This is a genomic window from Aeoliella sp. (assembly GCF_965227375.1).
Classification (GTDB): Bacteria; Planctomycetota; Planctomycetia; order Pirellulales; family Lacipirellulaceae; genus Aeoliella.
On the sequence record NZ_CBDDFX010000002.1, the window covers coordinates 2,071,588 to 2,129,258 of the forward strand.

Here is a 57,671-nt window from a genome sequence, read left to right on the forward strand (position 1 = left end):
TCGGCTTTAGGTTGCTAGTAACGATCATACGAACTACACGGAGTTATTGGAAAGCAATCGCCCGCAAGACACTTGCAGTGTACGGATCGGCAACCGCAAGGGTTCACGATTAAGGATTCTTGGGATTTCTCCGAATATGCCACGCCATGTAGCCTACCTACAATCGCCTACCGCATCTAACGCACGGGGCCTGGGCAGATTCGTACCCCAGTCGGTACTGACGCCGCTCGCCTGCAATTCATGGGACGATATCAAATGCAGCATAGTTTTACCTATTAAAATCATCAAACTAGATGGGAGCGTAGCGGCTGCTCCCGGTAGCTCCCAAGGGGGCGGCGTCGTCCGTGATGACTTGCATCTGCTCTTAAGCGAGTCGCTGCTGAGCGGTATGGTGGTTACGATTAATCGTCACAGTGGACCACCCACATTTTCAAAAGAGACGACCCATGACTACTAACGGTTGGCTAGAGCGTCGAGTGCAAAGTCAGCGTTGGGGTCGTGCTTGTAAAAGTACTCGGCGATCTGGCGGCCGATGATTCCGATGAATTCACGCTCAAACTGTTTGGCTGGTTTATCCTGTACGGGGATGGCACTATTCTGCGGAAAGAGCATCTCACCCAGCTGTCGCTCCCAGAGGATGGCATCATTGTCGTTGACATCGTATACAGTAAGAGTCACTTCGGCGGTGCCTTGATACAGGGTTTTACCTTTGTAGAGATCGAAGTACGCTAGATCGATTAACACCAATCGGTCTGCTCTCACGGCATGGCCCAATTCTTCTACGTTGTCCCAGTCGCTTTCGTCTAGCCAATTGTCAACTTCGTGAGATTCAACCATCTCAACATTGGGGACGTTTTCGCGGAGCAACTGTGTGATATCGCGGGCCAATCGCCGCGACACACCGGCATGACTGTATCCGTTCAGGGAGGGTGGTCGACAGACTACCACAACTCGCTGGCCCTTAAGTTCTTCACACTGGGCGTCAACGACATTCCCTCCCTGCAAGACATACATACCAGTGGCAATCAGTCGTGTACATCCAGTAGACGTCATTAGTGATAACAGTGTCCCTGCGGCGATTAGCAGGAGTATCGTGCGTCCTGAAACTGGCGAACGGATCATAACTCTATCTGGGGCAAAAGTTGAATAGCGGCGGCAACGCAAGCTGCCGTTGCTCTCACCAATAGTCTAATTGCGCCAACAAATCCATGTCTTTGAGATCACATATCATGCGACGCATTAAGTCGAAACTACCGCAGTAATATCAAAATGGTTCTAGGCAGTAAATGGCAGTGGCTGCGTATTACCCCGCAGCGATGGCACCGCACGACGCGCACCCTTAGCTGCCTTCTAGAGTGGTAGGTAGGATAGGAAAACTCAGTGCTTTGCTGCGATAGTGAAAAAGCATCCCCTCGAGCCATAGCATTGACACATATGAGGGCATGAATTGCCCAGAACGCCGCGCTGAGGTGTCTTAGGTGGGGAAAGAGTTAAGGTTCCTTATGAATAACCGGCCATCTTGGCGTCGAATCCTCGCCGGCATAACTATAGCCCTTCGGACGAGACTTTGATTGGAGTAACCCAAGCAGCGATTCCAATAACGATCGTCAATACTATCGGAGTGCCCACCACAGTCAGAGCTGGCTCGGACTTGTCCAATCCGCGAATGATGCACCACGCTTCTGGTGATTGCAGTTTGAGTTTGACCTTCCCCCCCTTGAACTCTTCACCCGGCGGAACGCTAGGAAGCTTGGCTTTGGGGTCCTGTATCCTCTACACAAAAACCCACGCAGTCTCTCGAGGCCGACCTTCTATGCGCCCATGGAAATCACACGCCGCAGCCCTTCGCCCACGCGTTACGCGGCTTGATGCATCGGAATTAGAGTCCTGCCTGTGCGCCTTGGCGACGAATCAGTTGGCCGATCAATTCCGGGTGCCATGAAGCCGCTCTCGTCAACACACTATCACTTGTATTGATCGCGTAGTCATCGGCAGTAGCGCGAGTAGCCCAGGTCACTATTCTGAGGCATCCATATTCGAGTCTCGGTCCAGTCCAACTCCAGATCGCGTCGGCGCTCATTTTCGCTGTGGAGCTTTGCTTACGACGAGCCTTAATCACTCTGCCATCTCCGTCATTTTTATCTTCTTCCGGTGCCCCCGCCCCCATTGAAACGCATTACTGACGCGGGTTAAGACGGCCAAATAATCGCACATCAGTGCAAAAACCCCGGAAATTACCGCTATTCCCTCGATCGGCTCGGTGACGTATCATTAGGGAGGCATTTGAGCCTGCCGTATCCAATTGCGAGAAGCTTCCGAGTGGTTTTTTTCATCCGTAGCATGACCTCCCTGTCAATCCTGATCCATGGATTAGTAGGGTGCTGCGTGCATGGGGATCACTCAGCATCTTCCAGCGGCTGCTGTCAGGACAGGGTATCCGCAGCCGCGTCTCTCAATGATTTGGGTGATTCTGGTAATGCTGAATGCGCGGCGGCGGTTGATTCAATTCTAGTGCTCGGCTGCCAGTGTAATCATGAATCGGGTGTTCCTCCGAAGCACGAATGCTGCCACGATTCCTGCCACTGGTCACCACCGGATGCTAGTGAGGTTGAACCCTTTCTTGTGAACGGAGCGGGTGCCTTCTTCCAGGTTGCATCTCCGGTTGCCTTTGTAGTGTCGCTTCCTCGCGAGCCTTCTTCTAGCATTGGGGCTTTGAGCTCCTTGCGTCACGCGCTGCCGGTGCGCGCGCATCTGGCCAAGAGCGTGCTGCTCATCTGAGTGCTCATCTAGCCAAGGGCAGCAAGTAACGCTGTTTGATTGGCTTTTCTCTGCAGCACTTTGACGGTTTAACTGCCGATCGCGGCGTAGTTTACTGCGCGTAGTCCGCTTAAACCTGATTTTCCCAAGTCTTTTCGGAGCAGCTCCGGAGCAAATCAGTTTTATGTCTAGAAGTCGATTTAGAAAGCATTTGTCAATCGTTATAGCCTCCGTGGTCTTGCTGTCAGCTGTGCTAACAGCCGCTACGCTGACGAAAGACCACTGGTTGCCGAGTATCACCACCATGTTTACTCGTGTTGAAGCTGCTGGTGGAGCCGTTGCTGATCCGCATGCTGGGCACGACCATGCTCATTCAGGGCATAGCGAAGCGACTTCTATCGAGTTGAGCAACGAGGGATTGAAGAACATTGGATTCACGCCGGTCACCATTGGACTCAAGACCTATGAGCGAACGCTCACTCTGCCAGCGATCATAGTCGAGCGCCCCGGCCGCTCTCAAGTGCATGTCACAGCGCCTCTTACCGGTATTGTGACGACGATTTACGCGGTGAACGGTGAGGCGATTGAACCCGGGGCACCACTCTTCGAGCTTCGGTTGACTCATGAGGAACTTGTAACTGCTCAACGGGATTATCTGACAAGCCAAGCTAAACTTGAAATCGTTAACCGCGAGATAGATCGACTGCAGGGCCTCGGTGAGGGGGTGGTTGCAGGCAAGCGAATCCTCGAACAGCAATATGAAAAACAAAAACTGGAAGTAGCGATTGTCGCTGAAGAGCAAGCCATGCTTTTGCATGGTCTCAGTGAAAAACAAATCGAAGAGATTGGCAAGACACAGCGGCTGTTTCGTACTCTAACAGTGCGAACACCAGAGATTCCTGAACCTGTTGACGCATGTCAGGGCCCTCACCTTTTTACTGTGCAGCGACTGGGTGTATCCATAGGTGAGCAAGTCGAGGTTGGTCAGGAGCTGGCCATACTTTCCGATCATTGCCAGCTACACGTTGAAGGTCAAGCTTTTGAGGATGATGCTTCCCAGATTCGTAATGCAGCAGCTGGAGGAAAGAAGATCACAGCTCGGCTTCTGAAGAACAATACTCCCGGTGCCGTCGTCGAAGGGCTGGATTTACTCTACGTGGCTGATCAGGTTGATGCCGACTCGCGGGCTCTGAAAGTCTTTCTTCGCCTGCCGAACCAAGTGGCTCTAGATCGCTCCGGAATAGATGGCAAACGTGTGATCGAGTGGCGATACAAGCCTGGCCAACGAATGCAGATTAGCATCCCTGTGGAAACCTGGGAAAAGCAAATCGTGTTGCCGACATCTGGAGTCGTCGATGAGGGAGCGGAAGCATATGTTTACAGGCAGAACGGTGATCACTTCGATCAGGTTCCTGTACACGTACTCAACCGCGACCAAGCGTCAGTTGTTATTGCAAATGATGGTGTTCTTTTCCCCGGCGATGTGATCGCTGGCAACGGCGCTTATGAAATGCATTTGGCACTTAAGAACAAGTCGGGTGGAGGAATCGATCCGCATGCTGGCCACAATCACTAAGCAACACGGCAGGGACTACTTATGCTTAACGCCATAATTCGCTTTTCTTTGCAGAACCGATTGTTGGTGATTGCACTTGCGCTGTTGCTGCTTGGCTACGGCGGCTGGCAGGCCACGCAATTGCCAATTGACGTTTTTCCAAATCTAAATAGGCCTCGAGTCGTAGTGATGACCGAGGCACCTGGCTTGGCTCCAGAAGAAGTCGAAACACTAGTCACCTTTCCTTTGGAGACTGTTCTTAACGGAGCAACGGGCGTACAAGCCGTACGCACCTCGTCCGGAATCGGCCTCTCTGTGATCTACGTGGAATTCGACTGGGGCACCGACATCTATAACGACCGGCAAATCGTTGCAGAGCGTTTGGCACTCGCGACTGATACCTTGCCCCCGAATGCAAAACCACAGTTGATGCCGATTTCATCGATCATGGGGCAGATCATGATCGTCGGCATGACAGCTGAAGGCGATACTTCCCCCCTACAGCTACGCACTTTGGCAGACTGGGTTGTGAGGCAAAGGCTCCTGACTATTCCAGGTGTTTCTCAGGTCATTGTCATGGGTGGCGGCCGCAAACAGTTTCAGGTCTTAGTTGATCCGGATGCACTGCTCCGCTACGGCGTGACACTTCACGAGGTAAAACAGGCTATTCAGGATAGCAACCAGAACACAGCTGGCGGCTATCTGGACGAACAAGGCCCGAATGAATTCCTTGTTCGATCCCTTGGACGGGTGAGTACAGTGGAAGAAATTGGTGGTATCGTCGTGATGCAGCGGGATCGTCAATCGGTGACGCTGGCACAAGTAGCAAACATTCTTGAAGGACCCCAGGTTAAACGTGGTGATAGCTCGGCATATGCACGAACCGAGGACGGAGAGATGGAAGGAGGTCCCGCGGTCGTCCTTACTGTTCTCAAACAGCCACAGGGAGACACGCGAACGGTGACGAAAAACGTCACCGCCGCACTTGAGGAGATGAGGGCCTCTCTGCCAGGTGACGTGCGAATTCTACCTGAACTCTACCAACAAAAGGAGTTCATTGATCTGGCTATTGAAAATGTCGTGGAGGCGCTTCGTGATGGTGCCATACTTGTGGTGATCATCCTATTTCTCTTCCTGATGAATCTGCGTACGACGTTTATCACCCTCACAGCTATCCCCTTGTCGATCGTTGTTACCGCAATGGTCTTTGCGGTCTTTGGGCTTTCAGTAAACACGATGACTCTCGGTGGGCTGGCAGTCGCCATCGGGGAATTAGTAGACGATGCAATCGTCGACGTTGAGAATATCTTTCGACGGCTACGAGAGAATCGACAATCAGATCATCCCAGAAGCTCACTGCTCGTAGTCTTTCAAGCAAGCGTCGAGATTCGCAATTCTATCGTGTACGGCACATTGATCGTGGTGCTGGTCTTCGTGCCTTTGTTCGCCTTGTCCGGTATGGAAGGGCGGCTATTTGCTCCGCTAGGCGTCTCGTACATAGTCTCGATTGTCTCATCCCTGCTGGTGTCACTTACGATTACACCAGTCCTTAGTTACTGGCTGCTAAGCGGCAGGGGGACAGAAGGAGGCGAGAAGGACGGGCCCCTGCTGCGGGTCTTGAAAGCGATCGCAGACATTATTATCAGGACGAGCCTGAGGCTTGCTTGGCCGATCATAATTATCGCGACGACGGCAGTTGCAATTGCAGCTTGGTCGTTGTTTCGATTGGAGAGCGACTTCCTGCCGCCCTTTAACGAAGGAGCCGTACAAGTCAATGTTCTGATGCCGCCCGGGACCTCCCTTGCCGCTTCTAATGAGGTCGCAGCGCGTGTCGAAGCACGCCTTGCCACGTTGGATGACCTGACAGCGTTTGTTCGCAAAACTGGTCGTGCTGAACTCGACGAACACGCTGAGGGCGTAAATGTAACTGAGTTTATTGCGTCTGTTGATCCACATACGGAGAAGTCGAGAGAGGAAGTGATCGAAGAGATCAATGACGTTTTAGCGGACATTCCTGGAATCGTCACTGCAGTAGAGCAACCGCTGGCGCACCTGATTTCACACATGCTCTCCGGTGTGAAGGCGCAGGTTGCCATCAAGCTTTATGGTGATGACCTGGACGAACTACGTCGCCAAGCTAAGGGAATTGAAGTCGCGATTGCCGACATACCAGGCATAAGGGACCTCCAAGTAGAGCAGCAGGTCATCATTCCCCAGTTGAGGATTGAGGCTGATGGAGAAAAGCTGAAGCTCTTTGGACTTCGCCGAAGTGATGTCAATGAATTTGTCGAAACGGCAATGCAGGGCGAGGTGATATCACAGGTTCTCGACGGCCAGAGGACATTTGATTTAATGGTCCGATTGGATGAAGAATATCGGGAGGATTTGGATGCGTTGAGGCGTCTTCAGATTAAACTTCCGAGTGGTGGCAGTGTAAAGCTAGAAGACGTGGCTCGTATCTACAGGTCAGGCGGCCCGAACACAATCAATAGGGAGCAGGTGCGCCGACGGATTGTAGTGCAATGCAATGTCTCGGGTCGGGGTCTTGTCGATGTCGTGTCGGACATCGATGAGCGACTGCAGCCAATCCGAGCAGAACTGCCAACCGGCTATTTCGTAGAGTACGGAGGCCAATTCCAGAGCCAGCAGTCAGCTTCTCGCATGATTGCTGCGCTCTTTCTGATCTCGCTCATAGGTATGTTCCTGGTGCTCTACAAGATGTTTCATTCGGCCAATCTTGCGCTCCAGGTAATGGCAGCTCTACCAACGGCGTTCATCGGCAGCGTCGCTGCTCTCTATTTTACAGGCCAAACACTCACGATCGCTAGCATGGTGGGCTTTATCTCGTTATGTGGTATCGCTTCTCGCAATGGAATCTTATTGATCAACCATTACCTGCACCTAGTTAAGTACGAAGGGGAGGATTGGACACAGGGCATGGTTGTTCGCGCCGGCAAAGATCGACTAGCCCCTGTGCTAATGACAGCACTTACCTCGGGTATCGGTCTGGTACCCCTGGCAATGGCGGCAGGAGAGCCAGGAAAAGAGATCCTCTACCCCGTTGCTACCGTCATCATAGGTGGACTGATTACAAGTACGTTGCTCGAGTTCTTTGTTCGCCCCGCCCTGTTCTGGACTCTTGGCATTAGAGCAGCTCGACGCGTAGTTGAGACCGGTCACGAGCGTGTTGTTCTCGTAGAAGAGCAGCACCTCGACCAAGTATAGATTCGGAGTGTTCGGTGCCAACTGTAGGACCGTTCGAGACCGTTATTCGTTCTGCAAGGAGGAAGGTGATGAAGAGAGTATCAATCGGAACTGTGGTGTTAGCGCTTATGCCTCTGCAGGTCGCCGCACAGGCGCCAACTCAGGAGAAGCGAGAGATTGTAGTAGCACATCGGATCAAAGATTGGCATACAGAACATTTTGAGGACTCGACCAAGGCTCAACAGCACGTAGATGCGCTGAAGAAACTAGGGGCTGAGGTGCGCGTCGAACAGCATAGCGGGCATACGGACGTAACCTATCGTACCGTTGGATGGAAGCCGCTTCGAGTAGAAACGGACGACCTAGCGCATCAGTGGCAGGAGTGGCTCCAGCGATCAGGTTTCGAAACAGTTCACGGGCACAGTCCTGACCATGACGAACACGCTCATCACGAAGGACACGATCATGGGGATGAGCACGATGAAGTGGTTCTGTATCGATCCTCGCGCCGTCAATCTCAACATTTCGATAGTGTGGCAGCTGCGAATGAGTTCGTAACGCTAGCTCAGGCACTTGGATGCCGTGTGGAAAAATCGGCACACGCCGGGCATACGGATGTGAGCTTCATCTGTCCGGAATGGACGGCGGTGGAACTTTCCGACCACAAGGCAGCTGAAGCCTGGATGAAATGGCTCCAGACAGCAGGATTCGAAGTGCAGCACGATGATGAACATGAGAAGGGGCACAAGCACTAGCACCACGTCTGTTGAAGGCTTATTGAACTTAACGATTTCCAATGGAGAAATGTAATGAGAAGCAAGTACAGGACATTTAGAAAAACTCAAGTCACAAGTGGGTGCCTAGCGTTGGTGTCGCTCGTGGGGTGTGGAGGAACTGGAGATACTACGACTCCAGTATCATCCGCGCCTCCAGCAACAGTCGAAGCACATCAGCATCCGTCCGAAGGCCCACATCATGGCGGGCTTATTGAATTGGGCGATGAAGAGTATCACGCGGAACTAGTACACAATGAAGAGGACGGTAGCGTCACCATATACCTTCTCGACTCGACGGCGAAGAAGCCTGTCTCAATTGATGGCATCGGCTTGACCATCAATCTCAGTCACGAGGGACAAGCGAAGCAGTTTACGCTAAATCCCAAACCGGATTCCGGCGACTTACCTGGCGCTTCTTCACGGTTCGTTTCATCAGACCCTGAACTTGCTGAGGAACTAGATCACGAAGGCGTAGATGCTCAGTTGGTCGCTTTGATAAATGGCAAGCAGTTTCGTGCAAAGATCACCCACGAGCACGATCACGATGGACACGATCATAATCACTAAAGATCATAAGTCAGGAGTTTACGAGCAAATGAATAAACCCTTTGATCTCTACAAGCTAACATCGATTTCACTTTGCCGCCAAGTTGCTATACACGCTAGCTTGTCAGTTGTACTTGCCTCTTGCTTTCCCTTGCTTGCCGTTAGTCAGACGATACCCAGTGTAGCGCCGGAGGCAGCGGCGTCGGATGCCAATTTATTGGCATCCGCATTTCGTAACGCCGCAAACGGCGCTTCACCGGGACTGGTTACCGTCTACTCCATGCGGGGGCCCAGAATGACGGCTGCGTGGCGAATGAGGGAAGCCCACCTTCATGGCCGATTGGCGGCCGCCACCGGTGCAGCGTTCGAATCTCATAGCCTCACGGATGAGCAAGGTTCTGGACTTGTTATTGATCAGAGCGGACTCATCTTGACGTGCCATCACGTGGTTGCAGCGGCGGACGTCATTGTTGTTGTCTTGCCGGATGGCAGACGATGTGAGCCTGTCGAGGTTCACGGCGATCCTGTTACCGATATCGCAATCCTTCGAATCGAAGGGGCTGGCGACCTAGCAGAAGTCAAGCTAGGAGACTCGACTGACTTACAAGTAGGCGATTGGGTCGTCACGCTAGCGAATCCATTCGAGCTAGATCGCTCGGTCAGCTTAGGAGTCATCAGCGCTACCAACCGCAGGGTACCCGGAATGCGCCACCCCTTGATTCAATATGACGCTTCGACCAATCCTGGCAGCTCTGGAGGTGCAGTATTGAATCTGCAAGGAGAAGTCATAGGGATTATCACCGGAAGCTTTGGGCAAAGTGATAGATTCCAAGGGATTGGAATAGCAGTTCCCTCATCTGTTGCCAAAGACGCTATCCAACGGATCCAAGAACCTCGAAGATTCGAGCAGACAGCCCTCGGTTGCCAAACCAAGGCAATCTCACCTTCAGTAGCCAAAATGCTCGAGTTGCCTGTTTCTGGTGGGCTCTACGTGGAAGCAGTCGAAGCTGCATCTCCGGCAGAAAAGGCTGGCATTCAGGAGGGAGATATCATAACAAGATTTGCGGGGCGGCCTGTGGGCGCAGATTTTGCCATAGACGAGGTACTCGCGATCCCGACTACATCGGCTACCACTACGTTTGCATTGTATCGCGAGGGAGAAACGGTTGAGGTCAGTGTAAAGTTTGCGACTCCATTACCTCGCAACCTCCCACAGAAGAGACCCGAGGATTATTTACCACGTCCAGATCCACAACATAGGGATGAAGCCCTAGGTTTGGGGATCGACGAGTTGAATGACCGCGTAACTGAGGAGCTAGGTTTTCAAGCTCCTACTTCAGGCGTACTTGTAACCGATGTGCACATTGCCGGCAAGGCGTACAAGGAAGGCATCGCTGCAGGCATGATCATAAAGCGAGTAAATGACCAGCCGATCACGGATCTCGCGAGTTATCGGGCCGCTACTACGCAGCATTCGCCAGATAAGCCGCTGCTCATGCTGGTACGGACCAATGAAGGCAATCACTTGGTAGTCTTCGAAGAGTAATAGGACGGCATGTCACTCAGCTTTAGTGGAGATAGCAATGTCAGTGGACGAACAGCTCGAACAACCTTGCGTCCTCAATAGAGAGTGTGCGGTAGCAGCAGAACATCTAACGGTCGCTACTGAAGTAACTTCTACTGGAGGCGTCAAGGCAGAGCCAAGGCGAAGAGAACGTCGAAGGCTATGGCAGGATTACGCCCTCGCTGCCGGATCCCTCTTGGGGGAGCGCTTTGCCGGTATTAAAGATCTCCATTTCGGATTGTGGCAGACTGGCGATGAAATAACACTCTCAAATCTATCCATAGCACAGCAGCGATACAGTGAGTTTGTAATCGGGAGCTTGCCTGTGGAATCCACCACCATATTGGATGTTGGATGTGGCAATGGGCGTTTTGCTGATAGACTCCTGATGGCTGGCAAGTGCGTGACCTGTGTGAGTCCGAATCTCTTGCTTAATAGGGCGGCGCGGGAATTGCTTGGAAACCGTGCAGTAGTCATTGACTCCCGCTTTGAACAAATGCAGACGGCCAACTTGGCTTTCGACGTGATACTTTTTGTGGAAAGCTTCCAGTACGTAGATATGGAGGGCGCGATGAGGAAAGCGGTTTCTCTAATGCGGCCCGCAGGACGCATCGTGATTTGTGATTTCTTTCGGCGCTCGGAGATGGGAGTAAGTCCTATTAGTGGTGGACACGCGTGGGAAGATTTTGAATCCCGTTTACGCGAGAATGGTCTGTTCGTCTCTAAGAGTGTTGACATAACACACAATGTAGCTCCAACGTTTGACTTGGTGAACGATGTGTTCCAAGGCATCGTAGCGCCGCTGTATGCGGAAGCAATAACGACTCTGGAGCAAGCACACCCTGTACTATCGAAGATCGCCCGATGGACACTGCGAAGAAAGCTACAAAAGTTCCAGCACAAATACTTGGGAGGGCAGCGGACGGGAGAGGCTTTTGCATCTTTCAAGACTTACCGACTCGTTGAACTTCGGCATCGATTCACCCGCCACGACAACTAGAACTGCAAGCTTGGGACGATATTGCTATCATCCATGGCCCCAGCTTGGCACTTACCTGAACAGGCTATTTCCTCTTATTAGCCAGCAGGGAGCTAACGATGCGTATTGTAAGTAGTCCAGTACTCCTCTAGTTAACACTTTTCATCTCGTCTGATGTATTATAGTCGTACTCACATCGTCCGAAGAGCTGTGGTGGCAACTCTCGTTCTCTTGTTGTCGTGCCAATCGGCACTGGCGGGGCAGTGCGTCTGTTCAGACAGCCCAAGTCCAATTAGCACCTGCTGTGAGGGTAGTGTTGGCCCAGCGGGAACCTCGCCAAGTGGGCCCGCGTGTGTCTGGTGTTCGGACGCCACTTGTTCAGAAGCACCTTGCGGGGCCAGCTGCGGCCACCGTCATGTTCCTTCGCGGCCTTGCACCTGTAAGTGTCATGGCTCTTTTGTTGGACTCATGCCGGAGACAACATCTTTCAGGTTTGAGCTGAGTGATCTAAATCCTTGCTATTGTTCTTCCGCATTCAACCAACATATTCTGCTTCCTAAACCAGCTCTTGCGGTATTCCAACCGCTTGGAGTGTCCTTAAGCTGGACGTCCTTGGGCATGTGCATACTCCTTTGTCGCTTCTTGGCTTGAACTGCGCCTAACACCCACGGTTTCGACAGCGCCAGCTCCAATTCGTGGGTTAAACGTGCGTTTCCACTGTGTGAGCCACTGTGCTCGCGACCATGTATCAACTTGTGATACAGCATCGCTGAAGTATTCCAGCGAGTAGCGAGACGGCTCACAGTTTCAAGACCAATAAAGGACTATCGATCAATGAATATGGCATGTGTACTAAGTGGAGTGGATGGCGATGTGAGAGGTTTTGAGTCCGGTAATCCCGGCCGTTATGGTCGGTGCCCGCAGAAACGGCAACTACTGCATTCGTCAGCAATTGGAGCGGCCATCATCGTAGAGTTTCGCGATGAAGTGTACGCATCCGTAGAACGTCTAATGCACGGTTACGGAATCGTTACTCATCGAGCGAGGAGTGCGGCCGAGCTATCGGTCGCGATGGTACGCCATCGGGCTGAGCTTGTCCTGCTGAGCGCTACACAGCCAGATGAAAGTGCTTGGCTGACCTCCGCAAAACTGAGGATCATTGATTCCTATCGTTCCGTCTGGATCTATACGCCGCAACAGCCTGGCGCGCTTGACGAGTGGCTGAGCATGGCAGGTGCCGATGACGTCATCGTGTATGGCGGTGTCCTTCACTCATTGATCGATTCACTACAGTTTCGTCTGGGGCTGAGCGAGTGATGGAGCAAGTAGCTCTCTCCTGCAGGCGTGAAAGAGTAGTTGTGTAATGTGGCCGAAAATGTGCTCCTCACCGGTCACACTTGTAAAGTCGTTTATGGAGGTCTAAGGAATGTTCGCAAGAGGTGTCATGTTGTTACTTGTCGCAATCATGCTCAGTGTTGCCGCAACGAGCTGTCAAACAGCCTCCAGAAAGCATCCCCCCGGTGGGTGTCCCAGTTGTGGGCCCTAGATTCGTATACGTCACCTATAACAGAAAGGACTCTCCCCGCCTGGCTCAGTCGGGGGTGTAAGGAAGCACTCCCGGCTGGTCCAGCGCGACTACATCAGTTGTTGGCACGTCAGTATAACACTCAATAGATTGACCTCACTGAAGTGGAGATTGTTGAACGTCTAGATTGCGCTCATTGAAAGCGCGGTCAGTACATGTATTCCCGGGCTCGTTGTACTGTTACCAGCTGTCATGTGTGGGGCACAGAGGATAAGAAATCCATGGAGATTCAGGTGGACACCAGCGAGCCGGCAAACAGCAGCAACCAACTATTGATGCATCCTCACCGGGCCCTACACGCAATACTCGGATTGAAATCGTCCCAATCCATCGCATCGGGGCCAGCGGCCAATTCTTTATCGGGCGATCCCCAATGTCCACTTGGGGCCCCCAAGTCTCGCTACACACTGTTTGCAGGTGCCGCCTTTTTTGTTTCAGGCGCTGCCAGCATGGTCTACGAGGTGTCTTGGTCTCGGCAGATTGGTTTGCTTTTCGGTCATACTGTTCAGGCGACTGCTGTAGTACTTGCAGCCTATTTTGCCGGCATGGCTGTAGGGTATCTTCTAGGAGGTAAGTGGGCAGCGAGGGTTTCGCCACTGATTGGCTATGGTCTGGCCGAGTTGGTGGTAGCGGGTTGGGCCGTTCTGATTCCGTCTATCTTGTGGCGATTTGAGACTCAGGCTTTTGTTATTTTGCTGAGTAGCGCCTCAGCTGGATGGCAGACTGCTTCGAGAGTGATCTTTGCCTTTTTGCTTCTTTTACCGGCCACCACAGCGCTTGGCGCAACGCTTCCAATGATGGCGGAACTTCTCGCCAACCAGAGTCAGTCTAGCGAAACAAATACCCTTCGATTCTCCCGCATCTCAATGGCGTATGCGCTCAATACCGCAGGTGCTTTCGTTGGAACGTTGCTTGCAAGCAGCTTTCTACTTTGTGCTATTGGGGTCCGGACTAGTAGCTACCTCGCGGCCGCTATGTCAGGAGGATGCGCCACCTTAGTCTTCCTGTGGGCACTGAGTACAACTGCCGTGCACCATGTAACATCGACTCCGTGCGATAAGAAGAATGACAATGGCAGCAATCTGGATGAAAGCAGAAGCCGTTGCTGGATGTCACTTGCGGCTATATCGGGATTCGTAGCCATTACCCTCGAAGTACTCTATATGCGAGTGTTTTCACTCGTATTTCATAATAGCACTTATACTTTTGGCGCGGTTATTGCTGTCTGCTTAGCGTCGATTGCCTCCGGGGCCGCGCTTACAGCACGATTACAACGTAGCTTCCATGCCACAACGCTCGTGGGCTGGGTGGCCTGCCTGGGCGCTATAACAACACTCTCTTCAGTGCTGATATTCATTCGCCTTACGAATCTCGACTACTATTCTTATGGCGATTCATTCTTCCAGTACATGAGTAGCGCCTTCACTCTGGTAGCGATCGTCGTATCACCACCGCTCACACTAGTTGGGATGATATTGCCATTGGCCTGGGCGAGCACGGGACATGGCAACGAGGCGGGGCAGTCTGTCGGACAAATAACAGCTGTCAATGCGATTGCAGCATCGTCAGGAGCGATGGTGGCGAGTTTCCTTTTACTGCCATGCATTGGACTGTGGCAGTCGTTTGTAGTGTGTGCGTTGTTGCTGCTCATCACCGGATTACTATTCCTTGTGGCCAATGGACAGTTAGCTTCTGCCTGCTGTTTCGCTCCAATCGTGACGGCTTTGGCGATACTCATGCTTTATTGCCCCATCGACTCGGCCTACAACCGACACCAGCTTGGTGAGACAATCTATCGCCGTTGGAACTCACCCTACGGTTGGATTGACGTCGTTAAGCAGCCGAATAGTTCCTACGCCGTGCGACAAAACCTGCACTACCGGTTCGGGCGAACAGGGGATTTCATCCGCGAGCACCGTCAAGCGCATATTCCCCTATTGCTGCACGAACGGCCCGAAGATGTGTTGTTTACTGGACTAGGAACAGGACTGACTGCTGGAGGTGCAATTTCACATCGCGAGGTGGAAAGGATTGTAGTTGTCGAACTAATTCCAGAAGTAGTTGAGGCTGCGCAGTTGCTCGCTGATTACAATCAGCGAGTGGTCGACCACCCGAGAGTCTCCGTCCGTATCGACGACGCCCGTCACTATCTTCTGGCTTCCGGCAGAAGATTTGACGTGATTGTCTCCGACTTGTTTGTGCCATGGGAGAGCGAGACTGGATACTTGTATACAGTTGAGCACTATAGGGCCGTTCGCCAGCGTCTGAAACCCCGTGGAATATTCTGCCAGTGGATACCGCTATACCAAGTGGGCTGGCGTGATTTCGAGCTGATTGCCGACAGCTTTGCTAGTATTTTTCCCGTCACGACGGTGTGGTGGGGAGAGATGAATACAGCACGCCCGATCGTTGCTCTTATCGGATGTGAAAATGCGTTGGAACTAGATGCCACACGAATAACACAGCGCCTCGCAACTCTACGTCACACCATAGGATCGGCTGACAGCATCCTGCAGTCTGTCGAAAGACTCTTTATCTACTACCAAGGTGACTGGGAGTCTTGTCAGGCCTCTCTCGTCAATAGCGACGAACATCCGCGTGTGGAGTTCCTTGCCCCCGTTTCCAATGGAGATCAAAACATGCTCACGGGTGTTACGCTCTTGGAGTACTTCGATCGTGTATTGTGTGACCTCCAATGCGACTCCGTACAGATGAATTGCTCTACAGAATCAAAGTCCGCGTCCGCTCAACAGCGTAGTGCTTGGCGGCGTCTTATATTGTTCGGAGGAGAGGCGTCAGGAAGAGAGGTTAAGTAGGCTTCGACATTTCATTCTCAGCCCCTACCGTGAAACGCTGCAGCAAGGCGAACACGAATCGGTCTCCCCGTCACCGAATTTGGCCAGTGCAACACATGGTATAAGTCGTTCTCAGCCAGCTGAGGACACCTCACCGGTGATTGCGGCTTCAGGCGATAGCTGTGCTTCCGTAATCGGAACCATTGAATCAGAAGTCCATCCGGCAATCCGGGCGGTAGCAGCATCTCCGCGAATGCCGTTACGCCCCAATAAAGATTCATACTAACGCGGAAAGCATATGTCGAGGTAGTGGTTGTGCCTAACCTGTAGTGTTGCGTGCTACCCCGCGCCACAAATTACCACTTTGCAGTAATGCTGGATAGGATGAAGAAGCGGAAAACATCACATAATCCAAGAAAGAGTAGCCGACGCATTATGAGGGAAATCTCTAAGTTGACGTGGACGCAAATGTTCTGCTGGGGTTTGTTCTACGCAGTATTCGGAGGTTCGTTGTTCATGACTCTTGCCATTCATGTGTACCAGCATCTAGACTTTCCACACTTGGTTGTGGCTGCATTCCTAGTTGGTGGTACGGGCTACGCTCTGTGGGTAAGTAGTCGTCGGAAATGAGTGCTCTTGGAACGAATGGAATGTGCTCGGGCGATTAGTGGTGGATCGGGAGTTGCGATACACCAACGGACGTCGCAGAAACGGCCTCTTGCGAAACCCGTGCTCCGCTGGCGTGCCGAGCGGGGCAAAACGCCCATTGGAAATACCTAGAGCCCTTGCTCTCGCGCCACAGCTCAGTTGTTTTTACTACCGATAGCAACTCCTTGGACATGCTGGTCTAGACAAGCACGGCTACCTCTCAGAGATAGCTGTAAGCCCATATCGCTTGCAGTCAGTCTATCGCTTCTAAGTACAGATTTTGCAAATCATCCTGCATATGCAGCCACTGTGAAATGGCATCATCTAGAATCAAGACCATTGTCCTTACTGGATGGCCAACCTTACCGCGTTCGTGGCAGATATCGGTAAGTTCCCTTTTGAGCTCCAGTTCGATGACGTTGTTAAAAGTCTCAAAGGGATCAGCATCATTTGCACTTACCCACCCTTTCCCTCCGGCACAAAATCTAACCTAGCTCGCGGCGAATCCTTCCAGGCCGTAAGCGCTTCTTCAATAAAGTGCTTAATGGTGTGTGGTCTTCCGGCTTTCTTACGGATGTGGCGAAGTTCCACAATCGCCAGCTGAACACTCTTTCGTGCTTTGGTCGAAAGGTCGACGTAGTGTTTCGGCGCATAAGGTAACGCCTTCGTCGTACTTGTTCGAGTGGATTTCTTCGAGCCCTCTGTGGTACGTGGCACCGCAGATACAGTCATAGATTCTGCCGCCTCTCTCTCCTCCCTTGTTAGGTCACGATCAATAGGCGCTATCTCCGCCCTGGGATCCCTCGGGGCCGGTTTTCGGCTCGACTTTCTCGTCCAGAGAAGTGCAGGAGAAGGTCGGACTCCCCCACTCTCAGCTTGCGGCACGCGCTCGCCCGTGGCTCCTCCTTGCAGTTCTGCTATCGATTTCCCGCTTCACTACGTCGATTGTCCGCCGGGTGGCCACCTGCTCCCCTACCCTGTACGGATCTTCCGCGCACACCTCGGGAAACACCTCCTGAAAACACGGCGTCAATGTATCTACGCTTGGGTCTCGAATGTCTCGAATGTCTCGAATTAGTGACCTGCGCTTTTCCGCCAAGCTAGCTCGCATCAGCCTTGACGGCTGGACTCATCCCTACGACGATGCAGGCTCCGGTAAACACTCAGCTTTTCTGGAGGGAAAGCGGCAAGTTTCAGATATTCTCTGCGATCGTACTGAAAACAGGTCGATAGAATGATAGAGCCTACTTAGATCCAAGAAGTCCTGCCGGCTCAACTTTCGTTTGACTATGAGATTCGCACAGCACACATTCGCCCGAGTCCTGATATGGCTCGCAGCCATTGCGACGCCTCTACAGGGGCTTTCCGCGCCAGCGTGTGGCTGCACCAAAGATGCCAGCGTTGCCGTCTGCCAGGCTGAGTCGACGACTGCCTGCTGTGCTGGGACGGCTCCTAGCGTCTGTCCTTGTACCGGGGCCAAAATCTGTCGCTGTGGTGAGAAGAGCACCTGCTGCCAGGCCAAATCGGGCTGCTGCTCCAGGGCCGGTGACCATGGCCCCAGGGATCAACGGCATTCTTGCTGTCAGCGTCGCTCGTGTTGCGAAGGCGGTTCGTGTTGCTGTGGTCAGGGCGTAAGCGGTACTGGGTGCTCGTGCGGTGACAACTGTCACTGCGGCGAGAATGATTCTCCAAATCAGCCAGCAACGCTTCCTGTAGAGGATAACCAGCCAGAACGCATTTTGGTTGCTGCGACGCTGTCCACTACCGTTGGTCAAGCAGTACTGGCTACTTCGCAACAGCTCTCGGCCTCGCCAGCAGAACTAGATGCCTCCATGTCGAGCATCGACCGCTGCATTTCTCTCTGCCGATTCCGGCTCTGAAACGTCTCCTGCGGGACCGGTGCGCGCCTAGCTAATCGTAAAAAACTGCTAGCGTCCGTGTGCCATTGTCACTGCTTCGCATCGAACCTGATGCAACTAATGTGACTGTCTCTTGATGCCCCATTTGCACGCAGAGTCCACCAAGCCTGTTCGCTTGGAGGTCCGTGCATTCTTCATGTGAACTCGGAGGAGGAGCAGGATGTTCCCTTATGATCAATCGTGGGTACTCAGACTCTCAATCGTGGCCATTGCGATGAGTCTAGCCTTCAGCGGCACGAACGCCGTGGCAGGTTCTTGCTGCGGTGGTGGAGCGAGCACAACGCAGTCGGAAGCTTCCCCTGCACGGCGCGTCCCAATGCGCCAGCAGGTTGCGGACCCACTTTTTCAGGCCCCACATAGTGGCCAACTGACAAAGACCATGTGGAATTATTTTGAGGTCGTTTACGGCCCTCAAGAGACCCGGCTGTACACGTTTAATATGTTTCGCGATCCGCTACGTGTCGGAGGCGTGCAGGGGAAAGTGGTTTTGCACGTGCGAAGCACCGGGAAAAGCTACACGTATTCTCTGCATCACGTTCGCCCAGAAGCAGGACAAGATTACCTGGCGACCAGCGTCGACCTCACGCGGGTGAGGAAAGGAGATATGGACGTGGAGTTTAGCCTGAGTGATGTTCCTAGCGCCGCGGAATCAGAAACCAAGTTTGCCCAAGTGTTTGGATCGCCGGAGCCCGTGGCTGTCGCCCAAGCGAACGAATATCTGCCACCAACTCCCGCGGGGTTATCCGGAGGTCGCGGCAGCTGCTGCGCTGCTGGGGCAAGTTGCTGCAACTCGTCGGCGTCGGGAGCGATTGCCGACTGCTGTGGACAGCATGGACCAAACAATATCGGGATGGCAATGCCAGGTCCAACTGGCAGTCCGTCTCCAGTCCATCGCCTCCCTCCCGTTGCACAAAGCACTAACGGAGCTCAGGGCAGTGCAGCAAGCCCTGCGCCCAAGGTCGCAGTAATTGTAGTCGAGACTACTCCGGCTGACGACGCCGCCATTCGATTGCAGGGCATCTGCCCAGTGATGAAAACGGCGCTCGGCAGCCACGGTCCACCCACCAAGTTGTTGATCGGCGATCAAGTCTTATTTGTCTGCTGCAAGGGGTGCGTGGCCAAAGTGCAGAACGACCCGGCGGAGTATCTGGCGATGGTCGCCAAGCGTTAAATTATCGGAGTTCACTTCATTCACTCGAAAGGAATCGAGGCAAATCATGTTCAAGAGAATGTTCGGCTTCATTGTTGTAGTGGCCTGCTTGTCGTCCGTCGGATGCCTATCCACACGGAGCAGGACACCCAAGTCAACGGACTATTCGGCTCCTGCATCGAGCGGATCGTGTCCCCATTGTGGTTGAGTACTGCCAATTGCCGGTCGGCGGCGAGGATCTTCCCTCGTCGCCTGACCAGCTTCCTACAAATATCGAACGAGGTGCTCGATGAGCAATTCCAATGACCCAACTGTGAAGGACGAGACAACGTCTAATTCACCCACTCCATTGCAGCAGACGCCGACTTCCGGTTCTGTTGAGCGGGGCGACTCGCGCCGTTGGTGGGTGCAGTTGATCGCTGGTCCACTGCTCTTCCTCGCGGTAGGCGCGACTCTAATCGCAGCGCTTGGCCTAGCACAGCGTTGGGGCTGGGTAAGTGCCGGTAGTGGAGGTGAAATTGTAGCCAGCAGCGCAGGCGATACGCGAACCTATATCTGTCCTATGCTATGCACGCCGCCGCAGGTGGGGCCGGGGCGGTGCCCGGTGTGCGAGATGGAACTGGTACCAGCTGCTTCTGGCGGTGGCGCATCGGATACCAAATCGGTGCAGATCGATTCGGCTGGTCGCCGCATCGCTAATATCCGTACCGTGGCCGCACAGTCGAAACCGGTCACCAGGCAAATCCGTGCGGTGGGTGAGTTGCATTACGACGAAGGAGCACTGAAGACGATAGCGGCCTATGTTGATGGACGACTGGAACGCCTCTACGCCGACTACACCGGGGTGGTTGTTGAGAAGGGTGATCACTTGGCCTTGGTTTACTCGCCTCGGCTCTATTCGGCACAAGTTGAGCTACTGCTAGCCAAGCAGGCGCACAACGACAGTCGTGATTCTTCCCTGGCACGTGTGCAGCGTTCGAGCGAGGAGATTTATCGGAGCGCTCGGCAACGGCTCATCGAGCTAGGCATGACCGAAGAGCAAATCCTGGAGCTCGAATCGGCGAGCGAAGCGAACAGCCGACTGCACTTGTGCGCCCCCATAAGCGGAACGGTCATCAAGAAGTACGCCACCGAGGGGCAATACGTCAAAGAAGGACAGCCCATCTATGAGTTGGCAGACCTATCGACCGTCTGGCTGATGCTTCAGCTTTTCCCTGAAGACGCCGCCGCAATACGCTATGGCCAGCAGGTAACGGCGGTGGTTCAGTCGCTTCCGGGCCGCGAATTCACAGGTCGAGTGGCCTTCATTGATCCAGTGGTCGACACACAAAAGCGGACTGTCGGTGTAAGGGTGGTAATGCCTAACGAGAAGGGTCTTCTGCGGGTTGGTGACTTTGCCAAAGCTACCATCGAAACGCCCCTCGGCGCGGCGCCCGGTGGAGGACTCGTGTACGATCCGGAACTAGCCAGCAAGTGGATCAGCCCACGCCACCCGCAAGTAGTTGAGGATACACCCGGCAAGTGCCCGCTTTGTGACATCGATCTCGTGCCTGCCTCCGATCTTGGCTTTACGAGCGACCCGAGTGCCGCCGGGGAGGCATTGGTCGTTCCCCGCAGTGCGGTGCTAGTAGCCGGTGAGAGTTCGGTACTCTATGTCGAGACCGAACCAGGGCGATTCGAAATTCGCAACGTCGTCCTAGGCCCCAGGAGCGGTGACCAGGTAGTCGTTCTCGACGGGCTGGCCGCAGGGGAGAAGGTTGCGGTGTCCGGCAACTTCTTAATTGACTCACAAATGCAATTGGCCGGAAATGCTTCGCTGATTGATCCCACAAAGGCCGAGCCTTCGATGGAGTTCGACCTGGACGAAGATAACCTACCACCGATTGGCATGCCAATGATGATCGCTGCCGACGACCCAACTTCTCCATCTGCAATGACACCTATGAGTTCAGTAAATGCTGAGGACGAAGCCCTGGGTGAGCTATCACCAGAAGATGCGAAGCTGGTTGCACAGCAGGCGCTATGCCCAGTTACGGACATGGAACTTGGTTCGATGGGCATGCCGGTCAAGATGATGGTTGAAGGTCGTACCGTCTTCCTTTGCTGCGAAGGCTGCCGGTCACGGCTGCTAGCGGAACCGGCGAAATTCCTGGCCAAACTCGACTCTGCCGCGAATGGCACGGAGGTGTCACGATGATCAACGGACTACTCAATTTCTGTCTCCGCGAGCGATTGGTAGTGCTGATCGCAGCAGTTGCTCTCGTTGCCTACGGTTGGTACGCCACACAGAAAGTGCCTCTTGATGCGATCCCCAACGTGGGTGAGAACCAGGTGATCGTGCTCACCGAATGGCCCGGACGTTCTCCCAAAGACATCGAGGATCAGATCACCTACCCGTTGTCGGTCGCCCTGCAAGCTGTGCCCGGGTCGAAGAGTGTACGTGGCAAGAGCATGTTCGGCTTTAGCTTCGTGCAAGTTACCTTCGACGACGATGTGGACTTTTACTGGTCGCGTTCACGTGTGGCCGAGCAACTTACGACAGTCGGGGGCACGCTGCCCGAAGGGGTGTTTCCGCGCCTCGCCCCCGACGCAACAGCACTCGGTCAGATCTACTACTACGTCCTGGACCCGCCAGCAGGAATGGACTTGGCGGAACTCCGGTCGAAGCAAGACTTTTTCATCAAGTACTCCCTGCAGTCGGTGGACGGTGTTGCCGAGGTAGCGTCGATCGGCGGATACGTACGGCAGTACCAGGTTGAAGTCGATCCCGACGCGCTGCGGTACCACAACCTGCCGCTCAGCCGTGTGGTCCAGGCCGTCAAGGAGTCTAATATCGACGTTGGCGCAAAGACGGTCGAGACAAGTGGGATGGAGTTTCTGGTTCGCGGTCTGGGCTTCATCGGCTCCGGCAAGACCGAGGCCGAAACAATGGAGCAGATCGAGAATACAGTCGTCCAGACCCGGGACGGTGTCCCGGTGCGAGTGCGCGACCTCGCTCAGGTGCAAGTTGGGCCAGCATTCCGTCGGGGTGCATTGGACTACAACGGCCAGGAAGCGGTCGGTGGCGTGGTGGTGATGAGGTATGGCGAGAATCCACGTGACGTCATCGAGCGGGTCAAACAGAAGATCTCGTCGCTGGAGTCGGAACTCGATGGAATCAAGATTCATGGAGTCTACGATCGGACTCAATTGATCGACGAAACTGTCGCCACGCTAACCGAAGCGCTGAAGCATGAGACGCTCATCACCATCGCCGTGATGGTACTATTCCTGCTCCACGTGAGGGCGAGCATCGTGATCGCTGTTACGCTGCCGATGGCAGTGCTGATGGCATTCATCGCCATGAAGCTGTTTGGTGTGGACGCCAATATCATGTCGCTCGCTGGAATTGCGATCGCCATCGGCACCATGGTCGACATGGGGATCATTGTGCTAGAGAACATCTATGGCCACCTGGCCGAGTGGGAAGCCAGTGGACGCCCGGGCGGCGAGCGGAAACGACTAACCGTGATTCGGGAGTCGGCCAGCGAGGTCGTTCCGGCGGTGGTTACCGCTGTAAGTACGACGATTGTCAGCTTTCTACCAGTCTTCTTTCTAACCGGTCGCGATCATCGGTTGTTCGCACCGCTGGCGTGGACCAAGACGTTCGCTCTAGCGGCCAGTTTGATCGTGGCGGTAACGATTGTACCTCTCTTGTGCCGCATCTTCTTGCAGAGTTCTCGCATGAAACGCGCTCACAGCCTCCTCGCTGCAGTCGGGTTTGGGGTGTTGATTACTACCCTCACTTACTTCTTGTGGGGCGACGAACTGGAACGTCTCACGTCGCTGGCCCCTTGGGCGAGTGCGCCCCTTGCAGGTGTTTTGGGCCTTCTTGTCGGCTGGTGGATGTCCAAGGAGAAGATTCAGCCTCTGGAGGCGAACCCTGTCAGTCGTTTTGTGTTGTGGCTATACGCAGGCCGACTTCGACTGGCCCTGCGCCGCAAGGCACTGATGCTTTCGTTGCCAGCGATGATCTTTGTGCTGGGGTTGGGGGCTTGGATCGGATTGCCGACCGTACTCCAACCCGTTGAAAGTCTGTTCGAGACGTTGGGAGCGGACCTGAACAATGTCCCTGGCTACGTCAAAGTCAAGCATACCTTTACGGGACTGAAAAGCGACGACTGGATCGCCCTCGACGAGGGCAGTTGGTTTTACATGCCCAGCCTCTACCCGGCCGCGAGTTTCTCGCAGTCGATGGAGGTGCTACAAACCCAGGACGTGCTGATTAAACAGATTCCCGAAGTCGCAGACGTATTGGGAAAGATCGGTCGAGTGGAATCGGCGCTCGATCCAGCCCCTGCCGCCATGATCGAAACCTACGTGATGCTCAAACCTCGCGATCAGTGGCGTGAAGGCGTCACGCCTCGCGACGTCTGGGACGAGATCAACGCTGTGGCAACGCTGCCCGGAATCACACCGGCCTCGGCCCTGCAGCCCATCGAAGGTCGCGTAGTGATGCTGCAGAGCGGCATCAAGGCTTCGATGGCGGTGCGGATCTACGGCGACAGCCTAGAAGGCCTCGGTAAGGCTGCCATGAGCGTGGCCGAACACCTGCGAGAAAACCATTACGTTAATGCGGGGACCGTCAATCCCGACATCGTCATGGGCAAACCGTACTACGAGTTTGAAGTCGATCGGGAAGAATCGGCCCGCTACGGGATGACTACAATGATGGTCAACCAGATCGTATCGGCCGGACTCGGTGGTGTCGACGTCACGACGACCGTCGAGGGTCGGGAGCGGTACCCAATTCAAGTCCGCTATCAACGAAGTGTCCGTGAGCAACCCGACGAGTTGGGAAAAGTCTCGGTGGTTACTCCTACGGGCGATGTGGTGCCGCTTGATCGGCTCGCCGAAATGAGAACGACCTGGGGACCTGGCGCTATCAACAGCGAAGACGCGCGGCTTGTGGCTCACGTCTCTTTCTCACCCTCGGGAGCGGCGGGCGACATCGAAACGGTCGAGGCCGTGATGGATTCGCTCCGCTCGGCCCGGGCATCGGGCGAACTCCAGTTTCCTGACGGCAACTTTGAGCTGCAACCAGTCGGGTCGTTCCAGAATCAAATCGAAGCCAACCAACGTCTGATGTGGATCGTGCCCACGGTGATCCTGATCAATCTGTTGTTGCACTATCTCCATTTTCGCAACTTCCCCATTTCGCTAGTCGTATTCTCCGGCATCCCCGTCGCCGCGGCGGGCGGCATGATTGCCGTGGCCGTGATGGGCGTGGAGATGAACACAGCTATGTGGGTGGGGTTCATCGCATTGTTTGGCTTGGCGGCCGACGATGGGATCGTGATGGCGACCTATATGCGCGACACGCTCAAGAAGCGGGACATCCGCTGCGTGAACGACGTCCGTACGGCAATTTACGACGCCGGTTTGAAACGTATCCGGCCCTGCATGATGACGACAATCACCACGATTGTCGCGCTCATTCCAGTGCTGCTTTCCACTGGTCGTGGGGCCGACGTTGCCCGGGCAATGGCACTGCCAATCTTTGGTGGAATGCTAATTGAGCCTTTCACAACGTTTATTGTTCCAACGCTGTATTGTGCCTACGTCGAATTCAAGATGCGGGCCGGGCTGCGGGATGACTATTGGGAAGACACCGAGGCGGAAGAGTACGTCGCTGCGGAAGCGGCCTCCGTAAACCCCGCAGCGTAATTTAGCATTTAGTACTGAGGCGATTTTGACAATCGGGAGACACAACGACGCCGTTCGCGTCACTCCCACATTCTGTTGAAAGGAGATGGTGATGTATCGACTACCAATACTCACGGCATTTGCAGGCATTGTGCTGCTGGGGCAGTTCGCGACGGCTCAGACTGCCGACCAGCAGACAGAACAGCAGCGGCGGCAAGACCAACTGCGAATTGCAGTGCAGGCAATTTGCCCTGTGACCGGTGAGAAACTCGGTTCGATGGGAGATCCGATCAAGGTACAGGTCGGCGAGGAGACGGTATTCCTCTGCTGCAAAGGGTGCTTAAACAAGCAGGTGGATGCCGAACATTGGAAAACGATCCACGCCAACATGGCGAAGGCACAGAAGATCTGTCCCGTCATGAAGAAGCCGCTGCCGGAAGACGCGGAGTCGATCGTCGTCAACGGGCAACCCATCTTCATCTGCTGCCCGCCATGCGCAGATAAAATCAAAACCGACCCGGAAACCTACACCAAGCAGGTGGATGCTCTTTACACCGCTTCGATTCGCGATGACCTGCGTATCGCAGTACAAGACATCTGTCCCGTCTCGGGGCAGAAGCTTGGCTCCATGGGCGAACCCCTCAAGGTGCAGGTCGGCGAGGAGACCGTCTTCCTTTGCTGCAAAGGTTGCATGGGCAAGGAGATCAAGCGTGAGCACTGGGCCACGATCCACAACAACATCGCAAAAGCGCAGGGAACCTGCCCGGTGATGGGGGGCGACCTTCCCAAGACTCCCAAGTGGTCGATTGTCGAGGGGCAAGTGGTCTACGTCTGCTGCCCGCCATGCACCAAGAAGCTTGCCGCCGAGCCAGAAGAGTATCTGCGTAAGGTCGACGAACTCTACGTGGCTCACTTGGCCAAGGAACAGAACTGAGATGTGTTCTACTATGACATCTATTGGGTAACCTGCGAACGAGGGCCGGTCCCGAGCGTCTCGCCTCCCCCCTACATGGGGCGCTCGGACCGGCTTCTCCCGTAATCTACTTGCTAGACTGATGGCGCTCGGCCTAAGAAAGGATTACCTAACCGTTACCACCCAGCACCACCTGTAGGCGGTACGGTAGTATCGGAGATAACCACTTTAACAACGGTATCGCCTTCGCCGATTATCTCTGTGAAGTCTGTCGATGCGGCTACAACGAACTGGAGGGGGCCAAGGATGGCCGGACTACAAAAACTACTACTATGTACGGCCACCATCGCGGTCTTCGCTGCGGTGGGCTGTAGAGGCACTCGCCAGGTACGCGATGCAGAGTATGCTCACATCGCCAGTAACATCCATTACAACGACTCTTTTGCCGCAGCGGAGTCAGCAGTGCCGCCGACCCAAGGGCAATTCGACGGCGTCCAGTCGCTTGATCGTCTGGTCCAATTCGCCCTCTCGCAAAACCCAGAGGTGCAGGCGGCTCGCAAGCGGATGGAAGCAGCGGCCCACCGGGTCCCTGTGGAAGCCAGCTTGCCTGACCCGATGCTGGGAGTCACCGCCTACCCAGAGCAGGTGCAAACTGCGGCCGGGCAGCAAGAGCTTGCGTTGAATGTCAACCAGAAGTTCCCAGCTCGGCGAAAACTGAATACTCGTGCGGGCGTTGCCGAATCGCAAACCAACGTTGCCAGAGCGGAGTTGGCTGCGGTGGAGCTAGCAGTCGTCGAGCAAGTTAAGGTTTCGTACTACGAGCTGTTCTACATCCAGCAGGCGATCGAAATTACCGAAACGGAAGAGGAAGAGCTTGAAAAGATACGAGACACGGCAAACGCTCGCTACAAAGCCAATCTCACCAGTCAGCAAGACGTCCTTCGAGCCGACCTGGAACTCTCGAACATCGCCAACGAGTTGATTCGCCTCCACCAGCAACTCGATAGCACTCAGGCAAAGCTTGCTCGGGCCCTGCACATCTCGCCTCAAACGAACCTACTGGCGTCGGATCAACTTCTTGGTGAAGAAGCTCCGCAGGATCTCGACTGGCTGGAAAGACGCGCAGTCGCTGCGCGACCAGAACTACACGCGAAGCTGGCGGCGCTAGAACGCGACCGACGCACAGCTCAGCTTGCCCGGCTAGACTACGTCCCTGACCTGACGCTCGGGGCCACGTGGATCGACACAGCCAATGCAGGAATCAGTCCGGTCGCCAATGGACAAGATGCCGCCCTGATTACGGCGGGCATCAACCTCCCAATCTATCGTAAGCGACTCGATTCGGCCGTACGGTCCGCAGAGGCCAATGCCGTCGCCACGGCGCGACAGTACGACGCTTTGCGAGATGCCACGTTGGAGCAAGTAACCGACCTCTTCGCCAAGGCCCGCAGCCAGCAGGACCTGTTGCTTCTCTTCCGAGAGGACATCCTGCCGAAAGCTCGGCAGACGCTGGAGGTCTCGAACCGTGCCTACTCCGTGGGCGAAGTGGACTTCTTGCAGTTAATCGATAACTTCCGCCTGGTACTTCGGTACGAAGTAGCCAACAGCCGTCTCGAAGCGTCGTTGCGACAGACAATCGCATCGCTTGAGCGTGTGGTTGGTGGTCCGCTGTCTCAAATGGCTGAGAGCGTACCGCTGCCTCAGAGCAGCGAGATCGAAGATATGGAAGAAAACTCGATGCAGCTGCCGGAACCAGCACTGGCGGAATGACAACCGTAACGACCGCAAGTCACCATGACATGATAGTCAAAAGGGGGAGGCAAATGGGTTCTTGGCGTTCTTTCATCGGAATCACCATACTGGCATTGCTCACCTCAGCCGGGTGCGCACCGGCGTACCACTGGTACGAGGGCTGCCGGGTTCCGTGCAAGTACTGCACACCATCCCCCCTCCCCTATGAGTACTACGACGGATGCCCTTGCCACTCTTGCGCCGCTCAGCCTTATTTTACAAACACCAACTCGGACCTGATTAACCCGGCTGACGCATACGAGGACGGTGTGACAAGTGGAGTGACGCAAGGGCAATAACCACCCCCAACATAGGTCTACTCTGTTTCGCTTTGCTTTCGTTCAATCAGCAGCACGGTCACGTCGTCGGTCTGATTGGCTGAGCCGCGGTATTGCGTTAGCGATTGATTCAAGGCATCGACCACGCCAGTTGCGCCCGCCCCGCGGAACCTCTTGAGATGCTGCCCTATACGCTCACGGCCGAAAAGTTGCCCCGACGAATCGCCAGTCTCACATACGCCGTCCGTCACCAACAGCAGTCGATCATCCTGCTCAAAGTAGGTTCGAACATCCTCCCAGGCTGCATTACCCAAAACGCCAAGCGGCATTCCAGTCGACTCAAGCTGCTTCAATTCGCCTCCCTCACGAAAGAGCCACCCTGGTTCGTGACCTGCGCTCGCATAGTCTAGCCTGTATGAGTTCGGGTCGATACTGAGCACGAGCAGTGTCGCGAAGTCTCCGTCAAGGCTCATCGCACAGAATTGACGGTTGACCTCGGATAGCACCTGGGATGGAGCGAGGCAATGCTGGGCCGCTTGCGACATCAGCGATTTGAGCATCGCAGCGTTCATCGCGGCAGGGATTCCGTGGCCCGAAACGTCGGCAATGCAGAATAGCCATGTGCCGTCCGCCCGCTTAAGCACATCGAAATAGTCTCCACCAACATCGTTGGCTGGCACGAATAGGTGAGCAAAATGCACTCCGTCCGGCTTGACTCCGTTCGGTAGCAGATTGAGTTGAATCTCGCGAGCTTTGGCCATCTGGGTCTGACGAGCTTTCTCAGCTGTTGCCAAGGACTGGCTCATTAGGTTGATTTCTTCAGACAGGTACTCTAGCTCCCTTGTCCGGAATGAATCGGAACGGGCACCTAATTCCCCTTCTCGAATCCGTTGCACCGTCTCTACCAGCGCCTCGATCGGCTTAGTTATCACGTAGAGAAGCACCACATTGATGATCACAGCGGCTACACCTGCGATCAGAGCGAACCCAGCCGACCGACGGAGAACGTCTGCCCGAACCGCTTGCCGAACATTCTCCAGCGATTCCGAAACGTAAGCAGTAGCTAGCGGGGTGCTCTGCTCTGCGACGATCAACGATTCCCCACCCCGGGACGCCAGATGGTCGTTGCTGTCAGCCGTCTTCTGCATTGCCTGGAACATCTCCGGCGACGCACGACCATGAGCTACCGCCTGGAACTTTCTGTTGCCGATCACCACAGCAATATGATGCCCGGGGGAATCTGTGTCATGCATCAGGCCGCAGACGGAGTCGATGAATGCTTGAGTATCGTGCGGTCGATCCGCATGAATTCGGAGCAAGGCGGGTAGCAGTGTTTTAGCCTCTTCCTCCAAAGCAATTCGCTTACTCGTGAGCCCGCGGTTGAACGCGCGATGGTAGTCATAGCTGAGCAGCAGGACGGCTAGGACCAACACGGGGATGTTGACTGCAAGCAACAGACGCTTACCAATACTTGGCATCCGACGACACCTGGACGAAACAACTTCCTCTGCTTGATGTATCGAATTAGTCTCTTGGTACACTTGTCGCCCATCTGGTCATGTCGTCTTGACTTGTGCGTAACGAGCAGGATCTCTTTCGAACAACGAATGACAGTCTTCGGAGCAGAAATAGTAGGGGTGCCCGTAATAGGAACTTGCGGCGTTTGTTTCTGCAACGCTCAGCTTCATACCGCAGACCGGATCCGTCGCGACCCCAATATCACTTTGCCTCTGGCAGTCCAGGCGGAGGTAGGTGTCAATGAATTCCAGCAGTCGCTCCTCAACCCAATCAGCTAAACTGGCGTCGACGGTGTTTTGCAGTGGCGAATGCAATTGATCCTGCTCCACCAATGGGATGAATCTTGGCACTATTCGAGCATGAGAGCGAATGATTAATTGCTCAAAGCGGAGATCGTGCTCTACGGAGAAGGCGACAGAAGCATTAGCGGGAAAACGCTCCGTCCACTGGAAATGACAACTACGTGCGAGAGACTGGTCGCCACTGCAACTTGCGTTGGGAAATAGCCCAGCCACTGCCGTTAGCCGTGGCTGGATGACACCTTTGAGCAGCGTTCTCGCCTTCTCATCGAAAATCTGACGGCGATCTCGAATCTCCTGCATGTATCGACGTGCATCAGCGGTCGACCAGTGCTGCAAACGGCAAGTGTCTGTGACAACCTCGTGTACTCGCTTGGTAAATGTAGCGATGTCGGACACGCTTGCACCTCCTCGCACCAACAATGGTGCGACATAGACGCAACTCATCTGCTTCAAAACGCCTAATTCTCCAGCTTCGCCAAGTACTTGTCAGGATCGGCCAGCAACTTGTCCCGACAGCCTTCGCAGCAAATCCAAACTTGCTTGCCGTTCACGTCGACTTTTATCGGTGCGCCCATGACTCCCAGCATTTCACCGCTGACAGGGCAAAAGTGTTGCTTCATCGCCGAATCGGCGTCTTCGGGCGAGAGCTTCGCCAGCTCGGACTTCATCTGGTCCATGTCTGACATCCCAGTAGCGCCTTGGTCAGTGTGAGCCGCATGGTCGTGGTCGGCGTGCATGTCGTGCATGTCGTTCTGGGTCGCCTGAGGCTCGGACGGCGTCTCCGTCGCGGATGGGGCACCGCATCCAACGGCTACCAAGGCGACTATGGCAACTAGCGCAATTGAAAAACACAACGATGAATAGGTCATTTGATCCTCTCTACAGGTGTCTGAAAGTCGATGGCCCCAGCTCTATTCCTATGCGAGCTGAAGCCACCGACCGGGAGGGGGAAACTGCGGGTCCAAATCGGACGTCAGTAAATGCTCAAATCCTGTCTATTTCAGATAGATGCTCCTGGTTACGAGGTTCTTCACTTCTGTTGAAAAAACAATCCGCACCAAGGGGCTCCCACTCCACCCGAGCGGATCGCGATGGTAATCTGGGAGGTTGGCGAGACTAGAAACCACACTCGAAACCGGGCAGCGACCCCTGGTCTTAGTGTGGCACGGCCTCCCGCAACACTTTTTCCCGAAGAACCAAGCTCTCCCACGCATCTAACAGAGCGACGGAGAGCCAAAGATGCAGGAAGCATGCACCAAGACGACGAAAAACTTGTCCTCGCCTGCAAACGTGGCGACCGAGATGCCCAGAGGCGGCTGTTTGACGAAAGTCACGGCCGAATCTATCGGCTGATGGTCCGCATGGTGGGTGAGCAGGATGCCCCCGACGTGATGCAGCAGGCTTATATCCAGGTCTACCGCAAGCTTGGACAGTTTTCAGGCCGTTCGCGATTGAACACATGGGTCTATCGATTGGCGGTCAATGAGGCCCTGCAGCACCTACGCCGTAGGAAACGCCATCCGATGGCTTCCTTAGAATATGAACCGTGCGATCATCATGAATCGCACGAAAAGAGGACCGACCTCGCCGAAGCGCTGGACGCCGCCCTGGCTTCGGTGGATGAAGAGTTGAAGACCATTTTTCTCCTGCGCGAAGTGGAAGAACTACCGTACGTAACGATTGCTGAGATTCTCAATATTCCCGAAGGGACCGTCGGTTCGCGTCTAAACCGTGCCCGCAGGGAGTTGCAGGATCGGCTTGCGCACGTGGGTTGGAGCCCTTAACGATGAAATGTTCAGAGGCACAAGACCGACTATCCGCCTACGTGGATAATGAACTCCCTGCTGATTTGTGCGAACAGGTAGCGGCGCACGTCAGCAGTTGCTCGGCCTGCGCGGCAAAGGTCGAGTTCGCGAGGGAGTTGGCGGGTGAGGTTCGAGCGATGCCGGCCCCCGCGCCTCCCCCAGGCCTGTGGGAAGCCATCGAGGCACGCCTCGAAAACGAAGAACAGCTGAGTCACGTTGGTGACACGAATGTCCGACGCTGGTGGGCAACACCTCGGGCTGCTTGGGCGATCGCCGCTTCTGTTCTGCTGGCGTTAACCGCAGGATTGTTGGCGACGAACCACTTTGCGGGCGACCACGGGCACGAAACGATGGCCGCCAATTTCGACCTGTACCTCGCGAAGTTTGCTGTGGACCCGGAGCAGGCGCACCAGACGCTAGTGGCAACGTACAACGGTCAGTTGATCACCCCGGAGGAGGCCGAGAAATCTCTAGGTTTTCGCCCCGTTGCCACCAGTACTGCGGGAGACTTTACCGTCGAGCAGACGTATGCTCTGGAGATGCCCTGTTGCCGTTGCAGCCTGTCAGTCTGCCGCCGAGCCGATGGTGGTGTGATGACCGTGCTGGAGCACGTCGATCCACAACCGATGTGGTTCGGTGACCGATCCCGCGTCGAGTGCATCTGCGGTGGCAAGCCGACAAGTGTCGTCGAGCTTAGTGGACAACTGGCAGCTAGTTGGCGACAGGGAGAGCGGCAGATTACGGTAATCGGAGCCGGTGACTTGGAAGAGGTGACGCGCTTGGTGGACAGCCTGAGCAAAGACGCAAGTGGATGAGCCAGGGATTGCAGCGTTTACGTTCTATCTTGAGGAAACCAGCGGCCTGCTCGTCTCCATGGCTGGGGAGGCCGCGTGGTGCAGCCATTGACTCCGCAGTTCGCCGATACCGTTGATGTCGTAGACATCCCTTAATGCCTGGTCGTATCCCTTGCTTTGGGCCAACTTCACCAAGGTCAGCAGCCGCGCAGGCTTGCCGCGGTCGGCCAGGAACTCTACCAGGGATAAACTCTGGCCGTAGAATGCCGCGGCTTGCTCGCGCGATGTGAGACGCTCGAGTTCCAGAAGTTCGGCCAATTCGATAGCTTCTCCATTCTGAAGTGCTCGATGGCAATCGCGATAATGAAGTGCTCGCTTCTCTTCTGAGTCCGCCAGCGTTGCGATGCCTTCGTCAATCCAGGGTGGCGGCTGTCGGCCCTCAAAAAAATCAGCCAGCACGACGTGAGTCAGCTCGTGTGCCAGGGCAGGGCATTCTCCCTTCTCGTTGACAAGTACATCGACCCGCCGCTCGACGATCTGGCCAGCGACACATTTGATGAAACTCGCCCCGGAAGTCTGACCTCCCCCACCACCGACAGCCCGCAAATAGGTCGACCGATTGGGGTGAACCACGATCTCGCAGCGTGGCCGCCAAGGCTGTTGTGGTTCACCGGCGAGCCAGCGACCGTGCGCCTCACGCCTTGTCTTGGTTGCCAGAGCAACCACCTCCGATGCCTTCGGCCCACCAGCGTAGGTGCGGAGGTTGAAACTCTCCGCATCTAGGTGCTCTTGATTGGCAGTAGCTTCCTTCGGTTCGGCCCAGGCGCACGCTCCCAATAGGGACAACAGGACCAGGGCAATCGCTGCGGGCGTTTGCTTGAAAAGCTTATGGGCGAGCAAGTCAGACTATCCAAGTGGGCTGGGAGCAAACCTAACCCACGGAAAGAAGACTTGCGGGTCGGCAATGGATGGCATCCAGAGCCGAGATAGTCAAATCTCATGCCAAAGGTGATTCATTTCTTCATGGCGAGGGGGATGGCGTCCTGCATTCGATAAAACGTGTGCCAGAAAGGACACCTGATGAGTGCAGATTGGCTGCGGCAAATACCGCCATTGCCAGGAAGAGCAGCATGTCCTGCAAAGCTTCTGCGCAGTCCCTGTTCGTTCCCCTTGTTCTCCCAGGTGAACTATTTCCAACGGAGGGATGAAGGAACGCCTGCCCTAGCGCATCAAACTAGGCAGAGAAGACAAGTTGCAGCGAGGGACAGTGGGTCCCCGCTCACTCAAGCGCAGGACGCGATCCTTAAGCTGGCTCACAAGGAGCCGGGAGGCGGAAGATGTTTCGCACAGTTGTATTGTCAGTGGCGGTTCTGGGGTTGGTGCTAGGTAGTGAAGCGTTTGCTCAACGCGATGCCGGAGCCAAAGCACGTAGAGAGTTCGGTAAGGGCTTCTGGAATTCTCAGTCGCGTGCCAGAGTAACCCGATCGACGCCAATTCGCGTGGTCTCGCCTGTTCAAGCTTCGAATCAGGCGAACACAGCGCTGGCGGCCGAGAGTTACCGCAGCTTCTCCTACGAGCCAGCACCTGAGGTAACTAAGGAAGAGACCCCGCAAGCTGCGGCTCCGGCAACCAAGGCCGAGACGCAAAGTCCCTGCCAGGCGACTCCCTCGGTAACCTATCGCAGTTTCTCCTATGAGCCAGGCGCCAACGTATCGCCCCGATACGAGGTGCGACGCAGTAGCGCCCCGCGGCACGTGACCCCGCCACAGGTGCGATTACATCCAGGCACTCGGAGCTATTGACTGCGATTCGAGCGAGGTCCCAAACGAGGTGCATATAGCCTCCTCTGAGCGATGAGTTCCATCGAGCGTACTCTGAGCGACCAATATTCGAAGAGCGGGTACGCCGAATTGGCCAAGCTCTCGGTGACTGTAGACGAGAACGGCCGCGTGGTAACACTACGCGGCCGTGTTTCGTCCTACTACCTCAAGCAACGTGCCCAAGAAGTTGCTAAATTGGTTGTGGAAGCTCACCTCATACGCAACCTCATCGATGTCGCCCATTTCTAGACTATCCATTATGTTGTCAACTAGGACTCTGAATCAAAATACCCTACGGAGTGAGAAGCCGTGAGCACATCCAGCAAGCCGGCCGCATGGTGGCAGCGAATCAACGGACAAGACTGGAAGGGCCTTGCGGTGCAGGCTCTGTTCTTCATTGTGGTCGGCTTCATACTCGCCCTGTTTCTGCGAGGTTCGTCCTCATCGGACAGCGCACTCACTCCGGCAACGACCGCCGTTTCATCGAGTGGGGCAAGCCTGTGGACTTGCTCAATGCATCCCCAGATTAGGTCTACATCGCCTGGCAAGTGCCCAATCTGCGGCATGGACCTGATTCCAGTCGCCAATACTTCTGGCGGGATGCGGACTCTTACGATCAGCCCTGAAACGCGGGCCTTGATGAACATTGCGTCGGCCCCTGTGGAGCGAAAGTATGTCTCGCACGATGTACCGATGGTGGGCAAGGTCGACTATGACGAAACCAAGCTTGGCTACATCAGTGCTTGGGTTCCCGGCAGGCTCGATCGTCTCTATGTCGATTACACCGGCATCGCAGTGAATGCGGGCGACCATATGGTTTACATCTATAGCCCGGAACTCTATTCCGCACAGGAGGAATTGATCCAGGCAATCAAATACCAATCGGAACAAGGGCGTGGGAATCGATTCACCCCATCGCTCGATTTGGTGGAGTCGGCGCGCGAGAAGCTGCGTCTACTTGGGCTTAAAGAGGAACAGATTCGCGAGATCGAACAGCGCGACCAGCCGAGCGACCACCTGACCATCTACTCACCTCTTAGCGGCGTGGTGATCGACAAACTCAAGCAGGAAGGCGACTACGTGAAGACCGGCGAACGGATCTACACAGTCGCCGACCTGGATCAGGTGTGGGTCCACCTGGATGCCTACGAATCGGATCTACCTTGGATTCGCTACGGACAAGATGTGACGATCACCACCGAAGCGTATCCCGGTGAAGAGTTTCACGGCCGCATCTCGTTTATTCAACCGGTGCTCAATGACAAGACGCGCACCGTAAAAGTCCGGGTGAATGTTCCGAACCCTACTGGCAAGTTGAAGCCAGAAATGTTCGTCCGCGCCGTGGCCCGCCCTCAAGTGGCGGCCGAGGGGCGAGTGATCGACCCCAGCCTTGCCGGAAAGTGGATCTGCCCCATGCATCCCGAAGTCGTCAAGGACGAGCCGGGCACGTGCAACATCTGCGGCATGGATTTGGTGCAAGCCGAGTCACTTGGGTTTGTGACGGCAGAGACCGACGAACGAGTGGCCCCGCTCGTGATTCCCTATTCCGCGGCCCTAGTAACCGGGCGTCGGGCGATAGTGTATGTCGAGTTGCCGGAGCTACCCAAAGGTGTAGAAACCGCGTATCAGGGAATTTCTGCTTCGATTCAAGCAGGCGACCTTCAGCAGATCCGTGAGGCGAACGGAGTCTTTAGCAAAGTACTTGACCGAGCGTATGGCCAGTCCGGCACCCAGTATGCCCGTCAGACCTGGAACACGTACGCCGACGAACTCGCCCCCTTCGTATTGGCAGGCAGCCGAGCATCCAGCATTGAGCAAGCGAAACAAGCGTTCGCGGGAATGGAATCGGTCATGGAGCGAGTGCATGAGCAGTTCGCTCCCACGGGGCAGCCCACGTTCGAAGGACGAGAAATCGTACTCGGGCCGCGTGCCGGAAACTACTACCTCGTTAGCCATGGTCTGCAAGAGGGAGAGCTGGTTGTCACGCAAGGCAACTTCAAGATCGACGCTGAAATCCAAATTCAAGCCAAGCCCAGCATGATGACTCCCGAAGGCGGTGGAGGTGGCGGCCATCATCACGGGGGTGGCCCCACCAAGCCGGCAGGAGGTGACGAGCACGCGGGCCATCAGATGTCGTTACCACCGGAATTCGTTGCTCACATCCAAGCTCTGCAAGACGCCTATCAGCAGGTTACTCAGGCGGTCGAAAGCAAGAATCTCGACCAAGTAAGGTTGGCGTTCTCCCAATTCGGATCAAGCCTTGCGGCTGTCGATGGTTCACAGCTGTCTGGCCATGCTCGCATGCAGTGGAACGAGTTCAACATGCTCTTGGGCAACGATGCGTTTGAAGGGCAAGACGTCAAACAGCTGGATGAGGCGGACCAGGTGTTCCTCTTGCTCAAAGGGCACATGCGGCGGATGCGCGAGCAGCTTGGCGTGCAGACAGAACAACCACCAGCTACCGAACGTTTGGCTGTGCCCGAGGAGTTTCAAACCAAGCTTGCCGCCGCGTGGAATCACTATCGGGCTATTCAGCGGGAGCTGGCTGCTGACAATCCGCAAAACGCTCAAGTGGCAGCCATCAGCCTGCAAACGACAATCAACGCAGTGGACCCCACTGGCCTAAGCCCGCGTGCCGTCGAAGTCTGGCAACGGGAACGAGCCAACATGAGCACACTAACTGCTTCCCTTGGCGACAAGTCCGACTTGAAAGACATGCGGACAGCATTCAAACCGCTATCGGAAGAAGTAGGAGTGCTGGCGAAGACGTTCGGCTTTGGCGATGCCAATCCCGTTTTCGAGCTGCACTGTCCGATGGCATTCCAAGGGCAAGGTGCCGTGTGGTACCAGGAGGATGATCAGGTAAAGAACCCTTACTACGGCTCATCCATGCTGACGTGTGCCGACCGTGTGGAACGGGTGGTTCATGACGAACCCACTATGCCAGGTTCGCAGCGCGACCATCAAGACCATTCGCAACACTGAGATTCTCAATATCCCGGAATCGTCGATGATTGACCGTGTCATTCGTTTCTGCCTAGAAAACAAGCTCATTGTCTCGCTGATCGTCATTGCGGTCGTGGGATGGGGCGTGCTGGTTGCGCCGTTCGACTGGGAGGTGGGGGCTTTGCCCCGCGATCCTGTACCGACGGATGCGATCCCCGACATCGGCGAGAACCAGCAAATCGTGTTCACCCGATGGATGGGCAGGTCGCCACAGGATGTCGAAGACCAGATCAGCTATCCGCTCACCGTGGCCCTGTTGGGCGTACCGGGCGTGAAGACGATCCGCAGCTATTCGTTCTTTGGGTTTTCAAGCATCTACGTCATCTTCGATGAAGACGTGGAGTTCTATTGGTCGCGGACCCGCGTGCTAGAAAAGCTGAACAGCCTTCCATCCGGAACGCTGCCTGAGGGGGTGCAGCCTGCACTGGGACCAGACGCAACGCCGCTGGGACAAATCTACTGGTACACGCTTGAAGGTCGCGACCCCGATGGTAAGCCTATCGGCGGATGGGATCTGAATGAGTTGCGAACCATCCAGGATTGGTACGTCCGCTACTCCTTGCTGTCGGCCGAAGGCATCAGTGAAGTGGCATCCGTCGGCGGTTTCGTACAGGAGTACCAAATCGATGTCGATCCCGATGCCATGCGTGCGGCTCGTGTGACCATCGATGATGTCTTCATGGCCGTGAAGAAGTCCAATATCGACGTTGGTGCCCGGACCATCGAAATCAACAAGGCGGAGTACTTCATCCGCGGCCTTGGCTTCGTCAAGGATGTCGAAGACCTGGAGTACAGCGTCGTCGCAGTAAACGACAACGTGCCGATTTACGTCAAAGACGTGGCCCATGTGTCGCTCGGCCCTGCGCTGCGTCGAGGAGCGCTGGATAAAGGTGGCGCCGAGGCAGTAGGTGGTGTGGCTGTAGTCCGTTACGGCTTCAACCCGCTGGCGGCAATTAAGAATGTGAAGCAGAAGATAAGTGAATTCGAAGATGGCCTCCCCACGAAGGCGATCATCGACTATCGACAGGCAACTCGTGAAGAGGCTGCTGACTACGCCGAGCAGCATGGTTTCGACGCCTTTGCCAGCGATGACCTCCTAAATGACGATGAGTGGGTCAAGCACCTGCGGTCCACTCCCCGAAATGAGTGGCCAAGCTGGGTAACTACGAGCCAAGTCACGGTTGTGCCGTTCTACGACCGAACCGGCCTGATTTATGAGACACTCGGCACGCTGAACAAGGCGCTCGTCGAAGAAATCTTGGTTACCGTGATCGTGATCCTGGTCATGGTGATGCACCTGCGAAGCTCCCTACTGATTAGTGCGCTGCTGCCATTGGCCGTGCTGATGTGCTTTATCGCCATGAAGACCTTTGGTGTCGACGCGAACATCGTGGCACTATCGGGCATCGCCATCGCTATTGGCACAATGGTCGACATGGGGATCATCCTCTGCGAGAACATCCTGAAGCATTTAGACGAGACGGAAGCCCAGGAGAACCGACTGGAGGTAATTTACCGGGCGGCCAGTGAGGTAGGAGGCGCGGTAGTAACCGCCGTCTCTACGACGATCGTCAGCTTTTTGCCAGTGTTCACGATGATCGGTGCGGAAGGGAAACTCTTTAAACCACTAGCTTTCACAAAAACATTCGCCTTGGCCGCATCGGTGATCGTCGCACTGACCATCATCCCACCGGTTGCCCACGTCCTGTTCACAACGCGTGTCGACTCGCGCATGCTCAAACGCATCCTTTATGCAGGACTGATGGTCGCAGGAGTGATTCTTGGGGTCTGGATCGCTTGGTGGGCGGGTCTCATCATCGCTGCGCTTGGGCTCTTCAAATTCGTCGAAGAAACTCTGCCGGACAGCCATCAAACATGGCGAGACCGCATGCAAAACCTCAGCCTGCTCTTGGCCAATGGGGCGGCGGTGTTGCTGGTCGGCACCATGCTGACGGAGGATTGGCTGCCATTGGGCCCCGAGAGCGGTTTCTTAAGCAACTTCTTCTTTGTAGCTCTCCTGATTGGCGGCCTGCTGGCTTTCTTTCATCTCTTTCAGCACCACCTGTACCGTCCACTCTTACGCTGGAGTCTAGACCACAAGGGGCTCTTTCTTATTGCACCAGCGCTGGTACTCCTGTTCGGGTTCAGTGCTTGGCTAGGACCGGCGGTGCTGCTAGGTCGCATTCCGCAGCAATACGAGGCACAGGATTTATCCAGCGAAGACCTGCAGCAACTCTCTTCGCTGGAGCGGTTCAAATATGAAATGGCAGGTGTCCGTTCCAAAACTTGGGCCGATGACGTCGCGGTCCGTCCGCTGGGTGCAAGGCTGAAATGGACGCTCGCCAAGAGTTGGGAGGGTTTTGGGAAAGAATTCATGCCGCCGCTCGACGAGGGTTCGTTCCTATACATGCCGACTACAATGCCACACGCCTCCATCGGTGAGGCTCTCAGCGTCCTACAGCTGCAGGATCGCCGCATCAACGCCGTCCCCGAGGTGGAACTGGCTGTTGGCAAGCTCGGACGAGTGGAGAGCCCGCTGGACCCGGCACCCATCTCGATGATCGAAACCGTCATCAACTACAAATCCGAATATCTGGTAGATAAAGACGGACACCGCATCAACTACAAATTCACCCCCGATGAGGTTGACTTCTTCCGTGACGCCAGTGGTATTCCCATGGAAGCAGGAGATGGGCAGCCGTATCAGGTTCAGGGCAAGTATCCGAGGGATGACACAGGTCAATTAATAGAAGATCCCGCCGGTGTTCCATTCCGCCAGTGGCGAGCACCACTCGATCCCGCACTCAATCCTGGCCGGAAGTCGTGGTCCGGCATCAAGACACCGGACGATATTTGGCACGAGATCGTGGACGCCGCGCAAGTACCCGGCACGACCTCCGCTCCACGTCTGCAACCAATCGCGGCTCGCATCGTGATGCTTCAAAGTGGCATGCGGGCGCCGATGGGGGTGAAAGTGAAAGGACCCGATTTGGACACGATTGAAAGCGTGGCTCTCGACATCGAACGATTCTTGAAAGAGGTCCCGAGCGTGCAAGCATCTGCGGTGATTGCCGACCGGATCGTGGGCAAGCCCTACCTCGAAATCAACTTCGATCGCCAGAAAATTGCTAGGTACGGCCTCAACATCCAAGATGTGCAAGACGTGGTAGAGGTCGCCATCGGCGGCATGCCAATCACGACCACCGTCGAGGGGCGGAAACGCTTCCCAGTCCGAGTACGCTACATGCGAGAATTGCGCAACGAGATTGAAGAACTCGAGAAGATATTGATACCTGCCAAGGATGGTTCGCAGATTCCGCTGGCACAAGTTGCCGATATCGAGTACGTCCGGGGCCCACAGGTAATCAAGAGTGAAGATACATTTCTCATCGGATACGTACTGTTCGACATGAAACCAGGCAAGGCGGAGGTCAATGTCGTCGAAGATGCCCAACGTTACCTGAAGAAGAAAATCGACTCCGGAGAATTCGTGGTTCCTCCCGGCGTCAGCTACACCTTCGCGGGCAACTATGAGAATCAGATCCGCTCCCAAAAGACGCTAATGGTTGTCCTCCCGTTGGCGTTGTTTGTCATCTTCATCATTCTCTACTTGCAGTTCCGTTCGGTAATCACGACATGCATCGTGTTTCTTGGCGTTCCACTGGCCTGGTCCGGTGGATTCATCATGCTGTGGCTCTACGGACAGCCATGGTTCATGGACTTCAGCCTGTTTGGAGCCGACATGCAGACGCTATTTCAGATTCACCCGATCAATCTCAGTGTGGCGGTGTGGGTCGGCTTTCTCGCGCTATTCGGCATTGCCACGGACGATGGCGTGGTGATTGCTACCTACCTGGATCAGAGCTTCTACCGCCACAAGATCACTACTACCCAAGAAGCGCGGGCGGCGACGCTTGAAGCGGGACTACGCCGCGTACGACCAGCCTTGATGACCGTGGCGACGACGATCCTCGCTTTGCTTCCCGTACTGACCTCCACCGGCCGGGGGGCCGACATTATGGTTCCCATGGCAATTCCAAGCTTCGGCGGCATGTGCATCGTGATTATCACGATGTTTACCGTACCGGTTCTGTACTGCGCCATCCAGGAGTGGAAGTTGAGGCTGGGAATCAAGGATCCGCGTTTCGCAGCACATGATGCGGAACCGCCTTCAGTCACCACCTGAAGGTGCCTTGAGGGTGTCCGCCGCCAATACAACTTCTTCCTCAAAACCCACACCAGGTAGCGCCGGATGCTGAGTCGCAAAATACTACGGCTACCTTACCGTCTGCTGCAGCGTGTGGTTCCGTTTGAGGCAGCACGCTTGTTGGTTCTTGACTCCAACACTGTTCGCAGTAGCCCGGAAGTTGGCGGTTACACAATCCGAGTTCTCTCTACTTCCGAGGCAAGCGAGTACGCTGCGAGCGGCCAGCTGCTCTTTTCGGAAGAACTCATACCACGATTGATAGAGCATCGCATGTGGTGTGTCGGCGCTGAATCTGAGGCGGGTCTGTGCGCGTTTGCTTGGTTCTATGAAGGGCTAGCCGAGAAAGGCATGAACGTTGGCTACCATCCAGCTACCGCGACTGAAATCCAGCTATCCAGCAATGCTGCCTTTGTCTTCAACGTCTATACTGCTCCTGACTCGCGCGGCCAGGGGCTGATGCCCGCCATGCTGTCATACGCAGCCCTGGAACTGTATAGGACGCGAGATGTTGGTTGGCTTGTAACAACGACGGAGGTCACGAACGACGCCGCTCTGGCCGGTTTCCGCAAGAGCGGATTTCATGAGCAGGGCGTATACCTGCGTTTCGGCATTGGTGCGCATTCGTGGGGATGGTACCCAAAGCTACGGGAGCCAGTTGAAGGGTTCGTACAACCTCGGGCGGGTGCCGATTGGCGTACGAAGGTAGGAAATGAACGTGCTAACAAAGGGCGCTGATGGATTCAATGAGCCTTTTCCACCGCGATCTTGAACAGCGGCAAGCCGCGGTAGGGCATGTGTCTCGTATTCTTCATCGTTTGAGAGTCCTTTCTGCTCTACGCTCGGTCGCCGGTTCGCTCACGATAGTCGGATCCATTTGAGGGGAGAAAGACCACGGCCTCTGCTTGTCGGTTGAACGGATCGCCGAAATGAGAACGACCTGGGGACCTGGTGCGATCAGCAACGAAGACGCGCGGCTTGTGGCCCATGTCTCCATCTCCATCGGGCGCGGGGGCGAGATCGCAATGGTCGAGGCCGTCACCCGACGCGACTGATGTAATCTGGACTCCGCCCACAGCAAGAAGCCCGGCGGTCGCAGTGGTGCCATCACGAAGAAAACACCAACGAGTCTCTTTGGGTTCATGCTCTTGTACAAAAGGTGAATCGGATTGTATCTGCCAATAATCCATTCTTCCCTAACTGGATACGGCACGCGTTTCTTAGATTGTTGCAATGACAAATCATGGTCGTATCGACGGTGGAGCAGCATGGCCCTGACTTCACAACTAGTGTCTATGGTCATGATCTACCGTGTTGGCGTGCTCGTGCGAGTTATCGTTTCCTCCACCATGGGTGTGGCTCTGTCGCACCTCCGGCGTCAATAGCTGTGGATCGATACCAGCCCCGCCGTGATAGACAATGTATCCACCGAGCCCTGAGCCAACCAGAAGCAACGCCGCGCCAATCCATCCCAAAACTCTTCCGAGTGCCCAAGGTGATGATGTCGTTTTTCGCCAGCGCTTCCAAGCAACCCACGCAAACATTGCAAGGACTATCGTCTGAACGCCTGCGTGCCAATACATGAGCCAGTGTGCCTCTTCCGTATGTGCAGGAACCGTGAATAAGGCCAGAACGCCGGATAGCCAGGCGAGCCCGCCCGTTAGCACACCAGCGACGAGCAAGCCCGTGACGACCGAAGATAAGTTCGGCCGCCCCCGCCACCAAGCATACAAATCAACGGCGACGCCGCCGAGCAAAAAAGCTATCGGCAGGTGATTGAGCGCGGGGTGAAACTCCCACGGCTCAAATGGACTGCCCCAGCCGTAACCACCTTCGGTATGTGCAAGGATTGCCAAGTTCATACTACGTCGCTCCTTTCTTGAGCCCCAATCGGCGAGTCATGTCAAGGCAACGGTCTGGATCTGTTGTGCGATGTTGACACTCCAGCCAAGCCGTGCGCTTATGCATTCAGCGAGTTCCTTTGCCGCTGCTGGTTCCCCATTCACAATATGAGTTTGTCTGGGAGCTTCTCGAAAACCTCGCAACCAGCGAAAGATCTCATCTCTATCGGCGTGGGCCGATAGTCCGTCAATTGTCTCGATATGCGCACGCAAAGGGATTTCATGGCCGTGCATCCGGAGCTGTTTCGCACCTTTCTGGAGCAACTGGCCACGCGTATCCGCCGCCTGGAAGCCGACGAGCAGGACTGTAGTTGCCCGGTCAGGTAAACGCTGCTTGAGGTGATGGACAATACGTCCGGCAGTGGCCATGCCACTGGCGGCTATGATAATCATCGGCCCCTTAATGTGGTTCAAGGCCTTGGATTCCTCTGGAGTCCGTGTAAAGGTATCGGGTTTACAGCACAACGGACAGCGACGCTCGTCCATGAGAAGTTTCATGTCGATATCGTGGTCTTCCGGGTGCTGGCAGAACACCTCTGTAGCGTCGGTCGCCATGGGCCTATCGATGTACGTCGGCAGCCGCGGGATTCGATTTGCCTCTTCAAGCTCCCGCAACCGCCATATGAGTTCCTGCGTTCGTCCAACGGCAAACGCCGGAATGAGCAAGGCCACGCCTCGTTCCGCCGCCGCATTGACGACCTTTGCAAGTTGTTCAGAGGGTTCCACATCAGGATGCGTCCGATTTCCGTATGTGGTTTCGACGAGCAGTACGTCGGCATGGGGCACCACCTGAGTATCTCGGATCATCGGTCGGCCCCAGCGGCCAAGGTCACCAGAAAAGACAAGCACATTCGGTTTACGCTCTCCCATTTGAAGCTCAATGCTAGCCGACCCGAGGATATGACCAGCGCGACGAAACGTCGCGCAGACCCCAGGGGTCACCGAGAACGAATTGTCGTATGGCTGAGTATATCCAGCAATTTCAGCGCGTTTTGTGCATCACGAGCAGTGTAGAGAGCTTCCGCTGGCCTGTGCTTCGAGAAGCCTTTGCGATTAGCGTAGGCAGCTTCTTCTTCCTGAATATGTGCCGAGTCCGGCAGCATTATTTTCAGCAGCGATCTGGTGGCTGGCGTACAGTAGAGGGAGCCCCGGAATCCACGGCGCACCAATAGCGGCAGATAACCACTGTGGTCAATATGTGCGTGGCTGAGCACGAAAGCGTCGATCTCCGATGGCTGGAACGGTGGAAGCTGCCAATTTCGAAGTCGCAGTTCCTTCAACCCTTGGAACAACCCACAATCGAGCAACACCTGCTTACCGCCAACTTTCAACAGGTGCTTCGAGCTGGTCACCGTTCCGGCTGCACCGAGGAATTGAAGAGTGTGTTGTTCGTTCACTGCAATCTCCTTCCCACACGCCATTGTGTGCTGACTGCAACTCATCCGGATCGAATTCAGCAAGTTCGTTGCTCTCGGCCCGACAAGCTTCCAGGGGTTACTTTTCTTTAACCTCCAGCGAACGCATCAACGCGTTGTGCTCCGCCTGCGCCTTGTCCAATTCCAGAAGGATGTTGTTGCAGCAGATCATGCAGACGGAGCCATCAATCGAGTCCTTGCAGCACTCTTCGTGGAGCATCGCGTGGTGCTTGGCTGCCGCGGCCAGGTGTTCATTGATCGATTTCACGGCGGCAACCGTTTCAGAGTCGCTCCCTAGGTCCGCACTTGCGGTGGCGAGTTCTTTCTGGCCCTTAGCGATGTTGCGGCCCAATTCCTCGGACTCAGACTTGGCGACGGCTGGTTCGATACGCCCTGCGTCGCGGGAGTAGCGATAAATGTCCCAGGAATAATCGCGAGCATGCCGGACGCTGCGCGACGCGCGTTGATTTGCCCAGCTACCCGGATGCAAACGCTCCTCGCCAACCAATCCGCCCGGGCTCTTCCTTTGGGCCAGGACCTCGGAAGGTCCCAACATGACGGCTGCGGTGAGAACCACCAAGCCCAGCATCAGCCACCTGCTTCGTTCGTGTGACATGACTCAAGGTCTCCTCAGGGAATTGCCCGGAACACGTGGACACCAACGTAGCGGCGTCTGTCGTCCGGGCATGTGTCTGGACTTCTGCAAGTCAGGATGACCCCAAATGCCAATTTGACCTGCGGGTTAAAGCATAACTGTAGATTTAGATGCGGCGTTAGTCGGCAATCTTCACGCAGATTGCAGAAATGTTGGCCAAGATATTGGTCCGGCGTCGACGGCGTGTGCGCAAACGTCCGTTACCGCAAGGGCCGCAAGTTGGAGGTTTCGGTAGGAAATGGCATTGAAATAAGATAGACAAGCCCCCGGGAAGGTTCGTCTCGCTTCTCCGACTTCAAAGAATCTCGGTGTCGGACGCCAACTTTCAGGAGGCCGGCTGTTATTAAGAAGCCTTGTGAAGTATCGGTCCCGCCGTGACATCAAAGAATACGAGAGACCTGCGACACACCCCATGCGCCCGATATTAGCGACGTGTGGATGGGGCGCTGCGCATGGGAGCGTGACGCTCATCGGCGTTTTTTGGATGACCTGTATCGCGAACAGGTATACCGACTGATGGTTCGGACGTTACGCAGCAGACTTTTCTGCAACTGTACCGCAACATTAACCAGTTCGCAGGACGTTCCAAGTTCGTTATTTGGTTATTTCGCTAGACTGCGCTACAGCGAAATCGCTGACGTCACTCACATCCCAGAAGGGACAGTCGGATCACGATTGAATCGAGCTCGACGTGAACTGCAGCGACACCTGGGCGACTTGGGTTGGGAACGATGAGATGAACTGCTCAGAAGTTAGCGAGCTGATTTCTGCGTACTACGACGGCGAGTTGGTCGGTAGTATCCAAACCACTGCAACCGTCCACTTTGAATCCTGTTCTCGCTGTAGCGCCGAACTTGCCAGTTTTAACAAGTTATCAACCGCCATGGCTGAACTCAGGTGTCCATGGCCTCCTGACCTATGGAGCATAATCTCCGCACAGATCACCGCGAGTAATCGCGTTGAACGAAACGAATCGTTTCCCCTAGGTCCCATGGAATGGCTGGAAACTAGCGCCCTTCGATTTGCCGCGGCGATTGCCGCCACGCTTCTAATGACAGGGTGGATTGGTTATAGCTCATGGCACGGTTGGCGACAGCACGCTGAGGTTGCCAACGACTTTTTGCACTACGCAACCCAACTTCAGAGAGACCCTGCAGCCGCGCGAGAGTATTTTGTTATTAAATACGGTGGACAGCCGGTCGATGATAACGTGGATGTGGAGCGGCTTGCTTATCGTCCGACCGTCGCGTCTGGGCTTCCTCCCGGCTATACACTTGTCGCCAGTGACGTGTTGCGTATGCCTGGCTGTGAATGCATTGGATCGCTGTGCAAACGCGACGACGGCAGCGCACTGGCGATTTTTGAGCACGAAACTGAACAACCGCATTGGTTTGCCGATCAGCCGTCGATTCAGGTCCAGTGCTCGGGCCAGCCGACGCAAAACGTCGAACTGGGGACCGATCGCTTAGCTGCTACTTGGCCGATCAACAACCGCTACCTGACCGTCATCGGCGCGCGGGACATCGAGGAGGTCACACAACTAGTCTCCAATTTCACGACTCGAACAGGAGATTTGTAGCCATGTCTGTCAAGACAACTTCTGACCAAAACGTACTATCTTCGATGTTTATACGCGGCGCTATGACGCACTCGCAAGAGTCCAGGCTTGCGTAAAAAGCGCGGTTTGACCAATGTGCGTACAGCCGTTGCTTCTACAAAGTAACGTGGCAGTTTGCAGGTGGCACGCTCATCCTAGAAGGATGCGTTTCCAGTTTTTACCTAAAGCAGATACTCCAAACAATGTTGCAGGATCTCGAACATGTCAATCATATCGTCAACGATGTTGCTGTCATAAGCTCAACCGGTCTAAGCAGCGAAGCAAATCATTAACTTTCCACGCAACCTCACAGCCCGGTCACACGAAAGACTACCTGGCGTGTGTTGCTGCCATCCATTTAGGCGAAGGAGAACGAAATGTCTGGTACACAAGAATCCTCGACCTTCGGCCAGCAAATCCAGCAACGGCTTGACGTGGCTCAAGCCACATTTGAGCACCAACGCGACACGATGAACCACGTCATGGTCGAACTGGAACAGCGAGAAGCCATGTTCAAGGAGTCTGCCGAGTCAATAATGAGCAGTGTCCTTCGGCCTACACTTGAAGAGTTGTCGACACGCTTTAGCAACGCTCAATTAGTTGACTTGGGTTCCCCCTATTTTACGAAGTGCGAGTTATCCCGGTCTGTCCAATTTCCCGCAACGGCCCACGTTGCGTTTGTAGTAACTCACGACGACTCCATTGAGCATTTGACCGTTCAGTACGAAGCGCACCTCCTACCAGTATTCATACAATATGAGCGCAGCGACATGCTGGACCGGCAGATTCAGAACGTAGACGATGACGTAGTTCGCCAGTGGGCGGAGAAAAAACTACTCGGATTCCTAGATTCGTACTTGAAGATCGAAACGCACGAGCAATACCAACACTACAACATCGCCATCGATCCCGTCTGCGGCATGAAGGTCGTGAAACCCAGAGGATTGGCTCACGAACATCTAGGGGAGACGTACTATTTCTGTGCACAACGTTGCTTAGACCGCTTTGTTCAGAGTCCTGGCGACTATTTGCGGTCGACGGATGTTTAGGCTGACATGCTAGCGATCCCTGCATCGTGGATGTGACACGTCGTCCTCGCCACGTAGAAGCTTCCAGCCATGCACTCAGCATTCCTTGTGTCAGGTCCATCATGTTGCCCGAGCATTCGCGGCCTCGTTGTCATGTTTTTCGTTTTCGTGCCACTCCAGGAACCACCGCTCGCCTACGAAAATGAAAATCACTCCAGCAAGTGCGACCCAAATCACGAGAGGGTCACTTGTGAACTTCATCCATAGGAATGCAGCGAGTATCGCCACATCGAACACGATTGCAACAATGGGAACCCAACGGACGGCCTGCACGTCTTGGCGGACGTGTCGCAGCACTCCCCAATGCACGGCAATGTCCATGATGATGTAAAAAATGGCCCCCAAAGAGGCAATTCGTGATAGATCGAACAGCACAGTCAGAGTGATGGCAAAGACGACGGTATAGACTAGCGTGTGCTTCTGAATATCTCCTGGCATCCCGAAATGCCGGTGAGGGACCAGCTTCATCTCACTCAACATGGCGAGCATCCGAGAAACGGCGAAAGTACTGGCGATGAGACCGGATACCGACGCAACGATAGCCAGACCGACCGTGAAATAGGTTCCCCAAGCTCCGAAGGCAGGCCGAGCGGCTTCTGCCAGGGCATAGTCTCGACTCTCGATGATCTTTGAGACCGAGAGATTGCCCGCCACTGCAAATGCCACTAGCAAGTAGACGACTAGACATATCCCCAGCGACAGAATTATGGAACGCCCAATATTCTTTTTGGGATCGACAATCTCGGAGCCACTGTTGGTAATCGTGGTGAATCCCTTGTAAGCCAACAGCGCAAGCGCCGTCGCAGACAAGAAGCCACTGGCGGAGGTTCGTTCAGATACGCCAATGCTTTCGAACGATAGTCCCGAAACCCACAACCCTGCAGCGGCAAATATGAGGACTCCCGTGATCTTGATGACGGCAGCCACCGTGGAAAGTGTTCCGATGAACTTATTGCCCAAAATGTTCACGATGAAGGCCACCACAAGAAGCCCAACGCCAAGTGCTGGCACCAGTAGCCAATTGTCTTCGGCATCAAATAACTGCAGCGTATAGGTCCCGAACGTACGGGCCACGAGACTTTCGTTGATGACCATCGAAAAGTACATCAGTAGCGCCATACCAGCCGTAACAGTGCCCTTGCCGTAGGCTTTCATCAGGAACATGGCAATGCCGCCAGCCGAAGGGTACTGCTCGGCCATCTTCACGTAAGAGTACGCACTGAATCCGGCAACGACGGCTGCGGCGAGAAAGGCCAAAGGGAAGAGCCCGCCCGTCTGCTCCGCGACCTGCCCCGTTAGCGCGAATATCCCAGCACCGATCATCACGCCGGTACCCATCGCGACCGAGCCGGTCAATGAAAGACTGTTCTCTTCGTACTGCGACGACTTGGAATTCGATTCACTCATACATTCTGATTTTAAGAAGAGTTGACCAGCTTAACACCCTGCCGGCTACTCACTGCAAGTAACGGGCCACTTCGTGACAATGTCGCACATGGCTCATCATTGGATTGACTGATTGGTAACTAACCGAGCGCGGTGATGGTTTTCCGTCCAGGTTCTAACTCCCCATGATGAGTGCAGCGACCGCCATGGCAATCATCACGCTGTTTTCCACGATCGTCACGGCAGACATGGGCAGGTTGAAGACGGTGCCGAGGCAGGCACATTGAATCGCACGCTTGCGTCGAACCGCGGCAATCACTCCCACTAAACCGACCGCCATTACCAGCGCTGTCACTGAGTTGATAATCTGCGGCTGTAAGCCCAGCACATAGGCAGCTCCCAAGCCGAACTCGAGGAAAGGATAAGCAAGTGCGTACGTGCGAGAACGTTTTGCTAGAATATCGTACGTAGAGAATGCGTCGGCGAATGCTTGGACGCCCAGCAGTTTGAAAAAGGCAAATCCCAGGAAGAAGCCCCCCATGAAGTACCGCATCATGGCACCTGGAGTCCAAATTCCACTTGCCCAGCACATCGCCAATGTGAAGCCAATGACGTACCCGACTACCAGCACCAACGGTTTGTAGGTCGTGAGACTAAACGGCTGCTCCTTCGTACTTTGCGTTGTTTCCTGCGGCTCCTCTTTCGTCGACGCAGGCACATCGATCGGTTCTGCCACATAGCCAGCTTCTCCGATGATGCGTACAAGGACCTCGTAAGGCCGCTCAGAAGCGATTTCCGCAGTGACGATCTTTCGGGGATCGGATAGATCGGCCGACCATTCGAGCACGTCATCTGCATTATCGAGACCTTCGCGTACCTTTGACAGGCAGGACTGGCAGCGCAAGTTCGTTTGGACGGAGACTGTTGTTGATTTAGCCTCTAATGTCGCGGCGGACATGGTTTACTCCTTTGGATAAATGGTTTAATCGCTTGGACTCTTGGTGATCGATTCGATGATGGGGCAGCCCGCTATGGAGCCTCGCCCGCTACAGCGTTTGTGCAGTTCTGAGAGAGTCGCCGCCAGTCGTTTGAGGTCTTGGATCTTCTCGCGAATCTCTTCAAGCTTCCTTCCGGCAAGCTGCTTGACTTCGGCGCGGGAGCCGCTTTGGTCATCGTTTAGCGCAATCAGTTGCTCGATCTCCGCAAGCGAGAACCCAAGTTCCTGAGCTCGTTTGATGAAACGAATACACTCCACGGTCGCCCCGGGATACTCCCGAAAGCCACCCAACTTCTTTGGCTGTTCAACCAGGCCGCGTCGCTCGTAGAATCGAATGGTTTCTACGCCGACCCCGGCTGACTCAGCGACTTTTCCAATAGTCAGTTTGCTCATTCGGTCCTCCGTTGTTGGTAGTATTATCGACTCCGTACTATGGTACGGAGTCAAGGGTTCTATGTGAGAATTGAAGATTTCTTTTGGATGCCGGAAAGGGAATCTTGGCGTCTCACGTCCTTGGCTATCCATACATAACTCGCTCTCCCCTCCTGAAGTGGAACAACTTCTTTGAAACCTCAAGCATGTTTCACGAACCTTTTGGCCACCAGAGTTGATTCGCGGGACCAATGGGGTTGGTCTTACTTAACCAATTCGAGGCACCTATGCCGCCCGCCCAACATGCGCACAGTCGATCCAATGTGGCTTAGCGTATAACGTCCATGCGGTGGGAAAGACTATCCCCAGTCGACAGCTTCCAAGTACAGCTTCTGCAAATCACCCTGCTTATGCAGCCACTGTGAAATTGCATCATCTAGAATCAAGACCATTGTCCTTACTGGATGGCCAACCTTACCGCGTTCGTGGCAGATATCGGCGAGTTCCCTTTTGAGCTCCAGTTCGATGACGTTGTTAAAAGTCTCAAAGGGATCAGCATCATTTGCGCTTACCCGACCGTTCCCCTCCGGCACAAAACCCAACCTGGCTCGTGGCGAGTCTTTCCAGGCCGTGAGCGCTTCCTCGATAAAGTGCTTGATCGTATGCGGCTTTCCTGCTTTCTTGCGGGTGTGGCGAAGTTCAGCAATCGCCAGCTGCACACTCTTTCGTGCTTTGGTAGAAAGGTCGACATAATGCTTCGGGGCAAATGGGAACTGCTTCGCCGAACTTGTTCGAGTGGTATTCTTTGATGTCTTTGGTTTATTCAGCGCGCCTGATACCGCAGCTAACGACGATGATTCCAATGCCTCGCTCTCCCGCTTCGGCTTGTTTTGACGAACTGATGGTGTTCCTCGATTAGGCTCACTGGCTTTCGGTGTCCGAGTCGATTTTTTCGTCCAGAGCAGTGCCGGAGAAGGTCGTACTTCCCCACTCTCAGCTTGCGATGCGTTCTCGCCCATGGCTCCTCCTTGCAGTTCGGTTGTCGATCTCCCACTTCACCGCGTCGATTGTACGCCGGGTAGCTACCTGCTCCCCTACCCTGTAAGGATCGACTGCACATACCTCGGGAAACACTTCCTGAAACACGGCATCAATATCGAGCGCCGCATCCCTCACCTCTTTGTTCCGGCCCGTATTCCACATAAGCGAACCTGGTCGGTCGACGAGCCCTTTCTGGTGAAATCGCTTGGGAGTAATGTGAATGTGCTTCTGCCGATAAGGAAGTGTCGCGGTCGTCATGCCAAACTGAACCCCGTGGGCAAACTCTCTTAAATCCGCCATCGCCACGTGCCCCTCTTCCGCCTGTACCGGAATGATGGCAGCGTTTGGGAGCAGATACTTGCGTCTTTCATCTTCTGAGATATTCAGATTCTCAATTCCCTCGGGAGCTTCATTGCGAAGTTTCTGAATCTCCTTAATTGTGGACGTTGTCCAATAGAGCCCCTCCCAGTCGAGGCCACTGGTACCGGTGGGGATGAGTACGGCATCCGCATGGGAGAGAATGGCGCCAGCTTCCCTGCCGAGTCCCCCGGGTGCGTCCACCACAACCGCATCGTATTCTTCAGCGAGCCTGGGGAGAAGTTCGTCGATGGCTACCGCCCTCTCCTCTTCTTCGGCTCCTTCGGCAACATACACGTCCACCCCCGGTTCGGCCGTCTTCATCCACCAGGAAGAGAGACGCTGCGCATCGCAGTCGAACAGGGCAGCTTTTAGGTCATAAAGATGGAGCCAGGCGGCAAGGTGAACTGCGAGCGTCGTCTTGCCGACTCCTCCTTTGGCATTGGTCATAGAAATAATCATGACTATTGCAATACTACTCAGAGGCGTTTTGCGCAAGACACTAATTACGTCCCTGGTGAAATACTTCTTGATTGCTCCAGGGCCAGCGGCATTGCCCGGAATCCTGCAGGTCGTCCCGAAAGAACTCACGCTGGATTTCGTGACATCACGAGACCACGAACGAAAGCCCGAGGGCACGAACTGGTTCCCCTATTTCGCCTAGATTCGACCAATACGAACTGGTGCTCATCGATAGATTTGGCGATTAAGGGCGCTCTCGCACTCTCTAAGAGACGATCTCGACTTGGCGAGGGTTGTGCACCGCATGTCACACCAATCTCTTCCCAGAGGCGGTATTCAAACACCCCGGATCCACCTCGTGGTTTCATGCAATGGTCAGAATGGTAGGACAAACACGGGGCATTTTCCTGCACACTTTGCCAGAGCCGCTGGGCAGTCTTTCACAGCCGCTGCCGCAACAACTGCCCTAAGGGCAGCTGGGCATTTACCATCTTTCTAGACCGCCACTTAAGTGATAGCTTCAATCCAATTGAACTGAAGTTAGTTTTTCATCTTGAATAGGGAACCCACCGAAGCAAGGAGGTGCAAGGCACGCAAACAGGGTTTGCAGACAGATATCCAGGCGCAAGTTTACCGAATCCCCATTCAGTAAACTGGCCTGCTATGTAGCGGAAAGAATACGTCGACCAAGAAAAGATCCACGCGTCAAGAACATCCCCAACATTGCACGCCACGATTCCCCGGTCAACCACTTTTCTCTTTCCGCTAGGACAAAATTTACTTGCTGGTCGAGCACACCTGTGCTGAAGCCAGCAGCGTTGGGAAGAACCGAGATATTGGGAACAATCGCCCAGTAACAATATGCGCGGTAGGCAACACTACCTGCCGTCAATGAAATTGGAGTGAGTATGTAACAGGGGGAACTTTAAAAGCCAAACATAGCTCTGGCAAGCAGGGGGCAAAGCCTGCTCGCCAGAGATTCGTTGCAGAAGTGGATTGCGACCCACTGGTCTAAAAATCGGACAGTTTTAGACTAGCGCAGGATCGATCCCTTCGTCAACAACCAACTGCACCAAGCGGTACAGGTGGAGTGTTGCTTGCAGGTTCGCCCTCAATTTGGAGGGAAAGAGAATGTCACGCCGAAAAAACAAAAACAACGTCAATCACTTTGAGTTCCGGGATGGATATGCACTGATCGATGTCGGCGAACTCGATGCCGTGCTAACCGCATTTCGCGAGGGGCGCATCCGGAAGAATGAACTCCGCGTTTACGCGGGGCTCTACGAACGATCGCGTCTGTACAAAGAGAGCAAGGTAGATCTCTACCGCATCGTCAATCACAAAACAAAATCCAAAGGTATCAAGCGACTGAGTCACCGAGAAATCGACACAGCTACAGAGGTTATTGAAAGTATCGGCTCTGGCATTGAAGGTGGACCGAAGAAAGCCGTCGCTCGACGGTTCCTGCGTTACATCGCCCGAGGCTCGGCGACAAACGCCGAAGCGATATTGCTATTCTACTTCTGCAAGCGACGCATAAGGCAAGTTCGGCCACTGGTGCGACTCAACCGTCATGAACGGTACGCACGATTCACCTATCGTGAGGTGGCGGAGGCAGCGGGCGTGCGCCGTGCCACACTCTGTGACGCGATGAAGCGGCTCTGCGATCGGGGACTTCTCGCCACGGTTCCGGTTGCCAAGCAAAATGAAAACACCCTCGGCATGCTCTACATTGACGGATTCGCCGTGACGCTTAGTCGGAGTCCTGCCGACTGGAACCGTCGACAGCAAAAAACCGTAACGCCTCTGAATGAAAACCGTAACGCTACCGGTCACAAAACCGTAACGCTAAGAAACTCTAATCCTAAAACCTCTAGTATTAGTTTGTCTGAACGGGAAAGAACGATCGTTCGCCTACGGGAAGTGGCCCAGTCGCCAGAGAACCCCATGGCGCAGTACGCGGTGCGGGAGTTAATTGAGCTGGAACTGATGGAACTGCAGGCAGCTTAGAGCCAGGAAGGCCCTGGCGAAGTGCAGCTGGCGTAGGAACCTTCGTAGTAGTTAGTAGATGCTCTCGTCTTCGCCAACACCAACGGGTGCGGGCGTTTCGTCAGGCTCCTCGTCACTGGGTTTGCTGCCGAGTAACTTGAGCTGGTCCACCTGAACCTTGACGCGAGAACGCTTTTGTCCATCCTTCTCCCAGGTCTCCTGACGGAGACGTCCTTCAACCAGGATGGGGGAGCCTTTGGTGAGGTATTCGTTTACGACCTCGGCGTTTCTCCCCCAGAAGGTGAGGTCGAAAAAGTCGACCGTCTCTACCCACTCATCCTCTTTTCTGTAGCGATCGTTGACGGCCAGGCCAACATCGCACACCGCTTTCTTACCGGCTGTAAATCGAAGCTCGGGGTCACGAGTAAGGTGACCCATCAGCACGACACGATTAAAACTAGCCATAGTCTTTCTCACTTTCTGTCTTCACGTGGAAGACGACTTGAAGTAAGAAAGTTCCTGAACCTTTTGCTGCACTTGCCAGGGCTCTGGCAAATCCCCCTGGCGAGGAGAATCTCCAAGAGCCACAGCTTTCTCAGGCTGCGAACTTAGGTCGATGCCAGCTTAAGCGGGATCGGTGCACCACGGCTGGATACCGCTTCACTCCCACCGGTGGCAGGTGAGACAGTTGCCGCCGAATGTTGGACGTCCTGCCGGAACGCTGCATTCCGCAGGCCTTCCAGTTCCCTGGCCACGATCTCGCACGCGGCAATATAGTCGCGGGTTCCATTATCCATCATCCAGGGCAAGATAGACGACTCGCCCGTTTGGCGATCGATCACCGGCTTGCCAATTTTTCCGTAGTACTGAACGCGTCCACGAAAGACGTTGGAGTAGAGCTGGTAAGCCACACTCCCTACAAGATACATCTCACTTACTGGCTTGTTGGTCTGAGTCATCGCTCCCTCCCTGAGCTACTGTTCTAGATCCATGATACGCAGTAGTTCGACGTAGTCAAAAAAATCTATGCGGCCGATGAGAAGCGTGCCCTCTGATGCCTGGTGATGGTACGTGCCAGCTCCACTGCAGTCCTGGTATCGGCAAGTGCCGTGTGGTCTGGAGTGGTTGGAAGCGAAAAATAGTAGGCGAGTGTTCCGAGCTTGTAATCGTACGGGGGAGCAAGCTCCTGCCGATGCTCGACAAACCAGCGGGCGAGTTGCTCGGTGCAGAGAGCAGAGCGCACGGCCGGAAAGAAGAGGTCAAGACGTCGAAACCAGGCGGCCAATCTCGACGCGTCGAACTCGGCATGATGAGCCGCCAGCTGAGCAACCTGGTAGCGTTTTCCGGTACTGCTCACTTTCTCGATAGTTGCATGTCGCTTAAGGAACCTGGCGAGTTTCGTCGCGGCATCGAGTTCGGGGATGGCGTACTGCTCCCACAGCGTGGGACTGAACTTGGTAACGCCGAGGGATTTTGGGTCGGCGGACTCTATATTGAACTCCACTTTACAGTCGATGGCGTCGAGCTCCCGGTACGTGCCCGACTGCACGGCGACTGCCGCGTACTCGATGATAGGGGAGTCGGGTTTCAGACCTCCCACTTCAACGTCCACGAATATGACTGTCCCGCCTGTTGCCATCCAATAAGTGTAGCGCAAGCGAAAGCTTAAGCAACTCGCCTGCGGTGGTGCCGCGGAGAGTGGGGGAGCGGCAAACGGTACTGGCTTGAACGACCGGGCATCGAGTAGATGTCAAAGTTCGGTGTGCGCTGTCGCCACCGACCAGCGAGAACGAGCAGAGCAGGCATACTGCTGGCGTAGTTAAGTGGTCGATTCGGCTACGATAGTACGCTGCTGCCAGCATCCTCTGCTGACCACGATTTTCACATTCGTGGCATCCCAAACTGCATCGCAAGATGCACGGGTGTGGATTCTTCTATTTGGGGTTCCATACCCACCGACACGTGTCGATTTCGAGATTGCCGTGGAGCTTCCTAGAATCCTAGGAAGTTAGGCTTCTAGACCGGATGCCAGTATCAATGGGCAGCAGGTGGAACGATGTTTGAATAAGAAATCGTGCTGTGATATTTGAGACCTTATGGCAAAAACCAGACAGGTCACCAAACTCTTCCCCGCACCACCGCCCACCAAACGGCGGAAGGCTCTGAACGTCGAAATCGATGGGGCCATCAGCATGCGGATTAAGGCAGCCCTTCTGGTGCTCGAGTCGGAGGGAAACGAAACACCGCAATACGCTTTTGTGGAGCGACTACTCGAACGAGGCCTGGATGAGTTTGACGAAGAGCGAAGGAGCTAGCAGATGGCAAGACGAAACGATCGGTCGCTCGAAGACCAATGCGAAAAAATCACCAGCCGCTTCGACAAGCACTACGCCCGTCGTCTGGCAAAACATTGCGAGGGAACCGGAATGAAACCTGCACAGTTGGTCCGCTTTGCGGCGATGGTGTTTCTCGATTTTGGAACCCTGGACCTCGTCACCAAAATCCAGAAGGTCGAAGACCACCTGGTGTTATTGAGAAAGGATTTTCAGGAAGCTGTCTATAGCGAAGAGGAGTAATGCTGTCGATTAAGGCCATCAGCCACACTGCCGGACATGTTGAATACTACGCAAACCTCGGGTCGGCCGAGAACCATGACTATTATTCAGAAGAGGGTGTCCGCCCTGGCAGGTGGTGGGGAGAGGGGGCAAAACACCTCGGCCTCGAAGGGGTGGTCAGCCCTCAGGTGTTCGCCAATCTCCTCGAAGGTAAATCGCCTGACGGCAAACGACATCTTGTGCAGCAAAATGGCACGGCCAC

Annotated in this window: 45 protein-coding genes (1 of these 45 running past the window's edge); 28 read left to right on the top strand and 17 right to left on the bottom strand. The window is 54.8% G+C overall.

Features of this window, described 5'->3' with window-relative positions; genetic code table 11:
- Nucleotides 1-453 precede the first annotated feature (453 nt).
- A complete protein-coding gene (locus ACQK2L_RS21120; protein WP_425399030.1) occupies nucleotides 454-888 on the bottom strand; it encodes a hypothetical protein in 435 nt (144 codons plus the stop codon).
- Nucleotides 889-3,061: 2,173 nt separating this feature from the next.
- Here ACQK2L_RS21120 and ACQK2L_RS21125 point away from each other — a divergent pair.
- The 13 genes from ACQK2L_RS21125 to ACQK2L_RS21185 all read left to right on the top strand — a co-directional run bounded on the left by ACQK2L_RS21125 (nucleotide 3,062) and on the right by ACQK2L_RS21185 (nucleotide 27,846).
- Nucleotides 3,062-4,333, top strand: a complete 1,272-nt coding sequence (locus tag ACQK2L_RS21125; RefSeq protein WP_425399031.1) for an efflux RND transporter periplasmic adaptor subunit — start codon at nucleotides 3,062-3,064, stop codon at nucleotides 4,331-4,333.
- 21 nt (nucleotides 4,334-4,354) lie between these two features.
- Nucleotides 4,355-7,537, top strand: coding sequence for an efflux RND transporter permease subunit (locus tag ACQK2L_RS21130; protein ID WP_425399032.1), 3,183 nt, complete (start codon nucleotides 4,355-4,357; stop codon nucleotides 7,535-7,537).
- A 68-nt stretch (nucleotides 7,538-7,605) separates the two neighbouring features.
- The gene (locus ACQK2L_RS21135; RefSeq protein ID WP_425399033.1) at nucleotides 7,606-8,271 is read left to right on the top strand and encodes a hypothetical protein; all 666 of its coding nucleotides are present in this window, start codon (nucleotides 7,606-7,608) and stop codon (nucleotides 8,269-8,271) included.
- A 54-nt stretch (nucleotides 8,272-8,325) separates the two neighbouring features.
- Nucleotides 8,326-8,859, top strand: a complete 534-nt coding sequence (locus tag ACQK2L_RS21140; RefSeq protein WP_425399034.1) for a hypothetical protein — start codon at nucleotides 8,326-8,328, stop codon at nucleotides 8,857-8,859.
- Nucleotides 8,837-10,384: a trypsin-like peptidase domain-containing protein gene (locus ACQK2L_RS21145; RefSeq protein ID WP_425399035.1), complete on the top strand. Its 1,548-nt coding sequence runs from the start codon at nucleotides 8,837-8,839 to the stop codon at nucleotides 10,382-10,384. The genes ACQK2L_RS21140 and ACQK2L_RS21145 overlap by 23 nt, the downstream gene beginning before the upstream one ends.
- A gap of 37 nt (nucleotides 10,385-10,421) precedes the next feature.
- A complete protein-coding gene (locus ACQK2L_RS21150; protein WP_425399036.1) occupies nucleotides 10,422-11,402 on the top strand; it encodes a class I SAM-dependent methyltransferase in 981 nt (326 codons plus the stop codon).
- Nucleotides 11,403-12,215: 813 nt separating this feature from the next.
- Nucleotides 12,216-12,698, top strand: coding sequence for a hypothetical protein (locus ACQK2L_RS21155; protein ID WP_425399037.1), 483 nt, complete (start codon nucleotides 12,216-12,218; stop codon nucleotides 12,696-12,698).
- Between the two features lie 489 nt (nucleotides 12,699-13,187).
- The gene (locus tag ACQK2L_RS21160) at nucleotides 13,188-15,782 is read left to right on the top strand and encodes a fused MFS/spermidine synthase (RefSeq protein WP_425399038.1); all 2,595 of its coding nucleotides are present in this window, start codon (nucleotides 13,188-13,190) and stop codon (nucleotides 15,780-15,782) included.
- Nucleotides 15,783-18,707: 2,925 nt separating this feature from the next.
- Nucleotides 18,708-19,499 (top strand): hypothetical protein, encoded by a 792-nt coding sequence (locus ACQK2L_RS21165; protein WP_425399039.1) that lies wholly within the window; start codon nucleotides 18,708-18,710, stop codon nucleotides 19,497-19,499.
- A 268-nt stretch (nucleotides 19,500-19,767) separates the two neighbouring features.
- Nucleotides 19,768-21,675 (top strand): efflux RND transporter periplasmic adaptor subunit, encoded by a 1,908-nt coding sequence (locus ACQK2L_RS21170; protein WP_425399040.1) that lies wholly within the window; start codon nucleotides 19,768-19,770, stop codon nucleotides 21,673-21,675.
- Entirely contained in the window at nucleotides 21,672-25,184 is a 3,513-nt protein-coding gene (locus tag ACQK2L_RS21175) for an efflux RND transporter permease subunit (protein WP_425399041.1), read from the top strand. Before ACQK2L_RS21170 ends, ACQK2L_RS21175 begins: the two co-directional genes overlap by 4 nt.
- Before the next feature lie 91 nt (nucleotides 25,185-25,275).
- Nucleotides 25,276-26,097, top strand: coding sequence for a hypothetical protein (locus ACQK2L_RS21180; RefSeq protein ID WP_425399042.1), 822 nt, complete (start codon nucleotides 25,276-25,278; stop codon nucleotides 26,095-26,097).
- Between the two features lie 285 nt (nucleotides 26,098-26,382).
- Complete coding sequence (locus tag ACQK2L_RS21185) at nucleotides 26,383-27,846, top strand: TolC family protein (RefSeq protein WP_425399043.1); 1,464 nt, start codon at nucleotides 26,383-26,385, stop codon at nucleotides 27,844-27,846.
- A 337-nt stretch (nucleotides 27,847-28,183) separates the two neighbouring features.
- Here ACQK2L_RS21185 and ACQK2L_RS21190 read toward each other — a convergent pair whose 3' ends face one another.
- The 3 genes from ACQK2L_RS21190 to ACQK2L_RS21200 all read right to left on the bottom strand — a co-directional run bounded on the left by ACQK2L_RS21190 (nucleotide 28,184) and on the right by ACQK2L_RS21200 (nucleotide 30,834).
- Complete coding sequence (locus ACQK2L_RS21190) at nucleotides 28,184-29,623, bottom strand: PP2C family protein-serine/threonine phosphatase (protein ID WP_425399044.1); 1,440 nt, start codon at nucleotides 29,621-29,623, stop codon at nucleotides 28,184-28,186.
- Between the two features lie 78 nt (nucleotides 29,624-29,701).
- Nucleotides 29,702-30,361: a YHS domain-containing protein gene (locus ACQK2L_RS21195; RefSeq protein ID WP_425399045.1), complete on the bottom strand. Its 660-nt coding sequence runs from the start codon at nucleotides 30,359-30,361 to the stop codon at nucleotides 29,702-29,704.
- 62 nt (nucleotides 30,362-30,423) lie between these two features.
- Nucleotides 30,424-30,834, bottom strand: a complete 411-nt coding sequence (locus ACQK2L_RS21200; RefSeq protein ID WP_425399046.1) for a hypothetical protein — start codon at nucleotides 30,832-30,834, stop codon at nucleotides 30,424-30,426.
- A gap of 381 nt (nucleotides 30,835-31,215) precedes the next feature.
- Here ACQK2L_RS21200 and ACQK2L_RS21205 point away from each other — a divergent pair, with 381 nt between their 5' ends.
- Together ACQK2L_RS21205 and ACQK2L_RS21210 are read left to right on the top strand one after the other, a co-directional pair.
- Entirely contained in the window at nucleotides 31,216-31,749 is a 534-nt protein-coding gene (locus tag ACQK2L_RS21205; RefSeq protein ID WP_425399047.1) for an RNA polymerase sigma factor, read from the top strand.
- 2 nt (nucleotides 31,750-31,751) lie between these two features.
- Complete coding sequence (locus ACQK2L_RS21210; protein WP_425399048.1) at nucleotides 31,752-32,585, top strand: anti-sigma factor family protein; 834 nt, start codon at nucleotides 31,752-31,754, stop codon at nucleotides 32,583-32,585.
- Nucleotides 32,586-32,609: 24 nt separating this feature from the next.
- Here the strand turns inward: ACQK2L_RS21210 and ACQK2L_RS21215 are convergent, their stop codons facing one another.
- Nucleotides 32,610-33,464 (bottom strand): hypothetical protein, encoded by an 855-nt coding sequence (locus tag ACQK2L_RS21215; RefSeq protein ID WP_425399049.1) that lies wholly within the window; start codon nucleotides 33,462-33,464, stop codon nucleotides 32,610-32,612.
- Between the two features lie 437 nt (nucleotides 33,465-33,901).
- Here ACQK2L_RS21215 and ACQK2L_RS21220 point away from each other — a divergent pair, with 437 nt between their 5' ends.
- From ACQK2L_RS21220 to ACQK2L_RS21245, 6 genes are all read left to right on the top strand, one after another.
- A complete protein-coding gene (locus ACQK2L_RS21220) occupies nucleotides 33,902-34,366 on the top strand; it encodes a hypothetical protein (protein WP_425399050.1) in 465 nt (154 codons plus the stop codon).
- 51 nt (nucleotides 34,367-34,417) lie between these two features.
- Nucleotides 34,418-34,633, top strand: a complete 216-nt coding sequence (locus tag ACQK2L_RS21225; RefSeq protein ID WP_425399051.1) for a BON domain-containing protein — start codon at nucleotides 34,418-34,420, stop codon at nucleotides 34,631-34,633.
- 129 nt (nucleotides 34,634-34,762) lie between these two features.
- Nucleotides 34,763-37,369, top strand: coding sequence for an efflux RND transporter periplasmic adaptor subunit (locus ACQK2L_RS21230; protein WP_425401112.1), 2,607 nt, complete (start codon nucleotides 34,763-34,765; stop codon nucleotides 37,367-37,369).
- Nucleotides 37,370-37,394: 25 nt separating this feature from the next.
- Nucleotides 37,395-41,576, top strand: coding sequence for an efflux RND transporter permease subunit (locus tag ACQK2L_RS21235; RefSeq protein WP_425401113.1), 4,182 nt, complete (start codon nucleotides 37,395-37,397; stop codon nucleotides 41,574-41,576).
- A 66-nt stretch (nucleotides 41,577-41,642) separates the two neighbouring features.
- Nucleotides 41,643-42,332: a GNAT family N-acetyltransferase gene (locus ACQK2L_RS21240; RefSeq protein ID WP_425399052.1), complete on the top strand. Its 690-nt coding sequence runs from the start codon at nucleotides 41,643-41,645 to the stop codon at nucleotides 42,330-42,332.
- A 191-nt stretch (nucleotides 42,333-42,523) separates the two neighbouring features.
- Nucleotides 42,524-42,649, top strand: coding sequence for a hypothetical protein (locus tag ACQK2L_RS21245; protein WP_425399053.1), 126 nt, complete (start codon nucleotides 42,524-42,526; stop codon nucleotides 42,647-42,649).
- Between the two features lie 231 nt (nucleotides 42,650-42,880).
- Here ACQK2L_RS21245 and ACQK2L_RS21250 read toward each other — a convergent pair whose 3' ends face one another.
- From ACQK2L_RS21250 to ACQK2L_RS21265, 4 genes are all read right to left on the bottom strand, one after another.
- On the bottom strand, nucleotides 42,881-43,456 hold the full coding sequence (locus tag ACQK2L_RS21250; RefSeq protein WP_425399054.1) for a DUF2231 domain-containing protein: 576 nt from the start codon (nucleotides 43,454-43,456) through the stop codon (nucleotides 42,881-42,883).
- Nucleotides 43,457-43,492: 36 nt separating this feature from the next.
- Nucleotides 43,493-44,365: an MBL fold metallo-hydrolase RNA specificity domain-containing protein gene (locus tag ACQK2L_RS21255; RefSeq protein ID WP_425399055.1), complete on the bottom strand. Its 873-nt coding sequence runs from the start codon at nucleotides 44,363-44,365 to the stop codon at nucleotides 43,493-43,495.
- 68 nt (nucleotides 44,366-44,433) lie between these two features.
- Nucleotides 44,434-44,892: an MBL fold metallo-hydrolase gene (locus tag ACQK2L_RS21260; RefSeq protein WP_425399056.1), complete on the bottom strand. Its 459-nt coding sequence runs from the start codon at nucleotides 44,890-44,892 to the stop codon at nucleotides 44,434-44,436.
- Nucleotides 44,893-44,989: 97 nt separating this feature from the next.
- The gene (locus tag ACQK2L_RS21265; RefSeq protein ID WP_425399057.1) at nucleotides 44,990-45,526 is read right to left on the bottom strand and encodes a hypothetical protein; all 537 of its coding nucleotides are present in this window, start codon (nucleotides 45,524-45,526) and stop codon (nucleotides 44,990-44,992) included.
- Between the two features lie 555 nt (nucleotides 45,527-46,081).
- On the opposite strand from ACQK2L_RS21265, the gene ACQK2L_RS21270 reads away from it, so the two are divergent.
- The 3 genes from ACQK2L_RS21270 (at nucleotide 46,082) to ACQK2L_RS21280 (ending at nucleotide 48,211) form a co-directional block, all read left to right on the top strand.
- Nucleotides 46,082-46,300 (top strand): RNA polymerase sigma factor, encoded by a 219-nt coding sequence (locus ACQK2L_RS21270; protein ID WP_425399058.1) that lies wholly within the window; start codon nucleotides 46,082-46,084, stop codon nucleotides 46,298-46,300.
- Between the two features lie 256 nt (nucleotides 46,301-46,556).
- Nucleotides 46,557-47,144, top strand: coding sequence for an anti-sigma factor (locus ACQK2L_RS21275; protein ID WP_425399059.1), 588 nt, complete (start codon nucleotides 46,557-46,559; stop codon nucleotides 47,142-47,144).
- Nucleotides 47,145-47,539: 395 nt separating this feature from the next.
- A complete protein-coding gene (locus ACQK2L_RS21280; RefSeq protein WP_425399060.1) occupies nucleotides 47,540-48,211 on the top strand; it encodes a YHS domain-containing protein in 672 nt (223 codons plus the stop codon).
- 99 nt (nucleotides 48,212-48,310) lie between these two features.
- Here the strand turns inward: ACQK2L_RS21280 and ACQK2L_RS21285 are convergent, their stop codons facing one another.
- From ACQK2L_RS21285 to ACQK2L_RS21305, 5 genes are all read right to left on the bottom strand, one after another.
- Nucleotides 48,311-49,657, bottom strand: a complete 1,347-nt coding sequence (locus tag ACQK2L_RS21285) for an APC family permease (RefSeq protein WP_425399061.1) — start codon at nucleotides 49,655-49,657, stop codon at nucleotides 48,311-48,313.
- Nucleotides 49,658-49,811: 154 nt separating this feature from the next.
- On the bottom strand, nucleotides 49,812-50,594 hold the full coding sequence (locus ACQK2L_RS21290; RefSeq protein WP_425399062.1) for a MauE/DoxX family redox-associated membrane protein: 783 nt from the start codon (nucleotides 50,592-50,594) through the stop codon (nucleotides 49,812-49,814).
- Between the two features lie 24 nt (nucleotides 50,595-50,618).
- On the bottom strand, nucleotides 50,619-51,026 hold the full coding sequence (locus ACQK2L_RS21295; RefSeq protein WP_425399063.1) for a MerR family DNA-binding protein: 408 nt from the start codon (nucleotides 51,024-51,026) through the stop codon (nucleotides 50,619-50,621).
- Nucleotides 51,027-51,364: 338 nt separating this feature from the next.
- The gene (locus ACQK2L_RS21300; RefSeq protein WP_425399064.1) at nucleotides 51,365-52,024 is read right to left on the bottom strand and encodes a hypothetical protein; all 660 of its coding nucleotides are present in this window, start codon (nucleotides 52,022-52,024) and stop codon (nucleotides 51,365-51,367) included.
- Nucleotides 51,999-52,865 (bottom strand): ParA family protein, encoded by an 867-nt coding sequence (locus tag ACQK2L_RS21305; RefSeq protein WP_425399065.1) that lies wholly within the window; start codon nucleotides 52,863-52,865, stop codon nucleotides 51,999-52,001. The genes ACQK2L_RS21300 and ACQK2L_RS21305 overlap by 26 nt, the downstream gene beginning before the upstream one ends.
- Before the next feature lie 1,131 nt (nucleotides 52,866-53,996).
- On the opposite strand from ACQK2L_RS21305, the gene ACQK2L_RS21310 reads away from it, so the two are divergent.
- On the top strand, nucleotides 53,997-54,875 hold the full coding sequence (locus ACQK2L_RS21310; RefSeq protein ID WP_425399066.1) for a hypothetical protein: 879 nt from the start codon (nucleotides 53,997-53,999) through the stop codon (nucleotides 54,873-54,875).
- A gap of 51 nt (nucleotides 54,876-54,926) precedes the next feature.
- Here the strand turns inward: ACQK2L_RS21310 and ACQK2L_RS21315 are convergent, their stop codons facing one another.
- The 3 genes from ACQK2L_RS21315 to ACQK2L_RS21325 all read right to left on the bottom strand — a co-directional run bounded on the left by ACQK2L_RS21315 (nucleotide 54,927) and on the right by ACQK2L_RS21325 (nucleotide 56,511).
- Nucleotides 54,927-55,319, bottom strand: a complete 393-nt coding sequence (locus ACQK2L_RS21315; protein WP_425399067.1) for a single-stranded DNA-binding protein — start codon at nucleotides 55,317-55,319, stop codon at nucleotides 54,927-54,929.
- 143 nt (nucleotides 55,320-55,462) lie between these two features.
- Nucleotides 55,463-55,813 (bottom strand): hypothetical protein, encoded by a 351-nt coding sequence (locus ACQK2L_RS21320; RefSeq protein ID WP_425399068.1) that lies wholly within the window; start codon nucleotides 55,811-55,813, stop codon nucleotides 55,463-55,465.
- A gap of 65 nt (nucleotides 55,814-55,878) precedes the next feature.
- The gene (locus ACQK2L_RS21325; protein ID WP_425399069.1) at nucleotides 55,879-56,511 is read right to left on the bottom strand and encodes an exonuclease domain-containing protein; all 633 of its coding nucleotides are present in this window, start codon (nucleotides 56,509-56,511) and stop codon (nucleotides 55,879-55,881) included.
- A gap of 439 nt (nucleotides 56,512-56,950) precedes the next feature.
- Between ACQK2L_RS21325 and ACQK2L_RS21330 the strand changes: the two genes are divergently transcribed.
- The 3 genes in view from ACQK2L_RS21330 to mobF are tightly spaced (at most 3 nt apart) and all read left to right on the top strand, a layout consistent with a single transcriptional unit that may run on beyond the window.
- Entirely contained in the window at nucleotides 56,951-57,169 is a 219-nt protein-coding gene (locus tag ACQK2L_RS21330) for a hypothetical protein (RefSeq protein WP_425399070.1), read from the top strand.
- Between the two features lie 3 nt (nucleotides 57,170-57,172).
- Nucleotides 57,173-57,430: a hypothetical protein gene (locus tag ACQK2L_RS21335; RefSeq protein WP_425399071.1), complete on the top strand. Its 258-nt coding sequence runs from the start codon at nucleotides 57,173-57,175 to the stop codon at nucleotides 57,428-57,430.
- On the top strand, nucleotides 57,430-57,671 hold the 5' portion of the coding sequence (mobF, locus tag ACQK2L_RS21340; protein WP_425399072.1) for a MobF family relaxase. 2,233 nt of this gene lie beyond the right edge of the window; only the first 242 of its 2,475 coding nucleotides appear in the window; its start codon is at nucleotides 57,430-57,432; its stop codon lies off the right edge, out of view. Before ACQK2L_RS21335 ends, mobF begins: the two co-directional genes overlap by 1 nt.

Bases quoted from the DNA above. Each gene is read 5' to 3' on its own strand.
- ACQK2L_RS21305 (WP_425399065.1), bottom strand. From the start codon at position 52,865: ATGATTATTTCTATGACCAATGCCAAAGGAGGAGTCGGCAAGACGACG.
- ACQK2L_RS21285 (WP_425399061.1), bottom strand. From the start codon at position 49,657: ATGAGTGAATCGAATTCCAAGTCGTCGCAGTACGAAGAGAACAGTCTT.
- ACQK2L_RS21145 (WP_425399035.1), top strand. From the start codon at position 8,837: ATGGACACGATCATAATCACTAAAGATCATAAGTCAGGAGTTTACGAG.
- ACQK2L_RS21210 (WP_425399048.1), top strand. From the start codon at position 31,752: ATGAAATGTTCAGAGGCACAAGACCGACTATCCGCCTACGTGGATAAT.
- ACQK2L_RS21205 (WP_425399047.1), top strand. From the start codon at position 31,216: ATGCACCAAGACGACGAAAAACTTGTCCTCGCCTGCAAACGTGGCGAC.
- ACQK2L_RS21310 (WP_425399066.1), top strand. From the start codon at position 53,997: ATGTCACGCCGAAAAAACAAAAACAACGTCAATCACTTTGAGTTCCGG.
- ACQK2L_RS21295 (WP_425399063.1), bottom strand. From the start codon at position 51,026: ATGAGCAAACTGACTATTGGAAAAGTCGCTGAGTCAGCCGGGGTCGGC.
- ACQK2L_RS21265 (WP_425399057.1), bottom strand. From the start codon at position 45,526: ATGTCACACGAACGAAGCAGGTGGCTGATGCTGGGCTTGGTGGTTCTC.
- ACQK2L_RS21220 (WP_425399050.1), top strand. From the start codon at position 33,902: ATGTTTCGCACAGTTGTATTGTCAGTGGCGGTTCTGGGGTTGGTGCTA.
- ACQK2L_RS21315 (WP_425399067.1), bottom strand. From the start codon at position 55,319: ATGGCTAGTTTTAATCGTGTCGTGCTGATGGGTCACCTTACTCGTGAC.
- ACQK2L_RS21290 (WP_425399062.1), bottom strand. From the start codon at position 50,594: ATGTCCGCCGCGACATTAGAGGCTAAATCAACAACAGTCTCCGTCCAA.
- ACQK2L_RS21270 (WP_425399058.1), top strand. From the start codon at position 46,082: ATGGTTCGGACGTTACGCAGCAGACTTTTCTGCAACTGTACCGCAACA.
- ACQK2L_RS21150 (WP_425399036.1), top strand. From the start codon at position 10,422: ATGTCAGTGGACGAACAGCTCGAACAACCTTGCGTCCTCAATAGAGAG.
- ACQK2L_RS21125 (WP_425399031.1), top strand. From the start codon at position 3,062: ATGTTTACTCGTGTTGAAGCTGCTGGTGGAGCCGTTGCTGATCCGCAT.
- ACQK2L_RS21155 (WP_425399037.1), top strand. From the start codon at position 12,216: ATGAATATGGCATGTGTACTAAGTGGAGTGGATGGCGATGTGAGAGGT.
- ACQK2L_RS21160 (WP_425399038.1), top strand. From the start codon at position 13,188: ATGGAGATTCAGGTGGACACCAGCGAGCCGGCAAACAGCAGCAACCAA.
- ACQK2L_RS21235 (WP_425401113.1), top strand. From the start codon at position 37,395: ATGATTGACCGTGTCATTCGTTTCTGCCTAGAAAACAAGCTCATTGTC.
- ACQK2L_RS21165 (WP_425399039.1), top strand. From the start codon at position 18,708: ATGTGGAATTATTTTGAGGTCGTTTACGGCCCTCAAGAGACCCGGCTG.
- ACQK2L_RS21225 (WP_425399051.1), top strand. From the start codon at position 34,418: ATGAGTTCCATCGAGCGTACTCTGAGCGACCAATATTCGAAGAGCGGG.
- ACQK2L_RS21130 (WP_425399032.1), top strand. From the start codon at position 4,355: ATGCTTAACGCCATAATTCGCTTTTCTTTGCAGAACCGATTGTTGGTG.
- ACQK2L_RS21250 (WP_425399054.1), bottom strand. From the start codon at position 43,456: ATGAACTTGGCAATCCTTGCACATACCGAAGGTGGTTACGGCTGGGGC.
- ACQK2L_RS21135 (WP_425399033.1), top strand. From the start codon at position 7,606: ATGAAGAGAGTATCAATCGGAACTGTGGTGTTAGCGCTTATGCCTCTG.
- ACQK2L_RS21185 (WP_425399043.1), top strand. From the start codon at position 26,383: ATGGCCGGACTACAAAAACTACTACTATGTACGGCCACCATCGCGGTC.
- ACQK2L_RS21320 (WP_425399068.1), bottom strand. From the start codon at position 55,813: ATGACTCAGACCAACAAGCCAGTAAGTGAGATGTATCTTGTAGGGAGT.
- ACQK2L_RS21280 (WP_425399060.1), top strand. From the start codon at position 47,540: ATGTCTGGTACACAAGAATCCTCGACCTTCGGCCAGCAAATCCAGCAA.
- ACQK2L_RS21335 (WP_425399071.1), top strand. From the start codon at position 57,173: ATGGCAAGACGAAACGATCGGTCGCTCGAAGACCAATGCGAAAAAATC.
- ACQK2L_RS21170 (WP_425399040.1), top strand. From the start codon at position 19,768: ATGAGCAATTCCAATGACCCAACTGTGAAGGACGAGACAACGTCTAAT.
- ACQK2L_RS21200 (WP_425399046.1), bottom strand. From the start codon at position 30,834: ATGACCTATTCATCGTTGTGTTTTTCAATTGCGCTAGTTGCCATAGTC.
- ACQK2L_RS21330 (WP_425399070.1), top strand. From the start codon at position 56,951: ATGGCAAAAACCAGACAGGTCACCAAACTCTTCCCCGCACCACCGCCC.
- ACQK2L_RS21190 (WP_425399044.1), bottom strand. From the start codon at position 29,623: ATGCCAAGTATTGGTAAGCGTCTGTTGCTTGCAGTCAACATCCCCGTG.
- ACQK2L_RS21175 (WP_425399041.1), top strand. From the start codon at position 21,672: ATGATCAACGGACTACTCAATTTCTGTCTCCGCGAGCGATTGGTAGTG.
- ACQK2L_RS21245 (WP_425399053.1), top strand. From the start codon at position 42,524: ATGAGAACGACCTGGGGACCTGGTGCGATCAGCAACGAAGACGCGCGG.
- ACQK2L_RS21240 (WP_425399052.1), top strand. From the start codon at position 41,643: ATGCTGAGTCGCAAAATACTACGGCTACCTTACCGTCTGCTGCAGCGT.
- ACQK2L_RS21140 (WP_425399034.1), top strand. From the start codon at position 8,326: ATGAGAAGCAAGTACAGGACATTTAGAAAAACTCAAGTCACAAGTGGG.
- ACQK2L_RS21180 (WP_425399042.1), top strand. From the start codon at position 25,276: ATGTATCGACTACCAATACTCACGGCATTTGCAGGCATTGTGCTGCTG.
- ACQK2L_RS21275 (WP_425399059.1), top strand. From the start codon at position 46,557: ATGGAATGGCTGGAAACTAGCGCCCTTCGATTTGCCGCGGCGATTGCC.
- ACQK2L_RS21255 (WP_425399055.1), bottom strand. From the start codon at position 44,365: ATGGGAGAGCGTAAACCGAATGTGCTTGTCTTTTCTGGTGACCTTGGC.
- ACQK2L_RS21300 (WP_425399064.1), bottom strand. From the start codon at position 52,024: ATGGGCGAGAACGCATCGCAAGCTGAGAGTGGGGAAGTACGACCTTCT.